The sequence below is a fragment of the Actinokineospora auranticolor genome (assembly GCF_002934265.1).
GTDB lineage: Bacteria > Actinomycetota > Actinomycetes > Mycobacteriales > Pseudonocardiaceae > Actinokineospora > Actinokineospora auranticolor.
The window spans coordinates 1-57,292 of record NZ_PTIX01000036.1 but is presented as its reverse complement, the minus strand read 5'-3'; the positions used below and the strand labels follow the sequence as shown (position 1 = coordinate 57,292).

General features: G+C 71.5%; 48 protein-coding genes. 31 read left to right on the top strand and 17 right to left on the bottom strand.

Annotation, left to right across the window (positions count from 1 at the left end; all coding sequences use genetic code 11):
- Positions 1-25 precede the first annotated feature (25 nt).
- Positions 26-754 (bottom strand): amino acid ABC transporter ATP-binding protein, encoded by a 729-nt coding sequence (locus tag CLV40_RS34810; protein ID WP_181043931.1) that lies wholly within the window; start codon positions 752-754, stop codon positions 26-28.
- Between the two features lie 216 nt (positions 755-970).
- Here CLV40_RS34810 and CLV40_RS34805 point away from each other — a divergent pair, with 216 nt between their 5' ends.
- Together CLV40_RS34805 and CLV40_RS34800 are read left to right on the top strand one after the other, a co-directional pair.
- Positions 971-1,648 (top strand): response regulator transcription factor, encoded by a 678-nt coding sequence (locus CLV40_RS34805; RefSeq protein WP_181043930.1) that lies wholly within the window; start codon positions 971-973, stop codon positions 1,646-1,648.
- A gap of 21 nt (positions 1,649-1,669) precedes the next feature.
- On the top strand, positions 1,670-3,091 hold the full coding sequence (locus CLV40_RS34800) for a sensor histidine kinase (RefSeq protein WP_104483282.1): 1,422 nt from the start codon (positions 1,670-1,672) through the stop codon (positions 3,089-3,091).
- On the opposite strand, the gene CLV40_RS34795 is transcribed toward CLV40_RS34800, so the two are convergent.
- On the bottom strand, positions 3,067-4,005 hold the full coding sequence (locus CLV40_RS34795; protein ID WP_104483281.1) for a TAXI family TRAP transporter solute-binding subunit: 939 nt from the start codon (positions 4,003-4,005) through the stop codon (positions 3,067-3,069). The genes CLV40_RS34800 and CLV40_RS34795 overlap by 25 nt on opposite strands.
- 104 nt (positions 4,006-4,109) lie before the next feature.
- On the opposite strand from CLV40_RS34795, the gene miaB reads away from it, so the two are divergent.
- Both miaB and CLV40_RS34785 read left to right on the top strand, forming a co-directional pair.
- The gene (miaB, locus tag CLV40_RS34790; protein ID WP_104483280.1) at positions 4,110-5,573 is read left to right on the top strand and encodes a tRNA (N6-isopentenyl adenosine(37)-C2)-methylthiotransferase MiaB; all 1,464 of its coding nucleotides are present in this window, start codon (positions 4,110-4,112) and stop codon (positions 5,571-5,573) included.
- Positions 5,570-6,064 (top strand): Rv2732c family membrane protein, encoded by a 495-nt coding sequence (locus CLV40_RS34785; protein WP_104483279.1) that lies wholly within the window; start codon positions 5,570-5,572, stop codon positions 6,062-6,064. Before miaB ends, CLV40_RS34785 begins: the two co-directional genes overlap by 4 nt.
- Positions 6,065-7,242: 1,178 nt before the next feature.
- Here the strand turns inward: CLV40_RS34785 and CLV40_RS34780 are convergent.
- The gene (locus CLV40_RS34780; protein ID WP_245931770.1) at positions 7,243-8,784 is read right to left on the bottom strand and encodes a DUF349 domain-containing protein; all 1,542 of its coding nucleotides are present in this window, start codon (positions 8,782-8,784) and stop codon (positions 7,243-7,245) included.
- Between the two features lie 237 nt (positions 8,785-9,021).
- Between CLV40_RS34780 and CLV40_RS34775 the strand changes: the two genes are divergently transcribed.
- The 8 genes from CLV40_RS34775 (at position 9,022) to CLV40_RS34740 (ending at position 17,423) form a co-directional block, all read left to right on the top strand.
- The gene (locus CLV40_RS34775; RefSeq protein WP_104483278.1) at positions 9,022-9,741 is read left to right on the top strand and encodes a class III extradiol ring-cleavage dioxygenase family protein; all 720 of its coding nucleotides are present in this window, start codon (positions 9,022-9,024) and stop codon (positions 9,739-9,741) included.
- Positions 9,738-10,652, top strand: a complete 915-nt coding sequence (gene miaA / locus CLV40_RS34770; protein WP_219824197.1) for a tRNA (adenosine(37)-N6)-dimethylallyltransferase MiaA — start codon at positions 9,738-9,740, stop codon at positions 10,650-10,652. Before CLV40_RS34775 ends, miaA begins: the two co-directional genes overlap by 4 nt.
- Before the next feature lie 48 nt (positions 10,653-10,700).
- Positions 10,701-11,546 (top strand): diaminopimelate epimerase, encoded by an 846-nt coding sequence (gene dapF / locus CLV40_RS34765; RefSeq protein WP_104483276.1) that lies wholly within the window; start codon positions 10,701-10,703, stop codon positions 11,544-11,546.
- Between the two features lie 514 nt (positions 11,547-12,060).
- A complete protein-coding gene (locus CLV40_RS34760) occupies positions 12,061-12,654 on the top strand; it encodes a DUF2867 domain-containing protein (protein ID WP_104483275.1) in 594 nt (197 codons plus the stop codon).
- A gap of 1,258 nt (positions 12,655-13,912) precedes the next feature.
- The gene (locus tag CLV40_RS37585) at positions 13,913-14,116 is read left to right on the top strand and encodes a hypothetical protein (RefSeq protein WP_146108386.1); all 204 of its coding nucleotides are present in this window, start codon (positions 13,913-13,915) and stop codon (positions 14,114-14,116) included.
- A 77-nt stretch (positions 14,117-14,193) separates the two neighbouring features.
- A complete protein-coding gene (locus tag CLV40_RS34750; RefSeq protein WP_245931769.1) occupies positions 14,194-14,709 on the top strand; it encodes an ArsR/SmtB family transcription factor in 516 nt (171 codons plus the stop codon).
- Positions 14,710-14,816: 107 nt separating this feature from the next.
- Positions 14,817-16,265, top strand: a complete 1,449-nt coding sequence (gene hflX / locus CLV40_RS34745) for a GTPase HflX (RefSeq protein WP_374065110.1) — start codon at positions 14,817-14,819, stop codon at positions 16,263-16,265.
- 123 nt (positions 16,266-16,388) lie between these two features.
- Positions 16,389-17,423, top strand: a complete 1,035-nt coding sequence (locus CLV40_RS34740) for an esterase-like activity of phytase family protein (RefSeq protein WP_374065109.1) — start codon at positions 16,389-16,391, stop codon at positions 17,421-17,423.
- 33 nt (positions 17,424-17,456) lie between these two features.
- On the opposite strand, the gene lexA is transcribed toward CLV40_RS34740, so the two are convergent.
- Positions 17,457-18,107 (bottom strand): transcriptional repressor LexA, encoded by a 651-nt coding sequence (lexA, locus tag CLV40_RS34735; protein ID WP_146108387.1) that lies wholly within the window; start codon positions 18,105-18,107, stop codon positions 17,457-17,459.
- Between the two features lie 369 nt (positions 18,108-18,476).
- Here lexA and CLV40_RS40075 point away from each other — a divergent pair, with 369 nt between their 5' ends.
- The 10 genes from CLV40_RS40075 (at position 18,477) to CLV40_RS34685 (ending at position 28,174) form a co-directional block, all read left to right on the top strand.
- Positions 18,477-18,953: a LysM peptidoglycan-binding domain-containing protein gene (locus tag CLV40_RS40075; protein WP_245931767.1), complete on the top strand. Its 477-nt coding sequence runs from the start codon at positions 18,477-18,479 to the stop codon at positions 18,951-18,953.
- Positions 18,954-19,596: 643 nt separating this feature from the next.
- Positions 19,597-20,073 (top strand): transcriptional regulator NrdR, encoded by a 477-nt coding sequence (gene nrdR / locus CLV40_RS34725; RefSeq protein ID WP_104483272.1) that lies wholly within the window; start codon positions 19,597-19,599, stop codon positions 20,071-20,073.
- A gap of 112 nt (positions 20,074-20,185) precedes the next feature.
- Entirely contained in the window at positions 20,186-23,002 is a 2,817-nt protein-coding gene (locus CLV40_RS34720) for a vitamin B12-dependent ribonucleotide reductase (RefSeq protein WP_104483271.1), read from the top strand.
- Positions 23,003-23,074: 72 nt separating this feature from the next.
- Positions 23,075-23,584: a hypothetical protein gene (locus CLV40_RS38605; RefSeq protein WP_181043927.1), complete on the top strand. Its 510-nt coding sequence runs from the start codon at positions 23,075-23,077 to the stop codon at positions 23,582-23,584.
- Between the two features lie 10 nt (positions 23,585-23,594).
- Positions 23,595-24,320, top strand: coding sequence for an SDR family NAD(P)-dependent oxidoreductase (locus tag CLV40_RS34710; protein WP_245931766.1), 726 nt, complete (start codon positions 23,595-23,597; stop codon positions 24,318-24,320).
- Between the two features lie 10 nt (positions 24,321-24,330).
- The gene (locus CLV40_RS34705) at positions 24,331-24,678 is read left to right on the top strand and encodes a MerR family transcriptional regulator (RefSeq protein WP_104483291.1); all 348 of its coding nucleotides are present in this window, start codon (positions 24,331-24,333) and stop codon (positions 24,676-24,678) included.
- Between the two features lie 93 nt (positions 24,679-24,771).
- Positions 24,772-25,470: a ferritin-like domain-containing protein gene (locus CLV40_RS34700; RefSeq protein ID WP_104483270.1), complete on the top strand. Its 699-nt coding sequence runs from the start codon at positions 24,772-24,774 to the stop codon at positions 25,468-25,470.
- 22 nt (positions 25,471-25,492) lie between these two features.
- On the top strand, positions 25,493-26,212 hold the full coding sequence (locus CLV40_RS34695; protein ID WP_104483269.1) for an SDR family oxidoreductase: 720 nt from the start codon (positions 25,493-25,495) through the stop codon (positions 26,210-26,212).
- Positions 26,213-26,245: 33 nt separating this feature from the next.
- Positions 26,246-27,169: an NADP-dependent oxidoreductase gene (locus tag CLV40_RS34690; RefSeq protein ID WP_245931765.1), complete on the top strand. Its 924-nt coding sequence runs from the start codon at positions 26,246-26,248 to the stop codon at positions 27,167-27,169.
- A 75-nt stretch (positions 27,170-27,244) separates the two neighbouring features.
- Positions 27,245-28,174, top strand: coding sequence for a neutral zinc metallopeptidase (locus tag CLV40_RS34685; RefSeq protein WP_104483268.1), 930 nt, complete (start codon positions 27,245-27,247; stop codon positions 28,172-28,174).
- 21 nt (positions 28,175-28,195) lie between these two features.
- Here the strand turns inward: CLV40_RS34685 and CLV40_RS34680 are convergent, their stop codons facing one another.
- The 4 genes from CLV40_RS34680 to CLV40_RS34665 all read right to left on the bottom strand — a co-directional run bounded on the left by CLV40_RS34680 (position 28,196) and on the right by CLV40_RS34665 (position 35,099).
- Entirely contained in the window at positions 28,196-29,242 is a 1,047-nt protein-coding gene (locus CLV40_RS34680; RefSeq protein WP_104483267.1) for a DUF2293 domain-containing protein, read from the bottom strand.
- Entirely contained in the window at positions 29,239-29,862 is a 624-nt protein-coding gene (locus CLV40_RS34675; protein ID WP_245931764.1) for an SWIM zinc finger family protein, read from the bottom strand. Before CLV40_RS34675 ends, CLV40_RS34680 begins: the two co-directional genes overlap by 4 nt.
- A gap of 184 nt (positions 29,863-30,046) precedes the next feature.
- Complete coding sequence (locus CLV40_RS34670; RefSeq protein WP_342752332.1) at positions 30,047-33,031, bottom strand: DEAD/DEAH box helicase; 2,985 nt, start codon at positions 33,029-33,031, stop codon at positions 30,047-30,049.
- A gap of 43 nt (positions 33,032-33,074) precedes the next feature.
- Positions 33,075-35,099: a prolyl oligopeptidase family serine peptidase gene (locus CLV40_RS34665; RefSeq protein ID WP_104483264.1), complete on the bottom strand. Its 2,025-nt coding sequence runs from the start codon at positions 35,097-35,099 to the stop codon at positions 33,075-33,077.
- Between the two features lie 49 nt (positions 35,100-35,148).
- Here CLV40_RS34665 and CLV40_RS34660 point away from each other — a divergent pair, with 49 nt between their 5' ends.
- Positions 35,149-36,051, top strand: a complete 903-nt coding sequence (locus tag CLV40_RS34660; protein ID WP_104483263.1) for a TIGR03619 family F420-dependent LLM class oxidoreductase — start codon at positions 35,149-35,151, stop codon at positions 36,049-36,051.
- A 199-nt stretch (positions 36,052-36,250) separates the two neighbouring features.
- Here CLV40_RS34660 and CLV40_RS34655 read toward each other — a convergent pair whose 3' ends face one another.
- Positions 36,251-37,822, bottom strand: a complete 1,572-nt coding sequence (locus CLV40_RS34655) for a mucoidy inhibitor MuiA family protein (RefSeq protein WP_245931763.1) — start codon at positions 37,820-37,822, stop codon at positions 36,251-36,253.
- 156 nt (positions 37,823-37,978) lie between these two features.
- On the opposite strand from CLV40_RS34655, the gene CLV40_RS34650 reads away from it, so the two are divergent.
- Positions 37,979-39,784: a Xaa-Pro dipeptidyl-peptidase gene (locus CLV40_RS34650; protein WP_104483262.1), complete on the top strand. Its 1,806-nt coding sequence runs from the start codon at positions 37,979-37,981 to the stop codon at positions 39,782-39,784.
- A 165-nt stretch (positions 39,785-39,949) separates the two neighbouring features.
- Complete coding sequence (locus tag CLV40_RS34645; RefSeq protein WP_104483261.1) at positions 39,950-41,119, top strand: DUF4192 domain-containing protein; 1,170 nt, start codon at positions 39,950-39,952, stop codon at positions 41,117-41,119.
- Here the strand turns inward: CLV40_RS34645 and CLV40_RS34640 are convergent.
- The 4 genes from CLV40_RS34640 to CLV40_RS34625 all read right to left on the bottom strand — a co-directional run bounded on the left by CLV40_RS34640 (position 41,112) and on the right by CLV40_RS34625 (position 46,662).
- On the bottom strand, positions 41,112-43,793 hold the full coding sequence (locus tag CLV40_RS34640; protein WP_104483260.1) for a bifunctional acetate--CoA ligase family protein/GNAT family N-acetyltransferase: 2,682 nt from the start codon (positions 43,791-43,793) through the stop codon (positions 41,112-41,114). The two genes, CLV40_RS34645 and CLV40_RS34640, sit on opposite strands and share 8 nt — an antisense overlap.
- A gap of 1 nt (position 43,794) precedes the next feature.
- Positions 43,795-44,976: an acetoin utilization protein AcuC gene (locus CLV40_RS34635; protein ID WP_104483259.1), complete on the bottom strand. Its 1,182-nt coding sequence runs from the start codon at positions 44,974-44,976 to the stop codon at positions 43,795-43,797.
- Between the two features lie 64 nt (positions 44,977-45,040).
- Complete coding sequence (locus CLV40_RS34630) at positions 45,041-45,778, bottom strand: class I SAM-dependent methyltransferase (RefSeq protein WP_104483258.1); 738 nt, start codon at positions 45,776-45,778, stop codon at positions 45,041-45,043.
- 41 nt (positions 45,779-45,819) lie between these two features.
- A complete protein-coding gene (locus CLV40_RS34625) occupies positions 45,820-46,662 on the bottom strand; it encodes a sulfurtransferase (protein WP_245931762.1) in 843 nt (280 codons plus the stop codon).
- 101 nt (positions 46,663-46,763) lie between these two features.
- Here CLV40_RS34625 and CLV40_RS40470 point away from each other — a divergent pair, with 101 nt between their 5' ends.
- The 3 genes from CLV40_RS40470 to galE are packed head-to-tail and all read left to right on the top strand — an operon-like array spanning position 46,764 to position 49,582.
- Positions 46,764-47,459, top strand: a complete 696-nt coding sequence (locus CLV40_RS40470) for an iron-dependent transcriptional repressor DtxR (RefSeq protein ID WP_104483256.1) — start codon at positions 46,764-46,766, stop codon at positions 47,457-47,459.
- Complete coding sequence (galK, locus tag CLV40_RS34615) at positions 47,456-48,607, top strand: galactokinase (RefSeq protein ID WP_104483255.1); 1,152 nt, start codon at positions 47,456-47,458, stop codon at positions 48,605-48,607. The genes CLV40_RS40470 and galK overlap by 4 nt, the downstream gene beginning before the upstream one ends.
- Before the next feature lie 18 nt (positions 48,608-48,625).
- Positions 48,626-49,582 (top strand): UDP-glucose 4-epimerase GalE, encoded by a 957-nt coding sequence (gene galE / locus CLV40_RS34610; protein WP_104483254.1) that lies wholly within the window; start codon positions 48,626-48,628, stop codon positions 49,580-49,582.
- A gap of 510 nt (positions 49,583-50,092) precedes the next feature.
- On the opposite strand, the gene CLV40_RS34605 is transcribed toward galE, so the two are convergent.
- The 4 genes from CLV40_RS34605 to CLV40_RS34590 all read right to left on the bottom strand — a co-directional run bounded on the left by CLV40_RS34605 (position 50,093) and on the right by CLV40_RS34590 (position 53,572).
- On the bottom strand, positions 50,093-50,797 hold the full coding sequence (locus CLV40_RS34605; RefSeq protein WP_104483253.1) for an anti-sigma factor family protein: 705 nt from the start codon (positions 50,795-50,797) through the stop codon (positions 50,093-50,095).
- Complete coding sequence (locus tag CLV40_RS34600; RefSeq protein WP_104483252.1) at positions 50,794-51,342, bottom strand: sigma-70 family RNA polymerase sigma factor; 549 nt, start codon at positions 51,340-51,342, stop codon at positions 50,794-50,796. The genes CLV40_RS34605 and CLV40_RS34600 overlap by 4 nt, the downstream gene beginning before the upstream one ends.
- Before the next feature lie 82 nt (positions 51,343-51,424).
- A complete protein-coding gene (locus CLV40_RS34595; RefSeq protein ID WP_245931761.1) occupies positions 51,425-52,294 on the bottom strand; it encodes a DUF1996 domain-containing protein in 870 nt (289 codons plus the stop codon).
- A gap of 75 nt (positions 52,295-52,369) precedes the next feature.
- Entirely contained in the window at positions 52,370-53,572 is a 1,203-nt protein-coding gene (locus CLV40_RS34590; protein ID WP_104483250.1) for an acetyl-CoA C-acyltransferase, read from the bottom strand.
- Positions 53,573-53,835: 263 nt separating this feature from the next.
- Here CLV40_RS34590 and CLV40_RS34585 point away from each other — a divergent pair, with 263 nt between their 5' ends.
- From CLV40_RS34585 to CLV40_RS34575, 3 genes are all read left to right on the top strand, one after another.
- Positions 53,836-54,765 carry a winged helix-turn-helix transcriptional regulator gene (locus tag CLV40_RS34585; RefSeq protein ID WP_104483249.1) on the top strand — a complete coding sequence of 310 codons (930 nt, stop codon included), beginning with the start codon at positions 53,836-53,838 and terminating at the stop codon, positions 54,763-54,765.
- A 45-nt stretch (positions 54,766-54,810) separates the two neighbouring features.
- Positions 54,811-55,281: a hypothetical protein gene (locus CLV40_RS34580; protein WP_104483248.1), complete on the top strand. Its 471-nt coding sequence runs from the start codon at positions 54,811-54,813 to the stop codon at positions 55,279-55,281.
- Between the two features lie 155 nt (positions 55,282-55,436).
- Positions 55,437-55,994: a hypothetical protein gene (locus tag CLV40_RS34575; protein WP_104483247.1), complete on the top strand. Its 558-nt coding sequence runs from the start codon at positions 55,437-55,439 to the stop codon at positions 55,992-55,994.
- Positions 55,995-57,292 lie beyond the last annotated feature (1,298 nt).

The following is a 57,292-nucleotide window of genomic DNA, read 5'->3' as shown; positions in this document are numbered from 1 at the left end:
CTCGTGCCGCCGCGGCACCCGGGCGTCAGTGGGTGAGGATCTTGCCAAGGAAGTCCTTGGCGCGCGTGGTCTTCGGCGCGGTGAAGAACGACTCCGGCGTGCTGTCCTCCACGACCTCGCCGTCGGACATGAACAGCACGCGGTGCGCGGCCTTGCGCGCGAAGCCCATCTCGTGCGTGACGACCAGCATCGTCATCCCGTCGGCGGCCAGCGAGGTCATCACGTCGAGCACCTCCTGGACCATCTCCGGGTCCAGCGCCGAGGTCGGCTCGTCGAAGAGCATCACCTTGGGCCGCATGGCCAGCGCCCGCGCGATCGCCGCCCGCTGCTGCTGACCACCGGAGAGCTGCGCCGGGTACTTGTCCGCCTGGCTCGCGATGCCCACCCGCTCCAGCAGCTGCTGCGCGGCCTTGCGCGCCTCCGCCGCAGGCTGCTTGCGCACCTTCACGGGCGCCAGCATCACGTTCTCCAGGATCGTCTTGTGCGCGAACAGGTTGAACGACTGGAAGACCATGCCGACCTCGGCGCGCAGCTCGGCCAGCTCCCGGCCCTCGTCGGGCAGCGGCTTGCCGTCGACCTCGATCACCCCGGTGTTGATGGGTTCGAGCCGGTTGATGGCGCGGCAGAGCGTGGACTTGCCCGACCCGGACGGGCCGAGCACCACCACGACCTGCCCCTTGGGCACCTCGAGGTCGATCTCCCGCAGCACGTGCAGCGAACCGAAGTACTTGTCCACCGACGCCATCCTGATCATCGGAGGTGCGGTGTTGGTGGCGGTCATCTTCTCCTCCGCGAGTGCTCGCGTACCGGAATTCCCGTGCCGAGGGGTGGGCGTTGGCGGAAACTTACTCCGGCGCGACCACCACGCCCATGGGCCTTGAGCAACACTTAGGGTCTCAACTGTGTCACGCGCGACAACCGGGCGCTCGCTCTCGGTGCCGAGCGGGACCGTCGGATGCGGAGGTTTCGAGTGCGCGTGCTGCTCGTGGAGGACGACGACCGGGTCGCCGACGCGCTGACCCCGGCCCTGGTGCGCCGGGGTCTGGCGGTGCGCAGGCTGGCCTCCGGCGCGGGCGTGCTCGACCTGGTCAACGAGGTCGACGTGGTGCTGCTGGACCTGGGCCTGCCCGATGTGGACGGGGTGGTCCTGTGTCGACAGATCCGCGCCGCCAGCGACGTCGCGGTCATCGTGGTCTCCGCCCGCGCCGAGGTCGACGACCGGATCGTCGGGCTGCGCGCGGGCGCCGACGACTACCTGGTCAAGCCCTACGACGTCGACGAGCTCGTGGCCAGGGTGCACGCGGTCCGCAGGCGCCGCTCCGACCGCGGCGGCGCGCCCAGCGGCGTGGTGCAGCTCGACGGCGTGCGGGTCGACTTCGACCGCCATGAGGTCACTGTGGACAGTGAGGTGGTTCCGCTGTCCCGCAAGGAGTTCCAGGTCTTCTCGCTCATCGTCGGCGCGGAGGGCTCGGTGTGCGGCCGGGACCTGATCCTGGCCGAGGTGTGGGGCCGCGCGGGCGCGGCGGAGAACCGGTCCCTGGACGTGCACGTGGCAACATTGCGGACGAAGCTCGGCAGGCCCGCGCTCATCGAGACCGTGCGCGGCGTCGGGTACCGCCTGTCGGGCCAACCCGGCAGACTCGGGTAGGAGGCGTTCGGGGGAGGCGACATGCGCACGCGGCTGCTGGGCATGGTCTGGTTCGTGGTGGCGCTGCTGGTCTTCGGCCTCGGCGTGCCGCTGGCGCTGGCGGTCGCGGGCGCCGAGCAGCAGCGGCTGTTCCTCGACCGGCTCGCCGACACCACCCGGTTCGCCTCGATGGCCCAACGACCGCTCGTCGACGGCGACCCGGAGTCGCTGCGCGAGGAGCTGAACCGCTACTCGGAGCTCTACGGCATCGGCGTGCTGATCGTCGACCAGGAGAGCAGCGCCGTCGTCCGGTCGGCGAGCTACGGCAGCGCGCGTGCGGTGGACCTGGGCGACGACCAAGTGCGCGACAGGCTCCAAGAAGCGCTCGCGGGTCGTCGACCGCAACCGGGGGCACTGCTGCTCCCGTGGGACGACAAACCCCTCGTCCTCGCCGGTCCGGTGCTGGTCGACGGTGAAGTGCGCGGCGCGGTGATCACCGTGTCGCCGACCGACCGCAGCCGCGACCGGATGCTGTGGTGGTGGCTGATGATCGCCGCGGGCGGGGTGCTCGCGTTCGCGTTGGCGCTGATGCTCGCGGTCCCGGTCATCCAGTGGATCCTGCGACCGGTGCGCAGGCTCGACGAGGCCACCGGGTCGCTGGTGGCCGCCGTGGTCAGCGGGCGCGAGGCCGACCCGGTCGGCGACGAGCACGGCCCGCCGGAACTGCGCAAGCTCAGCCGCTCGTTCGACCGGATGGCCACCTCCGTCGGCGACACGCTCGCCGCCCAGCGCGCCTTCGTCGCCGACGCCTCGCACCAGCTCCGCAACCCGCTCACCGCGCTCAAGCTGCGCCTGGTCAACCTCGAGGGCCACGTCGACACCGAGGCCGACGACCACCGCGTCGCCGCCGCGGCCGAGGCCGACCGGCTCAAGCGCATCCTCGACGAGCTGCTGGCCCTGGCGCGCGCCGAGAACAGCCGCGGCGAACTCGTGCCGACCGACGTCGACGAGGTGGTCGACGAACGGGTCGCGGACTGGCGGGTCGTCGCGGCCGCGCGGGACATCACCCTCGACGTGGACGGCGCGGTGGCCCCGGTGCGCGCCCTGGCGCCCGCCCGCAGCGTCGACGGCATCCTCGACGCGCTCCTGGACAACGCGCTCAAGTTCACCGACCCGGGCTCGCAGGTCCTCGTCGCGGTCGAGGTAGTCGGCGACCGGGTGCGCCTGTCGGTCCGCGACCACGGGCCCGGTCTGCGCCAGGACGAGTTGGAGCGCGCGACCGACCGGTTCTGGCGCAGCAACTCCCACCAGAACGTGCCCGGCTCCGGGTTGGGCCTGGCGATCGTCAGCCGCGTCATCGCGCACGCGGGCGGGGAACTCAGGTTGGAACTCCCGGACGGCGGAGGGCTGCGCGTCACGGTGGAGCTACCCGCGGAGGGTCACGCCTTCTCGGCCCGGAAGTAGCGCTCGGCGCCCGGGTGCAGCCGCACGGGATCGGTCTCGATGGCCGACTGGCGGTCGATCGCCAGCGCCGCCTGCACCTGCTTGGCCATCGCGGGCTGCGCGTCGAAGAACTCGCGCACCAGCGCCTCCGCGAGGTCCGGCGACATGTCGGCGGACACCAGCAGGAAGTTCGGCACCGCCAACGTGTTCACCGGGCGCCCGGTGAGCCGGTAGGTCGACGCCGGGATCGACGCCGAGTTGTACACCGGGTACTGCTTGCGCAGCAACGGCATCTCCTCGGTCAGGTCGAGCAGCCGGATCGACACCACGTCGGCCAACCGCGAGATCGCCTCGGTCGGCAGCCCACCGGACCAGAAGAACGCGTCGATCTTCCCGTCGCGCAGCGCCTCGGCCGACTCGGTGACCTTCATCGACCGGCGGTCCAGCGCGCCGGGGTCGCCGAGGTCGAACATGCGCAGCATGCGGTCGGCGATGAACTCGACACCGGAGTCGGGTGAGCCGACCGCGACCCGCTTGCCGCGCAGGTCGGCGAAGCGCTGGATCGGGCCGTCGGCGCGGACCACGATGTGCAGGTAGTCGTTGTAGATGCGGGCCAGCGCCTGCGGCTGGGCGCCGCCCGGGTGGGGCTCGGCGGCCACGTCGGCGGCGCTGAAGGCGATGTCCGCCGCGCCGCTGAGCAGCTTGGTCACGTTCTCGGGGGAGCCGCTGGTGTCGAGCACCTCGGGGTGCGGCATGCCCAGCGTGCGCTGCCAGGTGTCGGCTAGGTACTGGGCCATGTTGTTGTAGACGCCGTTGAGGTTGCCCGCCGCGATGCGCAGCCGGGCCTCGGGGAACTGGGCGTCGCACCCCGACAGCAGGGTCAGCAGCGCGCACAGCGCGGCCGCGAACCTGAGGCCGGGCCGCGCGCGCGTCATCCGCCGATCTTCCCAGAACCGGGGCCGCGGAACACGGGGAAGCGTGACTTCGCCACCGGTGGTCCTCGGCCCCCGGGCGGCGCAGCGTACTCTCGGGAACCGAGATGAGCGCGCGAACCTACCAAGTCCGCACCTACGGGTGCCAGATGAACGTCCACGACTCCGAGCGGCTGTCCGGCCTGCTGGAGGCCGCGGGGTACGTCGCCGTGCCCGAGGGCGGGCAGGCCGACGTCGTGGTGTTCAACACCTGCGCGGTGCGGGAGAACGCCGACAACAAGCTGTACGGCAACCTCAGCCACCTGGCGCCGGTGAAGTCGGCCAACCCGGACCTGCAGATCGCCGTCGGCGGCTGCCTGGCGCAGAAGGACCGCGGCGAGATCGTCCGCAAGGCGCCGTGGGTGGACGTGGTGTTCGGCACGCACAACATCGGTTCGCTGCCCGTGCTGCTCGACCGCGCCCGGCACAACCGCCGCGCCGAGGTGGAGATCCTCGAGTCGCTGGAGGTCTTCCCGTCGACGCTGCCCGCCCGCCGCGACTCGGCGTACTCGGGGTGGGTGTCGATCTCGGTGGGGTGCAACAACACGTGCACCTTCTGCATCGTCCCGTCACTGCGCGGCCGGGAGAAGGACCGTCGACCGGGGGAGATCCTGGCCGAGGCCCAGGCCCTGGTCGCGGAGGGTGTGCTCGAGGTGACGCTGCTGGGGCAGAACGTCAACTCGTACGGGGTGGAGTTCGGCGACCGCTTCGCCTTCGGCAAGCTCCTGCGCGCCTGCGGCGAGGTCGACGGCCTGGAGCGGGTCCGGTTCACCTCCCCGCACCCGAAGGACTTCACCGACGACGTCATCGCCGCCATGGCCGAGACCCCGAACGTGTGCCACCAGCTGCACATGCCCCTGCAGTCGGGCTCGGACCGCCTGCTGCGCGAGATGCGCCGCTCGTACCGCTCGGCCCGCTACCTGTCGATCATCGACAAGGTCCGCACCGCCATGCCCGACGCCGCGATCACCACCGACATCATCGTCGGCTTCCCCGGCGAGACGGAGGACGACTTCCAGGCCACCCTCGACGTCGTCCGCGAGTCGCGGTTCGCCAGCGCCTTCACCTTCCAGTATTCGAAGCGCCCGGGCACGCCCGCGGCGACCATGCCGGGCCACCTGCCGAAGGAGGTCGTGCAGGAGCGCTACGACCGCCTGATCGCGGTGCAGAACGAGATCTCGTGGGAGCAGAACAAGACCCAGGTCGGCCGGACGCTGGAGATCGTCGTGGCCACCGGCGAGGGCCGCAAGGACGCCGATACGCGGCGGATGAGCGGCCGGGCCCGCGACAACCGCCTGGTGCACTTCACCCCCGGGTCGGGGGACATCCGCCCGGGTGACGTGGTCGAGGCGGTCGTCACCTACGCCGCGCCCCACCACCTGGTCGCCGACGGGGAGCCGGTCTCCCACCGCCGCACCCGCGCGGGCGACAACCACGCCGCGGGCCTGCGCCCCAAGACGCCCGGCGTGAGCCTCGGCCTCCCCGGCTTCGGCACCCCGGCACCCCAACCGGTCACCGGAGGCTGCGGATGACGTCGTCCGAGGAAGACATCGCGGCCATCCGCGACGAGGTGAACGCGGTGGAGCGCCGAGCCCCGGTGGACCTGGGCCTCCGGGCCATCATCATCGCCGTGGCCGTCTTCGTCCTGATCGTCGGCTACATCCTCCCGTGGATGGGCGACTCGGCGGGCTGGCAAGTCCTCCTCGGCACGGACGACGCGGCAGGCCGGGCGGGCACCGTCCCCCGCCTCTTCGCAGGCACCTCCCTGGCCTTCGGCATCGTCACGTCCGCCCTGGCCCTCGCCCTCCGCCGCTGGCCCCTGATCTGGGCCGCCGCCCTGGGCGGCTGGTTCGCGGCGGTCGACGGCCTCCTGGCGATCTGGACCCGCCAGTCCACGGCGGGCCTGACGTCCCCGGGCCCGGGCATCGGCCTGGCCATCAGCGAAGCCGCCATGGTCGTCACCGCCGCCCTCTGGCTCAAAACGGCCTGGACCCGTCCCCCGGCCAACCACAACGCCGACTAGTCCGCCCCCCGCGACGGCGGCTCCACCCTCAAGCAGCCTCTGCTGCCCACCCCGCCCAAGAGCGCAGCCCCCGCCCAAGAGCGCAGCCCCCGCCCTCCTCTGGGGGGACAGCCCTGCTCCAGTTTATCGGGGAGGGGGTGTCCGAGAAGGGGCGGCGGAATCCTGTGGACGAGTTCGGAGCATGTGGATAACTCGCGTGGGGGCGAAAAACTGCGCGACCGCGGGCACAGGCGGTGCCTGTGAGCTGGGAGATGGTGGCCGAAGTGCGCGCAGTACCCGTTCTGCGGACCGACTTCGCCACCTGCGGCCAAGCGCAAACAACCACCCATTGGGCATCAGCATTGCGCGCGCAGGGACGACTGCGCCGTTCCCGGCGAGCACCTTGCTGTGTACGAGGCCCTCGGCGATCACGTCCAGGTGAGCCGCGTGGGTTGGAGACCGGACCATCCTCGCGTGAACGGATCGGCGGCGGTTGAGGAGGGGATAGGCCACCCCGTTGTGCGGCGGGGGCCGCTCAGTGGGCTGGGGGCGCCCCTGCGCACGCGGGACGATCCCCACGGTGTGCGGAGAGCACATGTAGCTCGTCGGCCACGCGCTCTACCGAGCCGAGTCATCCCCGCGTGTGCGGGGACCGTGCCACCGAAGAACGGCTCGACGACATCCGCTACAGGCCATCCCCGCATGCGCGGGGGACCATCGTGACCGAATGGAGGGCGCTGGACGGAACCCAGGGCCATCCCCGCAAGTGCGGGGACCACACCATCAAGAGGCTGCTGCCGCGCGGCACGGCGGGCCATCCCCGCGTGTGCGGGACCACACCACCGTCGCACTGGCCGCGATGGTGACGGTCGGGCCACCCCGCGTGTGCGGTGACCACCAGGAACGTCTCGCAGCGGACCTGGTCGACGGCGGGCCATCCTCGCGTGTCCGGGGACCATTCCGGGTCGGGCTTGCGCCGGACGCGTATTCCGGGCCATCCCGGCGTGTGCGGGGACCATCACTGCACGCTCGCGCCGCGTTAGAGCAGCAGGGGCCATCCCCGCGTGTGCGGGCACCATAGCTTGCTGACCTGCGGGTCTTCCGGCCGTAGCGGCGTTTCTCGATCACGGCAGCCCGATACACCGGTGACCCCCGCCTGAACTTCGGCGGGGGCCACCGGTGTCACCTCTAATCGTTCGTCAGCGGGTGGCCACGGCCTGTTCCGCCGCCGCCAGCCACTCGCGCCACTGGGCGGCCTGGGCCTCGGCCTGCTCGGCCCGCCGCTTGTCGCCTGCGGCGCGGGCCTTGGCGGCCTGGGCCTCGAACTGCTGCACCCGCTCGCGGAACTGGGCGGCTCGGGCCTCGGCCTCCGGGTCGGTGCGGCGCCACTGGGCGTCGCCCGCGGCGCGGACCTTCTCCTCCACCGAGCGGAGCCTGCCCTCCAGCTCCCGGATGCGCTCGCGCGGGACCTTGCCGATCTCCTCCCAGCGCTCCTGGATGCGGTGCAGGTGGGCCCTGGCGCCGTCCAGGTCGCCCTGGGGGTTGATCTTCTCGGCCTCGGTCAGCAGCTCTTCCTTCTTCTTCGCGTTGTCCGCGAACTCGGCGTCGCGCTCGTCGAACACCGAGGAGCGGCGCGAGAAGAAGGCGTCCTGGGCGGCCCGGAACCGCTGCCAGAGCGCGTCGTCGGCGTCCTTGGGCGCGCGGCCCGCCGCCTTCCACTCCAGCATCAGTTCCTTGTACCGGCCCGCCGTGTGACCCCAGTCGTCGGACTCGGAGAGGCGCTCGGCCTCCTCCACCAGCTCCTGCTTGCGGGTCTTGGCGGTGGCGCGCTGGCGGTCGAGGTCGGCGAAGTGCGACCCGCGCCTGCGGTTGAACGTGTCGCGGGCCTTGGAGAACCGGCGCCACAGCTGCTCGTCGGTCTTGCGGTCGACGCCCTTGATCGTCTTCCACTCGTCCAGGATGCCGCGCAGCCGGTCGCCCGCGACCTTCCACTGCGTGGACTCCTCGGCGAGCTTCTCCGCCTCCTCGACCAGCTCCTGCTTGCGCGCGACCGACGCCGTCCTGGCCTCCTCGCGGGCGTGCTTCACCCGATCGATGGCCTCCGACGCCCCGGCCAGCACCTGGTCGATGCGCGCCTCCAGCCCGACGAGGTCACCGACCACGTGCGCCTCGGCCAGCGAGTCCTTGATGTGCCGGGCGTTGGTCGCGGCCTGCTTCGGATCGCCGGAGCCCGACGCCAGCCGGGACGCCAGCAGCTCCACCTCGGTGCGGATGTCGTCGAAGCGGCGCGCGAAGTGCGCCAAGCCCTCCTCGGGCTCACCGGCCTGCCACGACCCGACCGCGCGCTCGCCGTCGGCGGTGCGCACGTAGACGGTGCCGTCCGCGTCGACCCGGCCCCAGCGACCCGGGTCGGTGGACGCCGCGGCCACGTGCGGGGCGGTCTCCGGCGCGGCGGCGGGCGCCGCGGCCCGGGTGACCGCGACCGGACTGGGTGACGGAGCCGCGTCGGCGGGTGTCGCGTCCGGGGTGGGTACCGGAGCCGCGTCGGCTGGCGTCGCGTCCGAAGTGGGTGACGGGGCCGTGTCGGCGGGCGTCGCGTCCGGGGTGGCAGGCGGTTCCTGCTCGGCAACCGCTGCCGGGGCCTCCTCCGGGACCGGGGTACCGGCCTCCGGCTCCGCGGCCGCGGGTTCCACCACTGCCGATTCCACCGCTGCCTCGGCGCGCTCGTCGTTGTCCGTCATGGCCGATTCCTCCTGCCTGCGTGCCCGCGTCCACGCGGGCGCCCCACTCACGTGGGGCCCAGCACTGTGCGTACGGCCCGTACAGGCCGCGCGACTTCCGTGGTACCCGCGCGCATTCAAACAGGTCACGGCGCGCGTGGGTACTCCGGAGAGCCGCAATGGTCATCATGGTGCCGCAAAAGGTGGGGTCCGTGGGCCGCCGACGCCAAGATTGTCGACGGACAGTAATCTCGCGTCGTGATCCGCCGTGCCGCCGTGTTGCCGCATCCCCCCCTGATCGTGCCGGAACTGACCGGCGGAGGCGACCGGGACGCGGACGCCGTGCGCGCCGGGTGCGTGGCCGCGGCCCGAGCCCTCGCCGAAGCCACCCCCCGGTGGTGCGTAGTCGGCGCGGGCGCGCGACCAGGACTTTTCGGCCCGGAGGTGGCCGGCACGTTCCGCGGCTACGGCGTCGACGTGCGCGTCGGCCTCGGCGCGTCGGCCGACCTGGCGTTCGCCGACCCCGACCTGCCCCTGCCCGCCCTGGTCGCCGGGTGGTTGCGCGCGGAGGTGGGCGCGGGCGACGTGACTGTCCGGATAGTGCCATTCGACCTGCCGCCCGCCGACTGCGCGGCGTTGGGCGCCGAGTTGGCCGCGGAGCTGGCGGGCGACGACCCGGTCGGCCTGCTCGTCCTCGGTGACGGGTCGCACCGCCACGGTGAGCGCGCCGTCGGCCGACCGGACGACCGCGCGGGCGACTTCGACGACACCGTGGCCAAGGCACTGGCGGCCGTCGACCTCGACGCCCTGTCCGCGCTGGACCCCGACCTCGCCGCCGAGCTGGGCGCCGCGGGCCGCGCGCCCTGGCAGGTGCTGGCGGGTGCCGTGCGCGCCACCGGCGGGGACTGGCGCGCCGAGGCGCGGATGTCGGTCCCGTTCGGCGTGGCCTACCACTTCGCGACCTGGGTGGCCGGGTGAGCCTCGCGGTCGCCGTGGTCGGCCCCACCGCCACCGGCAAGTCCGACCTCGGCGTCGCCCTGGCCGAACGGCTGGGCGGCGAGGTCGTCAACGCGGACGCCATGCAGCTCTACCGGGGCATGGACATCGGCACCGCCAAGATCACCCAGGTCGAACGGCGCGGTGTCGCGCACCACCTCCTGGACGTGCTGGACGTGCGCGAGACGGCCTCGGTCGCGGCCTACCAGCGCGACGCCCGCGCGGCGATCGAGGACGTGCTGGCCAGGGGGCGCGTCCCCGTGCTGGTGGGCGGCTCGGGGCTGTACGTGCAGGCCGTGGTGGACGACCTGGAGTTCCCCGGTACCGACCCGGCCATCCGCGGCCGTCTGGAAGCCGAACTCGCCGAGGTCGGCCCGGCCCCGCTGCACGCGCGCCTGACCGAACTGGACCCGGTCGCCGCCGAGGCGGTGCTCCCCACCAACGGCCGCCGCGTCGTGCGGGCACTGGAGGTCATCGAGCTGACCGGTCGCCCGTTCTCCGCGACCATGCCCCGACCCGGACCCGCCCGCTACGGCATGGTCATGGTCGGCCTCGACCGCCCCAACGGCGACCTCGACGCCCGCGTCGACCTGCGCGTCACCCGCATGTTCGCCGACGGCCTGGTCGACGAGGTCCGCGCCCTCACCACCCACGGCCTCCGCGACGGCAAGACGGCGGCGCGCGCCCTCGGCTACCAACAGGTCCTCACCGCGTTGGACACCGACGGTGACCTCACCGTGGCGGCGAACGACACAGCCAGGGCCACCCGGCGCTTCGTCCGCCGCCAACGCTCCTGGTTCCGCCGCGACCACCGCATCGCGTGGCTGGACGCCGCCCGCCCCGACCTCGTCGACGCCGCGCTCGCGCTGACCCGCGTCACCACGCCCGGCTAGCGCCGTGGTCCGTGTCCGTCGAGGTGGGAGCGCCAGTAGCCTGGTGCCGTGGCGATCGCGTTCCTCAAGGCACACGGCACCGAGAACGATTTCGTGGTGCTGCCCGACCCAGACGGCGACCTGGACCTGACCGACTCCCGCGTGCGCGCCCTCTGCGACCGCAGGCGGGGTCTCGGCGCCGACGGCGTCCTCCGGGTCGTGCGGACCCGCCACGTCCCCGACGCCCCCGCAGGCCTCGACGGCGACACCTGGTTCATGGACTACCGCAACGCCGACGGCTCCCGAGCCGAGATGTGCGGCAACGGCGTGCGCGTCTTCGCCCGCTACCTGCACGACGCCGCCCTGGTCCCGTCCGCCCCCGGCGAGGTCGTGGAGATCCCGATCGCCACCCGGGGCGGCATGCGCCCCGCCACGGTGAACGCCGACGGCACCGTCACGGTGAACATGGGCCCGGTCCGGGTCACCGGCCGCTCGGAGACCACCGTCGGCGACGCCCGGTACCCGGGCCTGGGCATCGACGTGGGCAACCCCCACCTGGCCTGCGTCGTCGAGGGCGTCGCCGACCTGGACCTGACCAGGCAGCCCGGCTTCGACCCCGAGGTGTTCCCCCGAGGCGTGAACCTCGAGTTCGTCGAACCCGTCGCCCCCGACGAGATCCGCATGCGCGTCCACGAACGCGGCGTCGGCGAGACCCGCTCCTGCGGCACCGGCACGGTCGCCGCCGCGGCGGCCTACCTGGACGCGCGCGACCACGCCACGGGCTCGGTGACCGTCCACATCCCCGGCGGCACCGTGCAGGTCACCATCACCCCCACCACGAGCACCCTCACCGGCCCCGCCGTCTTCGTCGCCCAAGGCACCCTGACCGACGACTGGTGGATCACCCACGCCTGACCGAGTCCCGCCAACACCACCTCCCCGACTGCTCCGCCCCAACGCTCCGACCTCGGACCCAACACGGCCCAAGGCATATCGATGCCTGCGCCCACCCGACGAACCAATTGCCGAGTCTGGACGCAATCTCCTAGGCCGAACCTCTCTGTCTCAGAGCCTTGCCATCACCCTCTCTCACCTGGCCGGGTCTTCCCTTGCGTTGCCCGGAAAGGCGCCCGAACCCGACTGGCCTGTCCGATGGATCACGTTGGTCTGTCTGGTTTCGCGGCGGATCCGCCCAACATCCAAAGCGGACCGGACACCGCCCCGAAGAGCCGGACAGCACGTCTGACTGGCCGATGCCGTACGTCCACTTGGCACCGTCGAGATGTCGAGGCGAGTACGGTGGGTTTCGGGGCTGCCCGCTGCAAGACGGTCTGCTGACGGTCCCCGTCGTTCGCCAGGAGCTGAGTCGTCCGGGTCCCCCGGTTTCCGTGCACCGGCGAACTCTCACCGAGCAGACGGAGACAACGGCATGAGGCTCCCCAACACCGCGCACACCCAGCGGCCATGGCGCATCCACGAGATAGCCCCCGACTTCCACCTCGAAGACGTCTGGGCGCTACCCACTCCGGGCGGCGTCGAGGATTTCCCCCGCCTGGTACACCTCGCCGCCAACCGCGACTCCGCCGACACCCCGTCCCGGGCCGCCCGCGCCCTGGTCGCGATCCGCCGCAAACTGGGCGCGTGGTTCGGCTGGGACGCCCCGAACTCCGGCCTCGGCACCCGAGTGGAGACCCTCCGCGAACGGCTGCCCGCCGACCTGCTGGCCGCCCCACCCGGACCGGTGTTCCCCAACCGCCCCTTCACTTCCGTCTACCTGACCGAGACCGAATGGGCAGCGGAGGTCGCCAACCGGACCGTGCACGCGGTCATGCACCTCGCCTGGGTTCCCGACGGCACCGGCGGCTACCGGGGCCAGATGGCCGTACTGGTCAAACCGAACGGCACACTCGGATGGGCGTACATGAAAGCCATCGCCCCCTTCCGACACCTGATCGTCTACCCACCACTGATCCGCCACTTCGGCCAGGCGTGGCAGAAGACCCCACCACCCCGGACGGCCTAGCATCCGCGCGCCAGACTCTGCCGCGAGATCAGGGCAGCGGCCAGCAGGATCACCGAAACCCCGCAGCGGGCCGAGAATCGCAAGCAGCGACTGTGGATCACGGTCCATTCAGGGACTTGGCGGCATCTGAGCCACGATCGAGCGCACCCGCCACCATGCGGCAGGTACTCGAAAGGGCTCACCACCACCGAATCACCGACCGAGCCGGCCATCAGCAAGCCCGCGGCGGTCGGACCACGGTCCTCAGGCCTCGGTCCGCCGAGCATCAGTTCGTCGGACCACCAATCGAGCAATTGTTGACTCTTGGCACTGCTGGGTGAGTGCAAGGATGGTGTGAAGGCCGAACCTGGTGTCGAAGGTGGTTCAGGGCAGGCACACCCGGCTGGTCCGGCGGAACCCGGCGCTGGCGGTATGAACCCGGCGAAGGACAGCCGCCTGTCCAGGCGGTCAGGTGAGAGCGCCACCTTGCTGTGCAACTGGAGCGTGCTGCCAACCAGCCTGCAAGAGGTGATGGCGGGCGGTGGCGTGTGGGCGGCACGCGACGGTTGCACTGGATGCGTTCTACCTGAACCGCGCCAGTGCGGATCGAGCGGAGGCTCGAGTACCTGCCTGGTCCAGCGCTGAATACGGGCCAGGCATCGTGGCGCAGGCGCGGATGCGGTGGTGGCTGGTGATGGGTCTCCCGTCGATGAGTTGGCCGAGGCCGATGGCCCCGGTTGTGGGCCGCTCGTCGCCACCGGTCCTGGGCTGAGTCGACCAAGGGCCGCTTGGTTAAGGCGGTTTGGTGCGAGGCAGCCTCGGTTCTCTTCGGGGTGGGGTTGTGGTGGGTGAAGTGGGCGGTGCCTTTGTCATGGGCGCTTCTCTCGGTGTGGTGGGTTCTGTTTGTCGGGGCGGATTTGGAGTGTCGTGTGGATGTCGGTGTGAGGGCGGGGCTTTGATTGCGGTGGAGGGCGCGGCTCCTTTGCAGGGTTGGTGGAGGGGCTGGTTCTCTGTTGCTGGAGTGGTTGATCGGGGTTCGAGGGTGGCGTGGGTTTCGTCGGGTTTGAGCAGCGGAGCGGTCCAGAGACAGGCGGCGACCCAACCCGCGACGCAAATCCACAGGGTGGGGCGGATTCCGAGCCAGGTAGCCAGTGCCCCGCCGAGCAGGGCCCCCAAGGGCATGGTTCCCCTGACGGTCCAGCGGATGTTGGCGTTCATACGGCCCAGGAGGTGGTCGGGGCAGACGCGTTGGCGGTAGCTGATCTGGGCCACGTTGTAGATGACGGCGCTGAAGTTGATGACGAGGACGCCCACCACGAACAAAGCCACACCCCACCGCGGTGCGCAGCCCCATCTTGGCCGCGCTCGCTTGCAGCGCCCCGACCGCGAGCAGCGGCCGGGCGAGGTGGCCGACGAAGTAGCCGAACTGGGCGATCGTGTCGCCGATCCAGAGGCGTCGGAAGTCCTGGTGGGTGCGCAGTGAGGTCGTCACGGGACTCAGGATGCGTCGAGTGATTGGAAGCTGTCAATCACTTAGTCCTCGGCTTTACCCTTGTGGGTGTGAACACGCCTCGACCGGGTCGCCGCGCCGCCTCGCCCGCGGAGTTGGAGGCGCTGGCGTCGTCGGTGCGGCTGCGGATCATCCGACTGGCGTACCGGCGGCCGTTGACCAACAAGGAGATCGCCGAGCACCTGGACAAGGACCCGGCGACCACGCTGCATCACGTCCGCAAGCTGGTCGCGGCCGGTTTCCTGGAGCCGCAGCCCGTGCGCCGCGGCAACCGGGGCGCCAAGGAGATCCCGTACCTGAGCACCGGGCTCTCCTGGCGGCTGAACCTCGGACCCGACCCCGACCAGAGCATCGCCGAGGCGATGCTGCAGGCGTACCTCAACGAGATCTCCGGCTCGGGCCTCGGCGCGCTCGACCAGACCCGCCTCGTCGTGCAGGTCGACGCCGCGGGCCGCGCCGAGCTGATGGACCGCATCGGCGCCCTGCTCGACGAGTACGCCGAGCGGCCCGCCACCCCCGGCGCCGAGCGCACCGCCGTCTACGTCGCGCTGTACCCCGGGGAATAACCGGGTCGAATCGGGCGCTGCAACGTGGGACGATGGGAAGCAGGGACGCCAAGGGGCGCCGGGAAAATTCGCCGCGGAGCGAACAACACGAAGGACGGGTTCACCAGGTGACAGAGGAAATCAGTCAGAACGGTTACGACACGGCGTCCGACTTGGCTGAGCTCTCACTCGGTGAACTGGAACTCGAAGAGCGTTCCTCCCTGCGGCGCGTCGCCGGTCTGTCGACCGAACTGCAGGACATCACCGAGGTCGAGTACCGCCAACTCCGACTCGAACGGGTGGTTCTGGTCGGCGTCTGGACCGAGGGCACGGCCCTGGAGTCCGAGGCGTCGCTCGCCGAGCTGGCGCGCTTGGCCGAGACCGCGGGCTCCGAGGTCCTGGAGGGCCTCGTGCAGCGCCGCGACAAGCCGGACCCCGCGACCTACGTCGGCTCGGGCAAGGTGCAGGAGCTCGGCGAAGTGGTGCGGGCCACCGGCGCGGACACCGTCATCTGCGACGGTGAGCTCTCCCCGTCGCAGCTGCAGCAGCTGGAGGCCCGGCTCAAGGTCAAGGTCATCGACCGCACCGCGCTCATCCTGGACATCTTCGCCCAGCACGCCCGGTCGCGGGAGGGCAAGTCCCAGGTGGAGCTGGCGCAGCTGCAGTACCTGCTGCCGCGCCTGCGCGGCTGGGGTCAGACGCTGTCCCGGCAGGCCGGTGGTCGAGCCGGTGGCGGCAACGGCGGTGTGGGTCTGCGCGGTCCCGGTGAGACCAAGCTGGAGACCGATCGCAGGCGCATCCGGGCCAAGATCTCCAAGCTGCGCAAGGAGATCCAGGCCATGAGCGTGGTCCGCGACACCAAGCGCGGCCTGCGCACGTCCAACGCCGTGCCCAGCGTCGCGATCGCCGGGTACACCAACGCGGGCAAGTCGAGCCTGCTCAACGCGCTCACCGGCGCGGGCGTGCTGGTGGAGGACGCGCTGTTCGCCACCCTCGACGCGACCACGCGCCGCACGCAGACCCCTGAGGGCCACACCTACACGCTCACCGACACGGTCGGCTTCGTGCGGCACCTGCCGCACCAGCTGGTCGAGGCGTTCCGGTCGACGCTGGACGAGGTCGCCGACGCCGATTTGGTGGTGCACGTGGTCGACGGCGCCGACCCGATGCCGGAGTGGCAGGTCAACGCCGTGCGCGAGGTGCTCGGCGAGATCGGCAGGCGGCGCGACGCGGCCATGCCGCCGGAGCTGGTGGTGGTCAACAAGACCGACGCCACCACGGAGTTCGCCCTGGCCCGGCTGCGCCACCTGCTGCCCGGCGCGGTGTTCGTGTCCGCCCACTCGGGTGCGGGCATCGACGAGCTGCGGGAACGCATCGGCGAGCTGCTGCCGCGGCCTGACGTGGAGGTCGACGTGCTCGTCCCGTACGTGCGCGGTGAGCTTGTCGCGCGCGTGCACCAAGAGGGCGAGATCCTGCTGGAGGAGCACACCGCGTCCGGCACGCAACTACGCGCTCGGGTCAAGGCTGACCTGGCGGGTGCGCTGGAGCAGTTCGCGGTGAACGGGACTTCCGCGTAAGAGGCGTCAAAGGGCCCCGGCGAGACAGCTGTCACGCCGGGGCCCTTTCGCGTCCGCGTGTGCGTCCTCGCTCTTGTAGGCCGTGGCGCGGCTACGGTGGAGTGGGAGACAGGGAGGTGGCGGGTGCGGGGGTTCGCGACCGCGGTACTGGTAGTGGGGTTGAGTGTGTTCGGCGCGACGGCGGCGGTGGCGGAAACACCCGTTCCGGAGGACGCGTGCGTGCAGTCCGACAAGCGGCTGTCCGAGCTGTCCGGGTTGGCGACCGACGGGGAGCACTGGTACGCGATCAACGACGGTGGCACGAAGTCGACCGTCTACGTGCTCGGCAAGGATTGCAAGGTCCAGCGCGTCATCAACGGTCCCACCGACCCCTATGACGTCGAAGACCTCGCCCGTGCGGCCGACGGCACGTTCTGGCTTTCCGATACCGGCGACAACAGCAAGAAGCGGACCACCATCGCGCTCATCGAGCTGACACCCGCCGGTAAGACCACCCTGCACCGGTTGACCTATCCGGACGGTCCACATGACGCTGAGGCGTTGTTGCTGGACAAGAACAACGTGCCTTATGTGGTGACAAAGAGTCCGTTCGGTCTTGCCGGGATCTATCGCCCGACGGGCCCGTTGGCCACGCCGGGACCGACGCCGTTGGAGAAGGTCGGCGAGGTCAGCTTCGGTAGTACCGACACGAAGGGTGGCCCGATTACCCCGCTCGTGGGCTCCGTTGTGGTGACCGGTGGGGCGGTGAACGCGGATGGCACGCTCGTCGCGCTGCGCACGTACACCGAGGCTTATCTCTTCCCCGCGCCGGACGGCGATGTGCTCGCCGCGCTCAAGCGCAAGCCGGTGCGGATTCCGTTGCCGGACGAGAAGCAGGGAGAGGCGATCGCAATCGAATCCGACGGCACACTGGTGTCCGGGTCCGAGGGCGTCGGTACGCCTATCCGGGTGGTCAAGGGCGCTGCGGCACTCGCTGCGGCCACTACGACGGCCCAGACGTCGGACGCGCCCAAGCCCGCCGCGTCGGGTGGCGCGGGAGGGGGTGGCGCGCCGTCGGAGTCCGGTGGGTTGCCCGTGCTCCCCGCGCTCGGCATCTCCGTTGTGGTCGTCGGCGGTGCGCTGCTGTTCATGAACCGCCGGAGCGCGCGGAAGTCCTAGCGGCGGGCGGCTGAGCCGCCCGCCCGAGGCCGGTCAGAGCCTGCGCAGAACCGCGACGACCTTGCCGAGGATGGTGGCTTCGTCGCCGGGGATGGGCTCGTAGGCGTCGTTGTGCGGGATCAGCCACACGTGGCCGTCGCGGCGCTTGAACGTCTTCACCGTGGCCTCGCCGTCGATCATCGCCGCGACGATGTCGCCGTTGTCCGCGGTGGGCTGCTGGCGCACCACGACCCAGTCGTCGTCGGCGATGGCCGCGTCGATCATCGAGTCACCGGCGACCTTCAGCATGAACAGCGACCCCTCGCCGACGATCTCCTTCGGCAGCGGGAAGACCTCTTCGATGGCCTGCTCGGCCAGGATCGGCCCACCGGCGGCGATCCGGCCGACCACCGGCACGTACGTGGGCGCGGGGCCCTGGTCGGCCTGCTCGACGGCGACCGGGGTGCCCCGCTCACCGCGCAGCTGCGCCACCGAGGCGTCGGCCGAGAGCACGCCGATCGCGCGCGGGCGGTTCGGGTCGCGGCGCAGGTAGCCCTTCTCCTCCAAGGCGCGGAGCTGGTAGGCGACCGACGAGGTCGACGTCAGGCCGACGGCCTCGCCGATCTCGCGCACGCTGGGCGGGTAGCCGTGGCGCTGGACCCAGGAGCGGATGACCTCAAGGACTTGTCGCTGGCGGACCGGCAGGTCGGCGGCATCGGTGGCCGGGGTCTGCTCGGGGAAGCTGCGGACGTTGTCGCCCGCGGCCTGCTTCCGCTTGGGCGCCCCCGACGGCTTCCGACCACTCGTGCCTGACACTGCGTTGCCTCCCTGCGCCGACCGGCACGGCCTTCTCGCCCCGGTGGTGGACCGACTTCGATCATCTCCGGTGTCGACGTTAGCCCGCCGACCTGCGCAGATCAAACACCTGTTCGAGCGACACGCCGATGGGGTCTCGATTTTTGTCGGTGGGTGGTGGTAGACATTCGCACGGACGTTCGATCGAACGCGAGTTCGATCCCGCCAGTGGGCGTGGAGACGGCGGACGTCGACGGTGTACGCGGCTGGGAGGTTGCGGTGGCGACTTCGGTGCAGGTGGTGCGGCGGGGATCCGACCTGGGCGAGCGGGTCGAAGGACGATCACCGGCGGCGACCGCGCCGATACGCCCGGCGCCGTCCCCGCTGCGCCGCGCGCGGCGGCACCGCCCGCCCAACCGCGGTCGGGTCGCGGGCGCGGCCAGGGTCGTCGCGGCGCCGGGGTGCGGTCCGCGACGCTCGCCGATCCCCGTTTCGGTGCTGGCTGGTGTGGCGGCCGTGGTCGCCATCGCCGTGTACGGCCTCGGTTCGGCGGCGGACTCGATGGCGGGGGCGAGCGTCCCCCAGGAGACCGCTGTGGTGCGGGTGAAGGCGGGCGAGACGCTGTCGGACCTGGCGGCCCGGATGGCGCCGGGGTCCGATGTGGGCGCGGTGGTGGACCGCATCCGCGGCCTGAACGGGCTGGAGGGGTCGACGATCTTCCCCGGTCAGCCGTTGGAGGTGCCGGTCTCGCGGTGACCGGCGGTCCGGTGTGGACCGTCGCGGTGGCCGGGTGGTGCGTGCGTCCGTCCCGGTGGGATCGACGGCCGTGGTGGGTCCGGCTGCCCCGTGGACGACGTGTTGTCGACATGCGCGTGCCGGTCCGGCTCGCCGTTGACGACGGCTCCGCGTCGATGAGTCGACACCGTCCACCCCGGCGACCCGGGGTGTGACAATCGCCCGGCGGTGTTCATGATCACTCGGGCGGGTGAGGGTCCGGCGGGGGCGCGCGGCGCGGTTCGGCGTTCGTCGGGTGCGGGGATCCCGCCCGCGACGCGCGGTGGGGTGCGTCCGGACGAGTGACAACCTCTGTTCACCTGGATGTATGAATCGCAGGGTGTGTGCGTGACCGCGCAGGGTGGTTCTCGGGCCGCGAGGGCGTGTCCGAGTTGCGCCCATGTAGGGTCGAGGCATACCGTCCACCCCAACATCTAGTGGTTACACCGATGTAGTTAGTCCACAGGTGGGGGCGGGTTGTCCACCTTCCATCCACGCGTTATCCACAGATCGATCACCAGGTGCGATCGCCGCGGGGCGCGTGGACTCAGCCGGTTGGTGGGCCCGATCGGTGGGCTGTGGTCGGTGGGCGCTGAGGTGTGCGAGCAGAGAGAAGGTCGGGGGCATGCGGTGTCCGTTCTGCCGGAACTCCGATTCGCGGGTCGTCGACTCGCGGGAGGTCGACGACGGACAGGTGATTCGCCGTAGGCGGTCGTGCGCGCAGTGCAGCAGGCGGTTCACCACCGTCGAGGAAGCCGTCCTCGCCGTGGTCAAGCGCTCCGGGGTGACCGAACCGTTCAGCCGCGACAAGGTCGTGCGCGGCGTGCGGCGGGCCTGCCAGGGGCGGCCGGTGGACGAGGACCGGTTGCAGCAGCTGGCGCAGAAGGTCGAGGAGACCATCCGCGCCACCGGCAGCGCCGAGGTGCCCAGCCACGAGGTCGGCCTGGCCATCCTCGGCCCGCTGCGCGAGCTCGACGGCGTGGCGTACCTGCGCTTCGCCAGCGTGTACCGGTCCTTCTCCTCGGTGGAGGACTTCGAGAAGGAGATCGCCGACCTGCGGGCCGCGATGGCCAAGGAACTGGCGGAACAGGATGAGCAGTAGACGTCAGTCACGGCGTCCCCGGGGCGGGGACCGCCGACTCACGCTTCGGCCGCATCGGACGGGGAGCCCGGACGTGGCCAGACCAGCACAAGACGAGGGAGAGGGACCGGTCATGACCGAGACCGTCGGGACCACCGCGGCCGACCTGGTGGGCGCACCGCGGCCAGGGCTGCGCGTGGAGCGCGTCTACACCACCGCGGGCGTGCACCCCTACGACGAGGTGACCTGGGAACACCGCGACGTGGTGATGACCAACTGGCGCGACGGCTCGGTGAACTTCGAGCAGCGCGGCGTGGAGTTCCCCGACTTCTGGTCGGTCAACGCCACCAACATCGTGACCAGCAAGTACTTCCGCGGCGCCGTGGGCACGCCGGTCCGGGAGAGCTCGCTGCGCCAGCTCATCGACCGCGTGGTCCTCACCTACGTGGCCGCGGGCGTCAAGCACGGCTACTTCGCGACCGACGAGGACGCCGAGGTCTTCTCCCACGAGCTCACCTGGATGCTGCTGCACCAGGTCTTCAGCTTCAACTCCCCCGTCTGGTTCAACGTCGGCACCAGCTCCCCGCAGCAGGTCTCGGCCTGCTTCATCCTGGCCGTCGACGACACGATGGACTCGATCCTCAACTGGTACAAGGAAGAGGGCCTGATCTTCAAGGGCGGCTCGGGCGCGGGCCTCAACCTCTCCCGCATCCGCTCGTCCAAGGAGCTGCTCTCCTCCGGCGGCACCGCGTCCGGTCCGGTGTCGTTCATGCGCGGCGCCGACGCGTCCGCGGGCACCATCAAGTCCGGCGGCGCGACCCGGCGGGCGGCCAAGATGGTCGTGCTCGACGTGGACCACCCCGACGTCGAGGAGTTCATCGAGACCAAGGCGCGCGAGGAGGCGAAGATCCGGGTCCTGCGCGACGCGGGCTTCGACATGGACCTCGGCGGGTCCGACATCACCTCGGTGCAGTACCAGAACGCCAACAACTCCGTGCGCGTCTCCGACGAGTTCATGCACGCCGTGGAGTCCGACGGCCGGTTCGGGCTGCGCTCCCGCACCACCGGCGAGGTCATCGACCGGGTCGGCGCCAAGGACCTGTTCCGCAAGCTGGCCAAGGCCGCGTGGGACTGCGCGGACCCGGGCATCCAGTACGACGACACGATCAACGCCTGGCACACCTGCCCCGAGTCGGGCCGGATCACCGCGTCGAACCCGTGCAGCGAGTACATGCACCTGGACAACTCCAGCTGCAACCTGGCCTCGCTGAACCTGATGAAGTTCCTCGCCGCCGACGGCACCTTCGACGCCGAGACCTTCGCCAAGGCCGTCGAGATCGTCATCACCGCGATGGACATCTCGATCTGCTTCGCCGACTTCCCGACGGAGCCGATCGCCGACACCACGCGCAAGTTCCGCCAGCTCGGCATCGGCTACGCCAACATCGGCGCGCTGCTGATGGCCACCGGCCACGCCTACGACTCCGACGGTGGCCGGGCGCTCGCCGCGGCCATCACCTCGCTGATGACCGGCACCGCCTACCGCCGCTCCGCCGAGCTGGCGGGTGTCGTCGGCGCGTTCGAGGGCTACGCCCGCAACGCCGACGCCCACCAGCGCGTCATGCGCAAGCACGCCGCCGCCAACGACCTCATCCGCACCTACCACGCCAACGACGCGGCGGTGCAGAAGGTCGCGACCCGCGAGTGGCAGGCGGCGCTGGCGGTCGGCGCGCGCAACGGCTGGCGCAACGCCCAGGCCAGCGTGCTCGCCCCGACCGGCACCATCGGCCTGATGATGGACTGCGACACCACCGGCATCGAGCCGGACCTGGCGCTGGTCAAGTTCAAGAAGCTGGTCGGCGGCGGCTCGATGCAGATCGTCAACCAGACCGTGCCGCGCGCGCTGACCGCGCTGGGCTACCAGGGCGAGCAGGTCGAGGCGATCGTCGAGTACATCGCCGAGCACGGCCACGTGGTGGACGCGCCGGGCCTGCGGCCGGAGCACTACGAGGTGTTCGACTGCGCCATGGGCGAGCGGTCGATCGCGCCGATGGGGCACGTGCGGATGATGGCGGCGGTGCAGCCGTTCATCTCCGGCGCGATCTCCAAGACGGTCAACATGCCGGAGTCGGCGTCGGTCGAGGAGGTCGAGGAGATCTACTTCGAGGGCTGGAAGCTGGGCCTCAAGGCGCTCGCGATCTACCGCGACAACTGCAAGGTCGGCCAGCCGCTGTCGGCGGGCAAGGGCGCCAAGGCCTCGGCCAAGGCGGAGCCGGAGAAGGTCGTCGAGTACCGGCCGGTGCGCAAGCGCCTGCCGAAGAAGCGCCCGTCGCAGACCATCTCGTTCACCGTCGGCGGCGCGGAGGGGTACCTGCACGCGGGCTCCTACCCGGACGACGGCCTCGGCGAGGTGTTCGTCAAGCTGGGCAAGCAGGGCTCGACCCTGGCGGGCGTGATGGACGCGTTCTCGATGTCGATCTCGGTGGGCCTGCAGTACGGCATCCCGCTGGAGTTCTACGTCTCCAAGTTCCAGAACCTGCGCTTCGAGCCCGCGGGCATGACCGACGACCCGGACGTGCGGATCGCCACCAGCGTCCTGGACTACCTGTTCCGCAGGCTGGCCCTGGACTACCTGCCCTACGACAAGCGCGCCCAGCTCGGCATCTTCACCGCCGACGAGCGCACCGCCCAGGTCGCCGCGGACTACGGCAGCTCGTCCGATGTGGACCTCGAGGGCCTGCGCACGTCGGTCGACGCCACCCCGCGCGCGGAGATCGAGTCCAGCCCCCGCCCGGCCACGTCGGAGGCGCACAGCTCGACCGAACTGCTGGAGCTGCACCTCGGCAAGGCCGCCGACGCCCCGCTCTGCATGACCTGCGGCACCAAGATGCGTCCCGCGGGCTCCTGCTACGTGTGCGAGGGCTGCGGCTCCACCTCGGGCTGCAGCTAGTCGGCTCGCCCGGTCCGCGGTGACCGGGTAACCCCGTCGAAGCGCCCATGTTCCCCAGGCACACTGGGGGACATGGGCGCTTTCTTGTTGGCGGGATACCTCGCGACCGCGCACGGGCAGGCCGTGTCGGTGTCCAAGTGTTTGGCGGACTTCGCGCCTGCTGACGAGTCCGACGTCTGGTTCTCGGATCCCGTGGCGGCCGCGCGGGCGGGGGAGCGGGTGCTGGGGGTGGGGTTCGCCGTTGAGGACGTACCCGAGTTGTTGGTCGACATGAGGAGTTGGCACTGGCCCGCGGCGCGAGGGCTGTTGCGGGTGGAGACGTTGCCTGACTGGCATTTCCTGGGCTTCGAGCCGGTGGGGTTCGACGGTGGGATTTGGCACACGTGGGGGTGCGTCGGCGGCTTGGTCGGTGATGTGGCCGCGGCGACCGGGGTGCGGCCCGGTGGGTGGGGGTTGATCGCGGACGAGGGGGACGCGCGGCGGGCGGCGGGGTGGTTGACCGAGTCCGGGTTGGGGGATCCCAAAGTGGAGCGGTGGTTTGCCGTCAAGGTGGTTGACCTTGTCCCTGGCGTCAACGTTTGAGGATGGGGGTGTGACGGACAAGGTTGTGGTTATCACCGGGGCTGGTACCGGGATCGGTCGGGCCACCGCGCTCGCGTTCGCGGAGCTCGGGGCGGACGTGGTCGCTGTCGGGCGGCGTCCGGGGCCATTGGGGGAGATCGCCGGTGGGCGGATCCGGGCGTTGCCCGCCGACATCACGGTGGACGCGCGGCGGGTTGTGGACACCGTTGTCGAGTGGTTCGGGCGGGTTGACGTCGTGGTCAACAACGCGGGGATCGTGGCATCGGGGGCGTTGGAGTCGGTGGCCGCCGAGGATGTCGCGGCGCAGCTGGAGACCAATCTCGTCGCGCCGATCAAGCTGACCCAGGCCGCGTTGCCGCACCTGCCCGAAGGGGGTGTGGTCGTGAACGTGAGCACCGCGATCGGTCAACGCGGGTGGCCGGGGAACTCCGTGTACTCCGCCACCAAGGCCGCGCTGGACTCGATCACCCGCAGTTGGACGGTGGAGTTCGCGCCCCGGGGGATCCGGGTCGTCGCGGTGGCGCCGGGGGCGGTGGAGACGCCGATCGCCGATCACCAGGGGTTGACCCAGGAACAGCGGCGTGAGGTTCGGGCGTGGCAGATTGCGCACACACCGCTCGGGCGGGTGGCCGCGCCGGAGGAGGTGGCGTGGGCGATCACGCGGTTGGCCTCGCCCGAGGCGTCTTTCGTCACGGGTGTGGTGTTGCCGGTGGACGGTGGTGCCGTTGTTGCGTAGTAAGAGGTTCATGCGCATCGGCGAGCTCGCCCAGGCCACAGGGACCACACCACGTGCTGTGCGGCACTACGAGCACCTAGGGCTGATTGCCTCCGAGAGGCTGCACAACGGCTACCGCGACTACGACGACGCCGTAGTGGCCCGTGTGCGCAATATCCGCTACCTCCTCGCGGCTGGCCTCACTCTCGACGACATACAAGCATTCGGCCCATGCCTGGACGGCGACATGCGCGCGGTAGAGCCATCCGAGGCCGGTATCCAGGTCGCGCGCAACCGCCTGGAGGTGCTCAACCGTCGGATAGACGCACAGGTAGAGGTGCGGGACAAACTCGCTGCCGCGCTACGCGCACTTGTGTGATGTGGCCGCAGGCGGCGTGAAGGTCTGGCGGATGTGGTGAGGGAAGCGTGAAGCCCGTAGTAATCAACCGGCTTTCCGTGCACTGTGGACACTATGAACGACAGGGAATGGCTGCGGCACTTCACCGAGGAGGTCGCGCACCGAGCGGCTCGACCCGAACCGGATTGGTCGCAAGAGGTTTGCCTGCACCCCGCGGTGATCCGAAGTATCCAACGCTTCCAGGTGGGCGAGGACGGTGACGGCACCAACCTCATCGCCAAAGCGGGCGACGGCGACTACGGCGCCACGGTGAAGCTCTTCATCGCCGAGGAGCAGAACCACGCGCGCATGCTCGCCAACCTTCTCAAGGCCGCCGACACCCCCACCATCGCCTCCCACTGGACCGACGCGGCCTTCGTGTGGCTTCGCCGCGCCCTCGGGCTGCGCCTGCAGTTGATGGTCCTGACCATCGCCGAGGTGGTCGCACTCGTCTTCTACCGCGCACTACGAGACGGAACGACCGACAAGCTCACTACGGAGGTAGCCCGCCGCATCTTGGCCGACGAACGCAGGCACGTCCCCTTCCACCGCGACCGCCTACGGTCGCTGGGCGGCCTACCGTGGGTCGCACGCGCTGGGTGGCGGCTGCTGTTCTTCGGCGCGACACTCGTCGTGCTGCTCGACCACGGTTCGGCGATGCGGGTGCTCGGGGTGTCCAGGTCGGCTTTCCTGCGGGAGGCCATGACCGAGTTCACAGTGGCGTCCGACCTGCCGGCTGTCACGAAAGGCAGGGCTGTGCAGTCAGTGGGGTGACCGCAACCCCAGGGAGGCTCCCATGACCGTCCTCGTCACCGGAGGCACCGGCACGCTCGGCCGCGACGTAGTGCGCGCCCTGCCCGACGCCAGGGTCCTCAGCCGCAGTGGCGCCGGTGTGCGCGGTGACTTGCTCACCGGCGAAGGCCTCGAAGAGGCCCTGTCCGGCGTGACCGCCGTAGTGCACTGCGCGACCACTCTCGGCCGTAAGGACATCCCCGCCACCGAGAACCTGATCGCCGCCATGCGCCAAGCAGGTAGCCCCCACCTGGTCTACATCTCGATCGTCGGCGTCGACCGCGTGCCGCTGCCGTACTACCGCACCAAGCTCGCCACCGAGCTGCTGGTCGAGGACAGCGGCCTGCCGTACTCGATCCTGCGGGCCACCCAGTTCCACGACCTCATCGCCAAGCTGTTCGCGAAGCAGCGGGCCCTGCTGTTCTACCCGGCATGCGACTTCCAGCCCGTCGACACCGGCATCGTCGCCGCCCGCTTGGCCGACCTGGCCATCGGCCCGGCTCGTGGCCGGGTAGCAGACCTGGGTGGCCCCACTGTCTGGCCTGCTCGTGACCTCGCAGCGCAGTATTTGGCGGCGAAGGGCCGGAAGGCGCTAAAAGTGCCGGTACGCCTACCCGGCGCCACTTTCGCCGCTTACCGCCGTGGTGACCACACCACGCCGGAGCACGCGGACGGCACTGTCGAGTTCACGGACTACCTGTCTGGTGACGCCCAACACAGTTGACTTCCACCAAGGTCAAGGTCCCACGCTGTGCGCATGACCCAGCACATGACCGCCGTGGCAGTCACCGGTTTCGGCGACCCGGACGTCCTGCGACCGATCACCCTGCCCGTCCCCGAACCCGGACCGGGCGAAGTCCGCGTGCGGATCAAGGCGGCGGGGGTGCAGCCCTTCGACGTCGCGGTTCGTCGGGGGGTGGGGCCTCCGGCACAGCAGGCGCGGTTGCCCCAGGTCCTCGGCAACGAGTTCGCGGGCGTGGTCGACGCGGTCGGGCCCGGCGACGCCGAGTGGGCGGTCGGTGACGAGGTGTTGGGCTTCGCGTTGTTCGGCAGCTACGCCGAGTACCGCTTGGTGCCCGCGGGGGACATCGTCGCCAAGCCTTCGGCCATGCGGTGGGAGGCGGCGGGGTCGTTCACCGCGGGTGCGCAGACCGCCACGATGGCGGTGGAGGCGCTCCAGGTGCGGGCGGGGGAGACCTTCCTCGTGCACGCGGGGGCCGGTGCGGTGGGCACGATGGCCATCCAGCTCGCCCGGCTGCGGGGCGCCACCGTGATCGCGACAGCGTCGCAGGCCAACCACGACTACCTGCGCGGACTCGGCGCCATCGCGGTCGAGTACGGCGACGGGCTGGTCGAGCGGGTCCGCGCGGTGGCCCCGCGCGGGGTGGACGTCGTGCTGGACGCGGCGGGTATCGACGCGGTGCTGGCCTCGATCGACCTGGGGGTCGACCGAGCCCGGATCGGCACCACCACGGTGTGGGACCGCGCGGCCGAGTTGGGCATCCTGCGGGTCACCGGCGTCCGCTCGGCCGCGAGGCTGGTCGGGTTGGTCGACCTGTGGTCGAGGGGTCTGCTGCGCACCCACGTCCGTTCGGTCCACCCGCTGGTCGACGCGGCAGAGGCACATCGGGAGGTGGAGACGGGGCACGGCCGCGGAAGAGTCGCGCTTGTCGTGCCCTGAACCGCCTATGATGGGGTACGGGCGCGGACGTCGGGGGTCTGTTGGCGCGCCACTGGGGGACTTCCGAGGTGGGGAATGGACGAATTCGGGCGCGGGCCGTACTACGGCCCGATGCCGTCGGTGCCCGTGGCCATCGTCGGCCCGCGCCCGGAGTCCCGTTTCCGCAGGTCGGTGGTGCTGATCCTGGTGCTGGCGATGCTCGTGGTGGGGATCTTCTGGGTGGTCCTGGTCGGCCGCATGGCAGCGGGCATGCCCCGCCCGGTCACCGGCACACCGCTCGCGGTGGGCGAGATCGATCGCGGCCAGTCGGCGAAGTCGCTGGTCGACCTCGCGGCCAACAGCCTGCTGAAGCCGGGGAGCAAACTCCCCACCACGGACTGTGAGCTGCCCGAGTTCGACACCGACCGCAAGGACCTGGAGTCGTACTACCTCGCCGCCATCGACTGCCTCAACCGCGCGTGGCGGCCCGTGGTGCTGCAGGCGGGCAACGCCTTCGTGCCGCCCAAGCTCGACACCCAGGACTCCCCGAAGAGCGACTGCGGCGAGGGGCCGAGCGAGGAGGAGGCGACCGCTTTCTACTGCTCGGAGGACCGCACGATCTACATGCCCCGCGTGCGCCTCATCGACGCGGTCTCCGACTACCCGGAGCTCCACATGGCCGTGCTCGCGCACGAGTACGGCCACCACGTCCAGTACCTTAGCGACATCTTGTACGCGGAGCGCCTCTTGGAGAACTCGGCGCCCAAGGACGAGTCGTTGGAGCTGTCGCGGCGCACGGAGTTGCAAGCCAACTGCTTCGCGGGTGTCTTCTTGGCCGCGATCAAGGACCACGGCTCCATCTCGAGCAAGTTCGCCGACGACTCCGTGGCGGGCTACGACGGCAGCGACGACACCGACACCCATGGCACAGCCCACAACCGCGGTATGTGGGCCAAGCGCGGTCTGGAGGCGGGTAACACCATCGCCTGCGACACGTGGTCGGCTCCGGTGGCCGAGGTCAAGTAAGAGCTACGGGATCGCCGCGCTTCACGGTTGACGCCACAACGCCAATACGCGGTCGATGTCGTCGCGGATGCGTTCACGGGCGGTGGCGCGTGGTACGCCCGCCATGAGCATGGCGTCGTAGTCGGTCTCCTCGTGCCGGATAGCGGCGACCACGGCAAGGGTGACCGCGTGTTCGTCCAACGCCTGACCGGCCGCCGACCGTCCCACCCGGCCGCTACTACGTGTTCCCGCGTGCTCGGCGATGGCCTGTGCGCGGGCTGTCTCCAGGCCGGGGAACAGCTCACCGATGCGTACGGCGAACGTGGCCTGGAACTCCACGTCCTGCGCGGCCCGGCGCTCGCGGTCGCGGACCTTGCGCCGCTCCCGCACCTCCTCGTCGGCCAGGCACTGCTCCTCCGCCGCCTCCAGCGCGGCGCGTTCGACGAGGATGCCCCGGCGGTCGAAGCGCTTGCGCGACTTGCTCCACTTCACCACCACCGCGGCGAGCCCGCTCGCCTTCCGCGCGCGGCGGGTCAGCGCGGCGTCGCCGGACGGCAGGTACACCAGGTGACCCATGTCGGCGCAGTCGAGGCACAGCGGCACCTCGTGCTCCAGGAAGTGGAACTCGCCGGTGTCCCGGCACTGCGCGCAGTGCCACGCCTTGTCGGGGTGGATCACCACGAGGTCCGGCGCCTTGGCCTGGCGCTCGGCGACCTTGGCGAGCCGGGCGGGGGACAGGTCGGGGTCGGTCCACTGCGTGCGGAACGAGGCCTCGGCGTCCTGGTCGCCCGCCGAGCTGAACAGCAGCCGCCTGCGGTCCCTGGTCGCGGCGACGTGGTCCACTTCGGACCTGGTCAGGCCGCGGTCGGCCGCCCACTTGTGCAGGCTGCCCAGCGCCTCCAGCAGCCGTGGTGGCGGCACGGCCGCCTGGGTGTCGAGGTGCGGTGTCCGGCCGAGCTCCCACGCCTGCACGGTGCGCCCGCTGATCCACCCGAGTCCGGAAAGCACGTCCAGCGGGGCGACGACCTTCTTGCGCCGCAGCAACTCCTCGGCCACTTCGGCCACCCGCCGGTCCAGCTTTCCGCTCATGTGTCCTCCTCGTTGGCCATGGTCTGGTAGGCCGGTCGCAGCCAGTCGACGACCGGGCGTCCCGCCACGGTCAGCCTTAGCGGTGGTAGTCGGTCCAAGATGGCGTCGGGTCGTCCTCTTACCGGCATTGAGGTCGGCAGGGTTACCTGCGCACCCCAGAACGAGTCGAGTAGGTCGCCAAGAGGTTCCGCGTTGTCGGTGGGTTCCGCATGGTCCTCACGGAGCCCGCGGAGGTTGTCGAGCAACTCCTGCCTACTACGTCCACGCCAGGCCAGGATCTCGAAGGGGTCGGAGTCGAAGGATTCGGCCAAGAGGTAGCAGGTCGCGGCGAGATGCTTGCACGGCACCTCCCAGTCCGGGCAGGAGCAATCCATGGACAGCTCCTGGAAGCTGTCCGGGAACAACCGCAGCCCGACCTCGCCGAAGACCCGCTCGATGTCCTGCGGCATCTCACCGGCGAGCAGCTTAGCGAGGAACAACGCCTGTCCCGCAAGCGCTTTCTCGACCTCGAACCACTGGTCGGAGGTGAACGCCTTGACGCTGATGCGCACCCGGTAGGGCTCCGGCCGCGAACCCTGCACTTGCGCCACAACGATGCTGGTGGACAACGACATGCTCATGACCTGTCCGGCCCGCGCATAGCGCTTACCGCGTTCGAGACGTCCTCCGAGCCCCAACAACTCCAACGCCTCGATGAAGCGCCGCGACCACCACGTGCGCGCGATGTCGCCACGCTGGCTACGCGCGCGTACGCCACCCTCCACCGGGATGGGACCGGAGGGCGTATCGTCCCGCCACCACTCGTCACTCACCGACAGCCTCCGACGACAGGGTGACGAGTTCGCGAAGTTCGGCTGTCGACAGCTCGGTGAGCCAGTTCTCGCCGGATCCGATCACCAGTCGCGACAACGCCTTCTTGTCCTCGATCATCGCGTCGATGCGCTCCTCCAACGTGCCGATGCACACGAACTTGCGCACCTGCACGTCCCGGCGCTGCCCGATGCGGTAGGCGCGGTCGGTCGCCTGGTCCTCCACCGCCGGGTTCCACCAGCGGTCGAGGTGGATGACGTGGTTGGCCGCGGTCAGCGTGAGACCGGTACCCCCGGCCTTGAGGGACAGCAGGAAGATCGACGGGCCGGTCCCGGACTGGAACCGCTCGACCATCGCGTCCCGCTGCCGCTTGGGTGTCCCGCCGTGCAGGAACGCCACCTCGGTGTCGAACCGGGCCGCCAGGTGCGGCACCAGCATCCCGCCGAACTCGGCGAACTGGGTGAAGCAGAGCGCCCGGTCGCCCTCGGCGAGCACCTCCTCCAGCGTCTCCTCCAGCCGGGCGAGCTTGCCGGAGCGGTCGGCGACCCGCGACCCGTCGCCGAGGAAGTGCGCGGGGTGGTTGCACACCTGCTTGAGCTTGGTCATCGTGGCGAGCACGAGTCCCTTGCGCTGCACCCCCTCGGCTTCCTCGATCTTGGCGAGCATGTCGTCGACCACCGCGCGGTAGAGCGTGGCCTGCTCGGTGGTGAGGTTGCAGAACTGCTTCATCTCGAGCTTGTCCGGCAGGTCGTCGATGATCGACGGGTCGGTCTTCACCCGCCGCAGCACGAACGGTCCCGTGATGCGCCTCAGCCGCGCCGCCGCGTCCTCGTCGCCGTGCCGCTCGACCGGGACGGCGAACCGGGCGCGAAACCGCGTCAGGGGGCCGAGCAGGCCCGGGTTGGCGAAGTCCATGATCGACCACAGTTCGGCGAGCCGGTTCTCCACGGGTGTGCCGGTCAACGCCACCCGGTGCCGCGCGGGCAGGGCGCGTAGTACCTGGGATTGGCGGGAAGCGCTGTTCTTGATGTTCTGCGCCTCATCGAGCACGATCCGGTGCCAGCCCAGGTCGGCGAACTTCTCCGCGTCGCGGGTCGCGACCGCGTAGGTGGTGACGACGAGGTCGACGTCCGCGATCGCGTTGGAGAACTTCTCTCCGGTAAGCCTGTTCGCGCCGTGGTGGACATAGACCCGTAGTCCCGGTGCGAACTTCTCCGCTTCCCGTTGCCAGTTGCCCACCAACGACATGGGGCACACGATGAGTGTTGGCGGTACTACGGCGTCGGCGCGGGTAAGAACCTCTAGAGCGAGGAGTTGGATGGTCTTGCCCAAACCCATGTCGTCGGCGAGGCAAGCACCAAGGCCCAGTCGGTCAAGGAACGCCAGCCACGCCAGACCGCGTCGCTGGTAGGGCCGTAGTTCCGCGTGGAGCCCTTCCGGTGTCTCGGCGGGCTCCAGCGTCGCCTCGACGTCGCCGCTGAGCAGGTCGGCCAACCACCCGAACCCGCCGATGCCGACCACGGGGACCGGGAGGCTCTCGTCGTCGGCCATCCCGGCCAGGTCCAGCACGTCGCCGACCGACATCTGACCGCTGCGTGAGCGCTCCAGGAACGCCATGGCGGCGCTCAGCCTCCGCTGGTCGACCTGTACCCACTGCCCGCGCACGCGGACCAGGGGCACCTTCGCCGCGGCCAGGTCACGCAGCTCCCGCTCGGTGAGCGTCGCGTCGCCCAGCGCCAGGTCCCAGCGGTAGTCGACCAGTTGGTTCCTGGCGAGTGGGGTGGTGCGGGTGACGGTTCCGGCGGCGCCGCGACTCGTAGTGGTCAACCGCAATCCCACCGCCGAAGACGTGCGGGACCACGCGGGTAGCAGAACACCGAACCCGGCTTGGTCGAGCGTCGCGGCGGCGGTGAGGAAGCGGTGCGCGCCATCGGCGTCCACGCGCAGTTCGACCGGTCGCCGCGTGCGGAGGCACTCGTCCAGGTCGGGCAGGATCCGCGCGGCACGGCCCAGTTCGGCCAGCAGCAGTTCCTGCGGCCGGGCGACCCAGCGGTGCAGCAGGGCGTCCCGCGTCCGCTGCCACACCTGCTCGGCGGGCACCAGCACGCTGGGGTCGTCGGCGGCTTGGAGCAGGAACTCCAGTACCCAGTCGGTGTCGTCGGACGCGGGTGCGCGCAGTCGGAAGCACGCCCGGATCGGGCCGTCGTGCGCGCCGCCCGCTCGCCACTCGTCCAGTTCGGCGGCCAAGCGCGCGGCCCGTTCGGGCGCGAGGTCGAGGAGGGGGTCACCGGTCAACGCGGCCAACAACGCGACGGGCTCGCCGTCTGCGGGCCTCTTCGGGCCTAGGCGTGTGCCCGCCAAGCGAGAGCGGGTAGCGCCGTCGACGAACGCGTCCAGCATCGGCCGCAAGACCTCGTCCGCGCGCCTACCGTCCATTCCGTCGACCTGCACCGCCCGCAGCGCGGGAGGCATGGCCTCACGAAGACGGGCGTACCGGGCCGAATCCGCCCCCGACAACGCGGGACGCCACCGCGCTGCGGGACCGTCCTCCTCGCTCACCACCGTCGGTAGTACCTGACCCCGACCGACGAGGTCTTCGGCGAACGCGGACACCGCACTCAGGTACCGCACACTCGTGCCCACGCGCACGTCACCCCGCTCGGGCACCGCTCCTCGCGCGAACGCCGCCGCCGACATCCGCACCGCGGGCACCCGCCACGTCGACAGCTTCACGGCGCCGCGCGGTGTGGCGGCTCTGGCCAGCGGATCGCGTACCAACTCCGGGGAGGCCACGGGCGCGGACGGGTGCGACGGCAAGAGCACCAGGTACTCGTCCACCACGCCGTGGACCAGTTCCGCCAAGGCGCGCGACGGCAGGGCGAACGGGTGGTCCGAGACCGCCTTCGTCGCCCGGCCCTGCCGACGCGCGGGTAGGCCGGAGTCCTCCGCCCAAAGCGCCACATCTCCGGCGACAGTCACCAGACAGTGCAGCGCCAACACGGCGATGACCCTACATACCGGTCTAAGCCTCGCCGAGAGTGCTCAGCAGGAACTCGTAGACGATCGCCGACATGAACGCCCGCTGTGAATTGTCTGCGGCAGCGCCGTGGCCGCCCTCGATGTTCTCGTAGTAGTGCGGACGGTGCCCCTGCTCGATCATGCGGGCGGCCATCTTGCGCGCGTGCCCGGGGTGTACCCGGTCGTCCCTGGTCGAGGTCACGAAGAACACCGGCGGGTACTTCGTTCCACTGTGGACGTTGTGGTACGGCGAGTAGGTCTTCAGGTACGCCCAGTCCGCCGGGTCGTCCGGGTCGCCCCACTCGGCCATCCACGACGCGCCCGCGAGCAGCAGGTGGTAGCGGCTGAGGTCGAGCAGCGGCACCTGGCTGACCACCGCGCCGAACAGCTCCGGGTAGCGGGTCAGCATCACCCCGGCCAGCAGGCCGCCGTTGCTGCCGCCCTGCATCCCCAGCCGCGCGGGCGTGGTGATGCCGCGCGCGACCAGGTCCCGCGCGACCGCGGCGAAGTCCTCGTAGGCGCGCGGCCGGTTCTCCCGCAGCGCCGCGCGGTGCCACTCCGGGCCGTACTCGCCGCCCCCGCGGATGTTGGCCACTACGTAGGTGCCGCCGTGGGTGAGCCAGCCCCGGCCGAGACCGCCGCTGTAGCCGGGGGTGAGCGAGACCTCGAAGCCGCCGTAGCCGTAGAGCAGCGTCGGGCCGCTGGTGTCCGGGCCCGCGACCACGAAGTACGGCACCCGGGTGCCGTCGTCGGAGGTCGCGAAGTGCTGCTCGACGGTCAGGCCCTCGGCGTCGAAGAACGCAGGTGCCTGCTTGAGCGTCTCCAGCTCGCCGCCGACCTCGCCGCGCAGCAGTGTGGCGGGTTGCAGGTAGCCGCTGACGTTGAGCAGGTACTCATCCGAATTGTCCGGGTCGGTGTCGATGACGTTGGCCGAACCGACCTCCGGCGCTCCGGACAGCGGTGCGCGCGCCCAGCCGTCCGGGCCGTGGGTGAGCACTTCCAGGCGGGTCTTGACGTCGGACAGCTCCACCAGGATCAGGTGGTTGCGGGTCCACGCCTGGCCGCTGAGCGAGGTGTGCTCGTCGGGCACGAACAGCGGCGTCAGGTCGCGCCCGCCCGCCATGAAGTCGTCGAACCGCGTCGCGAGCAGCGAACCCGCGCGGTGGGTGGTGCCGTCGACGGTCCAATCCGAACGCAGCGTGACCAGCAGCCACTCCCGGTGGATATCGGTCGAGGCGTCATCGGGGACCTCGATCCGCACAAGGTCACCACCGGCCGTGCGCAGGTACTCCTCCGAGGTGAAGAAGTCGGGAAAGCGGCCCACGAAGTCGCGCTCGAACCCGGGGGTGGAGTCGTGGTAGGCGTAGACGGCGACGTCCTCGGGCTTGCCCTCGAAGACCATCTCGGCCTCGGCCAGCGGGGTGCCCCGGCGCCAGCGCTTGGCGACGCGGGCGTAGCCGGATGAGGTCAGGGAGCCGTCGCCGAAGTCGGTGCCGACGTAGACGGTGTCCGCGTCGATCCAGCCCACGCGGGTCTTGGCCTCCGGGAGGGTGAAGCCGTCGGTGACGAACTCGCGGGTCCGCACGTCGAACTCGCGCACCACGGTCGCGTCCGCACCACCGCGGGACAGCTCCACCAGCGCCAGGTGGTAGTCGGGCCGGAGCATGGTCGCGCTGTTCCACACCCAGTTCTCGCCCTCGCGCTCGGCCAGCGCGTCGACGTCGAGCAGGACGTCCCAGTCGGGTGACGCGGACCGGTACTCCGCCAGCGTCGTGCGCCGCCACACCCCGCGCGGGTGCGCCGCGTCCTGCCAGAAGTTGTAGAGGTACTCACCGCGGCGCCGGGGGTATGGGATGCGGTCGTCGGCGTCGAGGACCTCCAGCAGCTTCGCTCTGGTCTGCTCGAACCGCTCCCCACCGGTCAGTTCCGCGACGGTCTCGGCGTTGCGCGCGCGCACCCAGTCCAGGGCTTCGTCACCGGTGACGTCTTCCAGCCAGAGGTACGGGTCCGCGGTGGAGTCTTCGGTCATAACCGCCAGTCTGCCGGCGGATAGGCACATGTGAGCTAGCGTTGGCCCCGTGGAGATCGGATTCGCTGTCCCCGTGTCGGGTTCCTGGGCCACTGTCGACAATCTCGCGCGGGTTGCCACCCGCGCCGAAGACCTCGGCTACCGCTCGTTGTGGACGATGCAGCGCCTCTTGTCGCCACCTGACGCCAACTGGGGTGAGGCCTACCGCACGGTGCTCGACCCGGTGGCCACCCTGTCGTTCCTCGCGGCACGCACCAGCCGTGTCCGCCTGGGTGCCGCGGTGCTCAACATGCCGTTCTTCGCCCCGGCGCTGCTGGCCAAGCAGCTGGCCACCGTCGACATCCTCTCCGGCGGGAGACTCGACGCCGGCCTGGGCATCGGCTGGTCGGACGAGGAGTACGCGGCGGTGGGCGCGGACAAGGCTCGTCGCGGCAAGCGCGCCGACGAGTACCTACCGCTCCTGCGCCGCTTCTGGACCGACGATGTCATCGAACACGAGGGCGAGTTCTACCGCGTGCCCCCGAGCCGGATGGATCCCAAGCCGGTGCAGCCGGGCGGGCCGCCGATCCTGCTGGGCGCGGGCGCCGAGGCGGCCCTGCGCCGCGCGGGCCGCCTGGCCGACGGGTGGGTGAGCAGCAGCCGCGCCGACCTGACCGCCATCGGGGACTCCGTGCGCACCATCCGAGAGGCCGCCGAACAGGCCGGACGCGACCCGAACGCCCTGCGGGTGGTCTGCCGGGGCGCGGTCCGGGTCCGCCCGGACGCGGGCGACCGGCGCCCCCTGACGGGCAGTGTCGAGCAGATCCGCGACGACTTCGGCGCATTGGCCGCGCAGGGCGTCACGGAGGTGTTCATCGACCTCAACTTCGACGCCGAGATCGGCACCCCCGACGCCGACCCGGCAGCGTCGATGGACCGCGCGGAGGCTGCCTTGGAGGCGTTCGCCCCCTGAGCCGGTGGCGGAGTTGTCCACAGGCGGGCACCGACCGCTTCCGCGTGCCCAGCGCGGCGAATAGGCTGGAGAACAAGGGGTTCCCCTTGGCGGGGGACCCCTCGCGGGCGTTGGGCTCGAAATGCTTGGGAGTCCTCGCGGATGGTGGAGAGCGCGCCCGAGGCCCGACCGGTGGGTGGACGGGCCCCGGGAACGCCGGTCAGTCGCGCCAGCCCGCGAGGGTGGTGCCCTTGGCGACGTCCACGCGGAAGCCGATGGTGATCTCGGCGGTCTCGCCGGCGGGCACGTCCAGCGCCCAGGTCAGCTCGCCCAGGTCGGTCTGCTCGCTCGGCTGCGGCTTGACCACGACGTCGCGGACCACGATCGCCTCGCTGCGCGACACCGGCACCTGGTCGACCACGGTGATCTTCGAGCGGTGCGGGCCGAAGTTGCCGACCTTGATCCGGTAGGTCGCCTCCTCGCGGCGCGTGCCGCCCAGTACGGCCTTGCCCGCCGACCGCTTGACCAGGTCGCGCTCGACCCGCACCCGGTCGTCGATGCCCAGCGCCAGCTCGACCTCCTCGCCCGGCGCCCAGACGGCCAGGTTCGTCACGCCGACGAACTCGGCGTCGTGGAAGATCGACGCTCGGCCGGCGCGGAGGGTGTGTTCTGAGTTGTTGGTGACCTTCGCGCGCAGGTACGCCTCCGGGCCCCGTAGTGGGACGGTCACGTGGTCCACGCTCGCGGGCAGCTCGATGGCGGTAACCGTGGTCCGGTGGGCCGTACCGTCGGCGGGTACGGCGATAGGGCGGCTCGGACGGTAGGTCGTCGCTGCGGCGCCCTGCTCGGCTACCGCGTAAGACTCGGCGATCGGCGCGGCGGAGTACCCCAGCGGTACACCGGCGGGCGCGGCCATCGGGGCGGCGGCGCCGAAACCGGCCCGGGACGCCGACGCGCGGGGGGCGGGCGGCGGAACCGGCTTGAGCGCGTCGAGGTACCACGGGCTGAGCTCCGGCACGTCCACCCCGTGGGCCGGTCGGGCCGTGGACAGCCGCAGGTCGCACTCCGGCCAGTCCTCGCCGCTGTACTGCGTGACCAGCCCGTACCAGGTCAGCGACAGCGTCTCGGCACTGAGCCGGATGTCGTAGCGGGACTCCCAGTTCGCGGAATCCACCAGGTAGGAGACCTCCAGCTCGACCTCGGCCGCCGCGGTCGCCGCCAGGTCCACCTCGACGGCCGTGTTGTCCGGCTCGCCGACCTGCCGCCGGTCGGCCAGGCGCCGCTCGGCCTCGTCCAGCTCCTCCTGGGTCCGGCGGATCGACTCGACCACCTCCCGGCGCTGCCGGTGCGCGTCGGTCAGCTGCTCGGCGAGCGCCGCGCCGACCTCCGCGACCCGCCCGGGCGCCGCCTCGTCGCGGGCCAGTGCCTGCGCGAACGTGGCGCTGGTGCGCCGGGCCATGGCGTTGAGCACCTCGAGCCGGGTGTCGAGCACGGTGAGCCGGTCGGCCTGGTCCGCCTGCGCGCGCTGTAGTGCGTCGCGGCGCTCCTCCAGCTCGCCGAGCGCCGCGTCCTGGGTGCGCGGGTTGCGCTCCGGCCGCACGTCGACCCCCAGCACGGTGGCCGGTCCGTGCCCGCTGACCCGCACCGAGTCCGGGTGCAGGTCGCGGGGGAGCCCGCCGACCACCACCCGCTGCTCGCCCTCGGCGGCGGTCACGGTGGCGCGGCGGGTGACCCGCGCCTGTCCGGGGTAGACGGTCACGGCGGTGATGGGGGCGTCCAGGCGGGTGCTCACGCCGCGAGGCTACTCATCCGACCGGCCCAGCGGCAGTGGTTCGCCGGGGCCACGACCGTCGAACGTCCCGTGTGGACAGACTGGATAGCCCTTGACACTGGTGAGCGGTGGGGACAAGGGTGCGCAGAAGGTCCCCACCAAGCTTTGGAGAACGCTATGAGACGTGCGAGACCCGCCGTCACCTGTGTGCTCACCGCGCTGGTCGCCACCGCGGCGCTCGTCACCCCCGCCTCGGCGGAACCGGAGCCACCCGCGCCGGTGTTCGTCGACGGGCAGGCCCAACCGGTGTTCAGCAGCACGGACGTCGTCCGTGAGTCGTTGTGGGTCAACGCGCCCGTGGACAGCGACAACGACGGTCGTGACGACCTCGTGCATGTGGAGGTCGTGCGTCCGCGCGCCACCGAACAGGGCTTGCGCGTACCGGTCGTCTACCAGGCCAGCCCCTACTACGCGGGCGGCAACGACATTCCGAACCACAACGTGGACGTCGAGCTGAACGCCCCCGACAACCGTCCTGGGCCGAAAGCGGCGCGTTCCGGGCTCGCGGGCCCGAACCCGGCCATCACCTGGCGGTACGAGTCCTACTTCACCGCCCGCGGGTTCGCCGTGGTCTACGCGGAGTCGCTGGGCTCCGGCCAGTCCACCGGGTGCCCGACCAGCGGTGGCCGCAACGAGACCATCGGCGCCCGGTCGGTCATCGACTGGCTCAACGGTCGCGCTCCCGCGCAGGACGCCGCCGGGACGCGCGTAACCGCCGGGTGGACGACCGGCAAGGTCGGGATGATGGGCGTGTCCTACAACGGCACCCTGCCCAACGCTGTCGCCACTACGGGCGTGCGCGGGCTGGAGACCATCATCCCCATCGCGGCCATCTCGAGCTGGTACGACTACTACCGCGCGGACGGCGCTGTCGTCGCCCCCGGCACGTACCAGGGTGAAGACCTCGACGTCCTGGCCAAGTACGTGCACACCCGCGCCGACCGCGCGCCGTGCGCCCCGGTGATCGACGAGATCACCGCGCAGCAGGACCGGGTCACCGGCGACTACAGCCAGTTCTGGGACGAGCGGAACTACCTCAACGACGTGCGCAAGGTCCGCGCGTCGGTGCTGGCGGTGCACGGGCTCAACGACTGGAACGTCAAGATGACCCACGTGGCGCAGTGGTACGACGCGCTGAAGCGGCAGGGCGTCGAGCACAAGATCTGGCTGCACCAGTCCGGCCACGCCGACCCGTACTCCCTGCGCCGCGACGAATGGCTGGCCACGCTCAACAAGTGGCTGTCGCACTACCTCTACGGCGTCGACAACGGCATCCAGAACGGACCCCGGCTGACCATCCAGCGCGAGGACAAGTCGTGGGTGGATGAGCCGGAGTGGCCCGCCCCCGCCGCCGCGGCGGCCACGCTCTACCCCGGTGCCGGTGGCGCCACCGCGGGCTCGCTGACCGTCGGGCGGCCGGACCGGCGCGTGGTGGAGTCGCTGACCGACGACGCCACCAAGCTCGCCGCCGACCTGGCCAACGCCCCGACCTCGCCGAACCGGCTGATCTACCTCAGCGGCCCGGCGAGCACCCCGGTGCGGTTGAGCGGCAAGGGCGAGGCGTACCTGCGGCTGGCCTTCACCCGCCCGGCGGCCAACGTCACCGCGCTGCTGGTCGACCGCGGTCCGGACGGCAAGTCCACGATCGTGACCCGCGGCTGGACCGACCCGCAGAACCGCAAGAACATCAGCCGCACCGAGCCGATCCAGCCGGGCAAGTACTACGACCTGCGGGTCGACCTGGTGCCCGACGACTACGTGTTGGCGGCGGGCCACCGCTTCGGCCTGGTCGTGCTCTCCAGTGACAACGAGTACACCCTGCGCCCCGCACCCGGCGCCGGGATCTCGGTGGACCTCAAGGGCAGCAACCTGACCCTCCCGATCGTGGGCGGGCTCGACGCGCTCAAGTCCGCGGTCGGCTGACCTCGCGACGCCCTACCCGGCGGCGGCCCTCCCACCAGGGGGCCGCCGCCGTTCGCATTGTCCACAAGGGACAATCAACCCCGATTTCATCCACACACCCCGAATCCATCCACAGGCCCACCCCCGCCCATTGCCGCGAACCCCTACCGCGAGCACAGTGGTCCCATGACGACAAACCTCCACCAAGCCGCCGACCTCATCGCCGCCATCCCCTACCTGCTCGGGTACCACCCCGACAACTCCGTCATCGCCCTGACCCTGCGCGGCCCCGGCCCGGTCCCGTCCCTGGGACCGGTCATCCGCGCGGACCTGCCCGCCCCACCGGACTACGAGGCGGGCGCCGCGCACCTCGCCATGGTCGCGGTGGAACACGACGTCGGCGCCGCGATCCTCGTAGTGGTCGGCCGGGGCGGGGAACCCCTGCCGCACCGGGAGTTCGCGGACATGGCCAGGGCCGAGCTCGCCGCCAGCGGCATCACGGTGCCGCGCGCGCTGTGGACCGCGTCGGTCAAGGCGGGTGAACCCTGGCGTTGCTACGACGACTTGGACGGCGGCGTGGTACCGGACCCGGATTGCTCGGAGATAGCCGCCCAGTACACGGTGGCCGGGGTGGTCAAATACCCGTCCCGCCAGGCGATGGCCGACACCCTGGCACCGGATCCAGCGGCGGATCTCGAGCGCCGCGCGGAGATGATCGACCAGTTGCTGTCCGAGGAACTGGACGACCCCACCTCCGACGAGGATCTGTTCTCTCATGTGGAATCCGCTGTGGACGCCTTTCACGAGACCGCCGTGTCCTCCACACTGGACGGACTCTCTCGAGGGGCGCGCAGTCAGGCGCCGCACTCACCGGACTACCGCGAACCGGGGCTTTCCGACGAGCGGATAGCCAGGTTGGCGCTGGCCTTGGGACGGGAGGGCGTACGTGACAGGTGCCTCGCCTTCGCCATGACGGCCAAGGACGCGGCGGCCGCTCGATTGTGGACCAGGATGGTCCGCGCGGTCCCCGAACCCGAGCGTGCCGAACCGGCCTGTCTGCTGGCGGTTAGCGCTTACCTGGCAGGCAACGGCATCTTGGCGCACATCGCGCTGGAGATCTCTTCGACCGCGCAGCCCGGGCACGTGTTGTCGAGCCTCTTGGTCTCGGCAGCCCACCACGGGATGCCACCGGATGACCTACGCACGCTCATCGAGGGCGTAGTAGTCAATCTCGACGATGTGCGCACCGAGGGGTCGTTGAGGCGTGGTGACCCACCGATCCCGTGCGAGCTTCCCCGGGAAGTCATCACGGCTCCGGTCATCAGGAGGTTGGCGCGTCAGCGGCCGGTCACCTGATCGGGCGGAGGCGGCGTGGTCCGGAGTCGTGCCGCGACGGGGGCGGTCCGACCGTCGCGCGCGCTCCCGTGACGAAGGCGCCCGCGGCGGAGGCCAGGATCGGCTCCAGCGTCAGGGCGCGGATCTCCGGGATGTCCTCCGCCAACGCCGCCACCCGCAACACCAACCGCTCCAACGCGGACAGGTCGGCGGGCTCGCCACCGCCGTAGCCCGCCAGCAGCGGAGCCGTCTTCGGGGCGCGGACCAGGCTCGCCGCGTCCGAGTCGGTCAGCGGCAACGCCCGGTGCGCCCGGTCGCCGAGCAGGTTGCTGATCACGCCCGCCAACCCGAAGGAGATCACCGTGCCGAACGAACGATCGTCTTGGAGGCTTATGGAACAAGAGTTGCCCTTGGGGGCCATGCGCTGCACGTAGACCTCGTCGACACCGGACACGGCCCGCAGGTCGTGGTAGGCGTTGCGGATCGCGTCCGCGGTCGTCAGGTCGAGCCGGACGCCGATCAGGTCGCTGCGGTGCCGGAACACCTCGCTCGCCGTCTTCAGCACGATCGGCAGGCCGAGTTCCGTGCCCGTCGCGACCGCCGCGTCGGGGCCGGTCACCACGCGGAACGGCATGACCTCGACGCCGTAGCAGCCCAGCAGCTCCAGCACCTGGTCGTCGGTCAGGTCGACCTCGCCCTCCGCGCCGGACAACGCGGCGGCCACCACCGCGCCCGCCCGGTCGGGGTCGAGGCCGTCCGGTCGGACGAACTCGCCCACGGGCGTGGACCGCCAGCGGGCGTAGGTCGTGGCCCTGGCCAGGGCGGCGGCCGCGCGCTCCGGGCTCGGGTACGACGGGACCGAGCCGCGGCCCGGGGCGCCACCCGGGCCGGGCACCGCGAGCTCGGCCGGGATGCCCTCGGCGGCGAGGAAGGTGGAGACGATGGGTTTGCGGTGCGCGTCGCCCAGGTCCTCGGCCGCCTCGCGCAACGCGCGGGCGTAGGCGGTGCCGGGGATGGCCAGGGGCGGGACGAACACCACGATCAGCGAGTCGACGTCCGCGCGGCGCAGCGCCGAGGACACGGCCGCGGCGAAGGAGTCGGGGTCGGCCTGCGCGCCGACGTCGACCGGGTCGCCCGCCAGCGCCAGGCCCTGGGCCAGCGCCGCGTCGGCGGCCAGCACGCCGATGGCCGACGAGTTGCCGACCACCGCGACCCGGTCGCCGGGCGGGAGCGGCTGGTGGGCGAGCAGCAGCGCGGTGTCGAAGAGCTGGGCGATCGTCTCCACTCGGATGACGCCCGCCTGTTCGAACAGCGCGCTGAGGCTCGCGTCGTCCACGGCCACGCCCGTCTTGGCGAGGGCGGGCAACACGGTCTTCTGACCGGACTTGACCACGACAACCGGCTTGCTCCGCCCCAACCTGCGGGCGAGCCGGGCGAACTTGCGGGGGTTGCCGAACGATTCCAGGTACAACAGAACAACGTCGGTCGCCGGGTCGGTTTCCCAGTACTGCAACAGGTCGTTGCCGGACACGTCGGCGCGATTGCCTGCGGAGACGAACGTCGACAGGCCCAGGCCGCGGCTGGCCGCGTCGGCGAGGATGGCCGTGCCCAGGGCGCCGGACTGGCAGAAGAAGCCGGTGCGGCCCCGACCGGGCAGGGTCGGGGCGAGGGTGGCGTTCAGCCGGACCGCCGGGTCCAGGTTGACCACGCCCAGCGCGTTCGGGCCGACCACCCGCATGCCGTGCGCGCGGGCCTCGTCGACCAGCCTGCGCTCCGCGCCGCGGCCGTCCGGGCCGGTCTCGCCGAACCCGGAGCTGACCACGACCAGCGCCTTGACGCCCTTGGCCAGGCAGGCGTCCATGACCTCGTCGACGCCCGCCGCCGGGATGGCCACCACGGCCAAGTCCACCGGGTCGGGGATGTCGAGCACGGTCGGGTACGCCCGCACGCCGCGCACCGACCGGTGTTCGGCGTTGACCGGGAACACCGGTCCGGCGAAGTCGGCGGCGAGCAGGTTGGCCAGCACCGCGTTGCCGACCTTCGCCCGGTCGGTCGACGCGCCGATCACCGCGACCGAGCGGGGGTGCAGCAGGTTGTGCACGCTGCGCGCCTCGGCGGCCTGCTCGCGGGAGTGCGCCACCGCCACCGACGCCTCGGTGGGATCGATGGCGAACTCCAGGTGCAGCACGCCCTCGTCGAAGGCCCGGCTGACCTGGTAGCCCGCGTCCCGGAACACCCGCACCATCTGGACGTTCTCGGCCAGCACCTCGGCCTCGAACCGGGCCAGGCCGCGTTCGCGGGCGGCCGCGGCGAGGTGCTCGAGCAGGATCGAGCCGAGTCCGCGGCCCTGGTGCGCGTCCTCCACGACGAACGCGACCTCGGCGGAGTCCTGGCCGGGCAACCGCTCGTAGCGGCCGACCGCGACGATGTCGTCGCCCAGCAGGGCGATGAACGCCACCCGGTCGTGGTGGTCGACGGTGGTGAACCGGACCAGGTCCTTCTCCGGGATGCGCGGGTAGGGGCCGAAGTAGCGGAAGTAGCGGGTGCGCTCGGACAGCCGGGTGTGGAAGGCGAGCAGCGCGTCGGCGTCGGTGGGCACGATCGGGCGCAGGTGCGCGGTGCCACCGTCGGCCAGCACGATGTCGGCCTCCCAGTGGCGCGGGTAGGCGTAGGGGTCGCGGCGCGGCGGGGTCACGTCAGTCCCTCGGGTCGTCCGGGTCAAGGCCGTGCAGTGGGAAGACCGCGCTCCGCACGTCCCGGATCACCGTGTCCACCGGCTGCTCCCGCCCACCGCCCCACGGTTCGAACGCGGTGTCGCGGTCGTCGCCCATGGTGGTCGGCAGATCGGCGCGCGGGGCCATGCGGCGCACGTCGGTCAGCCAGTCGACCGGGACCGCCGTGTCCACCGGCAGGTCGCGGTCGAGCACGGTCGCGAGCAGGTGCGTCCACGAGCGGGGGACGACGCGGAGCAGTTCGTAGCCGCCGCCACCGGTGACGAGCCACTTGCCGCCCGCGTACCGGTCGGCGAGGTCGCGCAGCACGCGGTAGATCTCCCGCTGGCCGTCGACCGACAGCGCCAGGTCGGCCAACGGGTCCTCGATGTGTGTGTCCACACCGCACTGCGTGACCAGCACCTGCGGTCGGAACGCGCCCAGCAACGACGGCACCGTCGCGTGGAACGCCCGCAACCACTCGGCGTCGCACGTGCGCGGGGCCAGGGGGATGTTGACCGATGTCCCCTGCGCCTGGCGTCCGCCGAGTTCGGTGACGAACCCGGTTCCCGGCCAGAGGGTCGCCGGGTGCTGGTGCAGCGAGACGGTCAGCACACGCGGGTCGTCGTAGAAGGCGGCCTGCACGCCGTCGCCGTGGTGCACGTCGACGTCGATGTAGGCGACGCGCTCGAACCCGTTGTCCAGCAACCACGAGATGGCCACGGCGCAGTCGTTGTAGACGCAGAACCCGGCCGCCCGGTCCGCCATCGCGTGGTGCAGCCCACCGGCGATGTTCACCGCCCGGTCGACCTCCCCGCTCGCGATCCGCCGGGCCGCCGTCAACGTGCCACCGACCACCAACGCCGCCGCCGCGTGCATCCGGTCGAACACGGGGTTGTCGGCCGTCCCCAGCCCATAACCCAGGTCCCACCCCGCCGACGGCGCCTCCCGCACGGCCGCCACGTAGTTGGCCCGGTGCACCCGCTCAAGATCGGTGTCCTCGGCGGACACGGGAGCGACGACCTCGACCCCGTCCAACACCCCGAGCCCCCGCGCCAACCGCATGGTCAGCTCCAACCGGAGCGGGTTGAAGGGGTGGTCGTCCCCCATGTCGTACCCCAGCAGCGCGGAATCCCACACCACACCCGCACCGACCCGCGCACCCATACCCGCACCCTAGAGCGTGCCGTCCCCCGACGCCCAGCACCGCCGCGACCGGCACGCGCCGGGATCAGACGGCTTCCAGGACGAAGAACAGGAAGCTCAGGAAGGCGCCGGAGGGGAACGGCGCCATCTCGTCGGGGAAGAGTTCGTGGGCCTCGGGTGACGGCGGTGGCTCGCTGATGACGGCCGTGCGGAAGCCCGCCGCGGTGAAGGCGTCGGTCATCGCGTGCAGCGGTCGGTGCCAGTAGGTGAGCACAGCCTTGTGGCCGTTGAACTCGTACTCGTCGGTCCACTTGGTGGTCGCGAAGTAGTCGCTCTCCCGGTGCGCCATCTTCAGCATGATCGGGTGGTTGACCACGACGATCAGCCGCCCGCCCGGCTTCAGCACCCGCCGCAACTCGGCCAGCGGTCCGGTCCAGTCCTCCAGGTAGTGCAGCACCAGGGCCGCGACCGCGTCGTCGAACGCGCCGTCGGGGTATGGCAGCGGCTCGCCGATGTCGGCGACCCGGAGATCGGTGTCGGCACCGAGCCGCTGCCGGGCCAACTCCACCATCTTCGCGCTGCGGTCGAAGCCCGCCACCACGGCGCCCCGCTCGCGCAGCGCCGCGGACACGGGGCCCGCGCCGCAGCCCGCGTCGAGAATCCGCCGACCGGCCACGTCCCCGGCCAGGTCCACGATCGCGGGCCGGGCGTAGTAGGCGTTGAGGAGGCTGGTCTCGTTCTCGGCTGTGTACGCCTCGGCGAAGTCGTCGTAGTCGTTCTCCACGGCCACGTCGGCGGCGGGACTCCCGGGGTTGGTCGACATGTCCCCATCCTGCCGAGTGATCAACCTGACCCCCGCGCGGGTTAGGTTGTCTCGACGGGGTTTTCCAGGTTCCGGCTCCAGTGGGACCACGAGCCCGCGTAGAGCGCTGCCGGGCTGTCCGGGCCGCGCAGGCCCGCCACCTCCAGCGCCAAGACGACCGACGACGCCGTGACGCCGGAGCCGCAGTAGGTGCCTACCTCGGTTGTGTCCGTTACGCCCAGGGCGCGGTAGTGGGTGGCGAGGGTTTCGGCCGGGTGCCAGAGGCCGTCGGGGGTCGTGTGGGCCGTAAAGGGGGCATTCACGGCTCCTGGGACGTGGCCCGCGCGCGGGTCGATGGGTTCGACCTCGCCCCGGTAGCGCTCGGGCGCGCGGGCGTCGAGCAGGAGGCCGTTCGTGGCCAGGGCGGCGGCTTCGGGGGCGTCGATGACCGGCATGTGGCCCGGCGTCACCGTGAAATCACCCGGGGGAGGGGTTGGCACCTCGGTGGTGACGCGTTGCCCTGCTGCCGTCCACGCGGCGTAGCCGCCGTCGAGTACAGCGACCTCACGGTGTCCCGCCCACCGCAGCAGCCACCAGGCGCGGGCCGCGACGGAGCCGTTGTCCGAGTCGTACGCGACGACCGGGGTGTCGGCGCGGACACCCGCCGCGCGGAGGGCGTGCGCCAAGACGTCGGGGTCGGGCAGCGGGTGCCGACCACCGTCCCCGGGCGGGGCCGCCAAGGCCGTGTCCAGGTCGACGAAGACCGCGCCCGGCAGGTGTCCTGCCTGGTAGTCCTCCCGCCCGGGTGGGCCCGCCAGCCGCCAGCGGACGTCCAGCACGACCGGGGCGCGCGCACTGTCGAGAAGCGACACCAACTCTTCCACCGACACCAGGGGTGACTGCACCGGCCCATCCTGCCGGCCCGGGCCTTTGGTCACTGACCGCTACTACCGCACTGCTCTGTCGGGGCGAGCGACTAACATGGAGGTGACGAAGGGGAACCGGCGTGAACGAACTCATCGACACCACCGAGATGTATCTCCGAACCATCTACGAGCTCGAGGAGGAGGGCGTCGTCCCCCTGCGCGCCCGCATCGCCGAGCGGCTGGGGCAGAGCGGCCCCACGGTGAGCCAGACGGTGGGCCGCATGGAGCGGGACGGCCTGGTGGTCGTCGCGGGGGACCGCCACCTCGAACTGACCGACCACGGCCGCTCCCTGGCCATCGCCGTGATGCGCAAGCACCGGCTCGCCGAGCGGCTGCTGGTCGACGTCATCGGCCTGGAGTGGGAGCAGGTGCACAGCGAGGCGTGCCGGTGGGAGCACGTGATGAGCGAGGCCGTCGAGCGCAAGCTGGTCAAGCTGCTCGGCCACCCCACCACCTCCCCGTACGGCAACCCCATCCCCGGCCTCGACAAGCTGGGCGAGGGTGAGCCCGCGCCACCGGTGGAGGCGGGCCTGGTCCGGGTCGACGAGGTCGCCCGCCGCGGCGGGGGCCGGGTGGAGATCCGCCGCATCGCGGAGCACGTGCAGCTCGACGCGGACCTGATGGCCGGGCTCAAGGCGGTCGGCGTGCTGCCCGGCAGCGTCGTCACCGTCGGCCCGCTGCGCCCGGACGGCAGCGCCATCGAGGTCACCGGCGCGGGCACCACCGCCGCCCTGTCGCCCACGGTGCTGCACGCGGTGCTGGCCCGCACCCAGTGACCCCCGCGGACCGGGCGGCCGACCGGTTCCGGCGGCTGCACGGCCGCGCACCGGCGGGGGTGTGGTCCGCCCCCGGCCGGGTCAACCTGATCGGCGAGCACACCGACTACAACGACGGCCTCGTCCTGCCCTTCGCCCTGCCGCACCGGGTCGCGGTCGCCGCCGCGCCGCGCGCCGACGGGTTGCTCGCCGCGGTGACCGTCGGGGACGACGGCAACCCCCAGCGCGCCGAGCCGGTCCCGGTCGCGGACCTGGCGCCCGGCCTGGTCACCGGCTGGGCCGCGTACCCGTCGGGGGTCGCCTGGGTGCTGCGCGCGCAGGGCATCACCGGCGGCGCCGACCTGGTGATCACCGGCGACGTCCCGGCGGGTGCCGGGCTCTCCTCGTCGCACGCCCTGCAGTGCGCGGTCGCCCTGGCGCTGCTCGGCCTCGCCGACATCGAGCCGCGCGGGACCGCCGCGCTCACCGAGCTGGCCCACTGGGTGCGGCGCTCGGAGAACGATTTCGTCGGCGCCCCCACCGGCCTGCTCGACCAGACCGCGTCCCTGTGCTGCGTCGAGGCGCACGCCCTGTTCCTCGACGTGCGCTCCGGCGCCCAGGAGCAGGTCCCGTTCGCCGCGCGCGGGTTCGAGGTGCTGGTCATCGACACCCGCGCCCGCCACTCCCTCGCCGACTCCGAGTACGGCGACCGCCGCCGCGGCTGCGAACGCGCCGCCGCGCTGCTCGGCGTCCCGGCGCTGCGCGACGTCACCCCGGACACCCCGCTCGCCGACCTCCCCGAGGAGCTGCGGCCCCTGGTCCGGCACGTGGTCACCGAGAACGAGCGGGTGCTGCGGGTCGTCGACGCCCTGCGCGCGGGCGACCTCGCCGCGACCGGCCCGGACCTGACGGCCTCGCACACCAGCCTCCGGGACGACTACCGGGTCTCCTGCCCGGAACTCGACCTCGCGGTGGACGCGGCGCTCGCCGCGGGCGCGGTGGGTGCCAGGATGACCGGCGGCGGCTTCGGCGGGTCCGCGATCGCGCTGGTGCCCCCGGGCGCCACCGGGGTCCGCGACGCCGTGCTCGCCGCGTTCGCGGCGCGGTCGCTCGCCGCACCGCGCCTGTTCACCGCGGTGCCGTCCGCGGGCGCGCACCGAGACCACTGACACGGAGAGGGACCCAAGGTGAAGTTGCTCGTCACGGGCGGAGCGGGATACGTCGGCAGCGTCTGCGCTGCCCGGCTGGTGGAGGCGGGCCACGACGTCGTGGTGGTCGACGACCTGTCGACCGGTCACGCCGACGCCGTCCCCGACGGCGCCCGCTTCGTCGAGGCGGACATCGCCGAGGCCGCCCCGGAGCTGCTCGGCGCCGGGTTCGACGGCGTGCTGCACTTCGCCGCCAAGTCGCTGGTCGCGGAGTCCATGGCGGACCCGGCGAAGTACTGGCAGGGCAACGTCGTCACCTCGCTGCGCCTGCTCGACGCGATGCGCGACGCGGGCACCCCGCGGCTGGTGTTCTCCTCGACCGCGGCCACCTACGGCGAGCCGGAGCAGGTCCCGATCCTGGAGACCGCCCCCACCCGCCCCACCAACACCTACGGCGCGAGCAAGCTGGCCATCGACCACGCCATCACCTCGTACGCCAAGGCGCACGGCCTGGCTGCGGTCAGCCTCCGCTACTTCAATGTCGCGGGCGCCTACGGGAGCTTCGGCGAGCGGCACACCACCGAGACCCACCTGATCCCGATCGTGCTCCAGGTGGCCCTGGGCACCCGCGAGTCGATCTCCCTCTACGGCGACGACTACCCCACCCCGGACGGCACCTGCGTCCGCGACTACATCCACGTGCTGGACCTGGCCGAGGCGCACCTGCTGGCGCTGGCCAACGCCACCGGCGGCGAGCACCGGATCTTCAACCTGGGCACCGGAACCGGCTTCTCGAACCGCCAGGTCGTCGAGACCTGCCGCGAGGTCACCGGCCACCCCATCCCCAGCAACACCGCCCCCCGCCGCCCCGGCGACCCCGCCACCCTGGTCGCCTCCTCCGCCGCCGCGCAGGAACACCTCGGCTGGCGCCCGGAACGCGCCGACCTGCACGCGATCATCTCCGACGCCTGGAAGTTCGCCCAGTCCCGAGCCTGACGCGGGTTACCGCCTCGGCCGGTCAACCGGTGGGTCTCGTGCCGGTCGTTGTGCGGCAGCGGTTCGGGTGGCAGCCGGAGCGCGCCGACCCGCACGCGATCGTCTCGGACGCCCGCGGGTTCGCCGGTCCCGGGCCTGGTGCGGGTGTGGCTTCGGGCTGGCCTACCGGTGGCGGGCTGAGTGTCTCGGCCACGCGCGCCGTCTTCGCCGTTGTGGCGCGGAGCAGTCCGAGTGCCGGCCGGGACGCGCCTGCTGTCCACGCGACCTTGCCAGTGGATGGAAGGCTCGCGCGGCCGGCGCGGGTATGGCTGCGGCCGGACTACCCGTGGCGGGTCGAGTGTCCTGGCGGTGTCCGTCGTCTTTCGCCGTTGTGGTGTGGAGCGGTCGGGTGGCGGTTGGGGCGCGCTTGCCACTCAGGCGACCGTTTCCGGCGCCTGGGAGTTCGTCCAGTCTTGGGCGCGAATCGACCGCGGCCCCGCCGGTGCACCGGCGGGGCCGCGGTTTCCGGACTCACAGGCGCGCGGACACGAACACCTTGCCCTCGGTGTTCACCACCTCGATACCGGCCACATCGGACAGATCGACCAACGCCATGCCGTCCAGGTTCGTCCCGCTCGCCGCGCCCTTGGCCGACACCTGCCAGCTCCCGGCCTGCTCGCGGATCCCGTCCTTGCCGACCACGACCACCCGGCAGCGCTCGCCCTCCGGGATCCCGGTCACCGACGCGTTCAACCGCACCCACCCTTCGGCGGGGGTGAGCCGGGCCGTCAGCTGGGCCCCGCTCCGGGGGTCGGTCGCCTGCAGGACCTGACCGGGTTCCGGGGTGTCGGTCGGGGCGGCGGTCGCCGTCGGGGTCGGCAGGGCCTGCGGGTCCCCGGTGGACCGTCCGATCACGACCCCGGTGCCCAGGACCGCCGCCGCCACCGCTGCCGCCGCGACGGCCGCGACCGCGATCCCCCGGTTGCGCCGCACCGCCGACTCGGTGCGCACCTGGCGCAGCGTCCTGGCCAGCAGCAGGTCACCGCCTTCCGGCGGGCCGTGCAGCAAAGCCTCCGCCGGCAGCTCTCCCGCCATGTCCCGCACCTCCTCCAACTCCGCCAGTTCCGCGCGGCACGCCGCGCACCCGGCCAGGTGGTCGTCGACCGCCCGGCGCTCGTCCTCGTCCAGCGCGCCCAGCGCGTACGCGCCGAGCATCGGGGCCTCGTGGGTGCTCATGCGGTCCCCTCCAATGCCGCCCGGCGCCCGGACATCGCGGTGCGCAGGGCCTGCAACGCGTAGTGCGACCGCGATTTGACCGTCCCCGGGGCGATGCCCAGCTCCTGGGCGGCCTCGGCGACGCTGCGGTCGCGGAAGTAGATCTCCACCAACACCTTCCGGTGGTCCTCGGACAGCCCCTCGATCGCGGCGAGCACGCTCATCGAGTCCACCACCCGCTGCGCGTGGTCCTTGGCCACGGGCACGGCGGTCGGCGACTCGGCGACCTCGGTCGGTCGGGCCGCCTTGGCCCTGACCTTGTCCACGATAAGGTTCTTGGCCACGGTGAACAGCCAGGCCCGGACCGAGCCCTCGCCGCTCATCAGCTTGTCCGCGTGCCGCCAGGCCCGCACCAGCGTCTCCTGGACCACGTCCTCGGCCGCCGCCCGGTCGCCGGTGAGCCGCACGGCGTAGGCCAGCAGGGCCCCGCCGTGTTCCTCGTAGAGCGAGCGGACCAGCGCCTCGTCCCTCGATGTCGCCCGTGCCCGGGCGAACAGCCTCGCCATGCCGACTCCTGTCCCAACGGCGTCCGGTTGCGCTTTCCCGGCTGACACGTGCGCCGGGCGGGTTCGGTTCGAACGCGACCCGTCAGCAGTCGCGGCCCTGGTTGATGCAGGTCACGACGTCGGCCGTGGCCGCCTCGGTGCGCACGTTGACGAAGTGCGCGTGGTCGGACGCCGACGCGCGGTCGGCGACCTCGGGGAAGCTGCTGATGGTGAAGTCGGTGTCCGCGGGCAGGTCGTACCCGACCTCAACGCGCAGCCGCGGCACCGGGAACGTCGCGCGCGGGCAGGCGCCGTTGCCCGTGGGGAACCTCAGGTGCGCCTTGTGGTCGGGGCTGTCCGTGGCGCGACCGTCCCAGCAACTGGGGAACTCGTAGACGCGCAGAATCCGCGCACCGGCCGGGCAGCGCGGGTAGCTCGTAGTGGCGCGGTCGGGGAAACCGGCGCATGTCCACGTCGGGCGCGCGCCCTGCCCTGCCTTGGCGTCACCGGTGACAGTGCGCAAGAACCGCGGCATGGCGACAACCTTGCTCACCGGGCTACCGAGGAAGGTGATGTGCACGGAGTCCGGTGCGCGTACCTCGTCGTGGTGGCCGTTGAGGTGCAGCACGGGCCAGTAGTAGCTGGAGGCGTCGCCGTCGCGGCAGGTCGTCTTGGCGGCGGCGAGGGAGTCGTTGGTGCTGAACGCGTCGGTGCTGAGGTTGCCGACGTAGTCGTGCAGGTGGTGCGCGCCGTCGCGGACGCCGGGGGAGGCCACGAGGTTGTCGGAGTTGCGGTGGTTCTCCGCGTTGCGCCCGCAGTCGACGGTGTAGCTGCCGGTCGAGGCGCCCGCGCCGACCGGGATCGCGGGTGTCGGGACCACCGACTCGATGTCGACGACGGCGCGGGGCGCGGGGTCGGCGGCGCAGGCGGTGAGGGAGCCGAGCGCGGCGATCAGGGCGCAGAGGCGGAGCACATGATCACTTTGGTACCGGGCCACAGCGCACCAGTGAACACGACCGCACACCGCGGTGGCGCCGGGATGAACGCGTTACCCCGAACGGTCCAGGAGCAGACCGGCGCCCAGGCCCACGGCGCCGCTGATGCCCGCCGCGCCGACCCGGCCCGCGTTCCGCTCCAACTCCACCAGGCACTCGCCGACCACGATCGCGCCCGCGGCGCCCGCCGGGTGACCCGCGGCCAGCGTGCCGCCCGCCGGGTTGAGCCGCTCCGGTCCGGCGTCGAAGGCGCGGCGGAACCGCAGGCACTGCGCGGCGAACGCCTCCCCGAACGCGAAGACGTCCACGTCGTCGGCCGAGAGCCCGCAGCGCCGTAGTACCAGCGCGACAGCCTCTTGGCCCGCCAGCGTGGTGACCGGGTCGGTCGCCACTACGGCCGACGTGACGACTCGCGCGCGGGGGCGCAGACCAAGGCGGTGCCCGGTGGTCAGGTCGCCCACCAGCAGCAGCGCGGCTCCGTCGGCGGGCGAGGCCGAGGTGGCGTCGGTGTGCCGGTGGTCGACGCGCGTGGGCCACCCGCGCCCGGTGAGCGCCAGCGCGTCCTGGCCGTCGGCGCCGAGACCGGCGAACGCGGGCGGCAGCGGGGTCAGCGCGTCGCGGCCGAGGTCGGGACGCACCAGCTCGTCGTGGCCGAGCCCGAGGTCGACGACCGAGTCGGCGAAGGCGCCCGCGCGCCACGCGGCGGCCGCCTTGTGGTGCGACTCCAGGGCGAACCCGTCGAGGTCCTCGCGGCTGAACCCGTCGACCGTGGCGTCGAGGTCGGCGGCCACCCCGGGGTGCACGGACCCCGTGCGCCGCACCACGTCCACGTCCGTCCACAGTGGAGCGCGATCCGCCTGCTCCGGCACCCGCGACGAGCTCTCCACGCCACCCGCGACCGCCAGGCCCACCTCGCCCGCGCGGACCCTGGTCGCGACCTGGGCCACCGCGTCGAGCCCGGACGCGCAGAACCGGTTGACCATCACGCCGGGCACGCCGCCGCGCCCGCCGCGGTCCCAGCCCGCCAGCAGCGTCGCGGTCCTGGCCAGGTTGCCGCCCTGCTCCCCGTGCTGGGCCATGCAGCCCAGCACCACGTCGTCGACCTCGGCGGGGTCCAGTCGCGGGTTGCGCCGGAGCAGGGCGTCCAGCAGGCCGGTCACCAGGTCCAGCGGGGTCCGGTGGTGCAGGCCGCCGTCCGCCGAGCCGCGCCCGCGCGCGGTGCGGACGAAGTCGAACAGGTACGCCTCGCCCCCCATGTCGTCCCCCCGTCGGATCCGGCCTCGCCCCGGGGCCAGTTCTAGTCGCGCGCGGCGGGTGCGGCAACCACTGCCCGCCGGGAGGTTCGTCACCGCGCGTAGTCGAGTCCTAAGTGGACCCCTAGACCGCCGGGTCGCGCCGTTCGCCCGTGCCGAGTACGGGACTACCGCTATGCTGGTCGCCCGTACCGCGAGGCCCCTGCCCGGGCCGTGGGAGCAACCACCCGAAACGGCATGACCACGCAGACGACGACGCCCCGGCCATGATCCACCCACCGGACCGGCCCAGCCAGCTCGGCGCGGGTGGCGACAACGCCATCGCCCTCACCATCGGTACCGCGGCCGACGAGTGGACCCTGCTCATCCTGCGCCACGCCCTGCAGCGCGGCACCCGGCACGCCCGGCGCTGGCAGGAGCTGCTGCCGATCTCGCCCGCCGTGCTGGCCTCCCGGCTGCGCCACCTCAGCGACCAGGGCGTGCTGGTGCGCGCCGACCAGGAGTGGCAGCTCAGCCCGCGCGGCGCGGCGCTGTGGCCGATGATGCTGTCGGTGTGGGCCTGGGAGGTGGCCTGGGCCGACGGGCCCGGACCCGACCTGCCCGCCATGCGCCACGCCGACTGCGGCGCGCTGTTCGAACCCGTGCTGGCCTGCGGGACCTGCCGGGTCGCGGTCGCCCCGCGCGACGTCGAGGCCGAGTTCGGGCCCAGCGGCTCGTGGCCCCGGTCGGCGCCGATCACCACGCTGCGCCGCCGCGCCAGCGGCTCCACCAGCCTGGGGCCGGGCTTCTTCCCGCAGAGCCGCGCGCTCATCGGCAACCGCTGGTCGGCGGCCATGCTCGGCGCGGTGTTCCTCGGCGCCCGCCGGTTCTCCGACTTCCAGCGCCGCCTCGGCGCCCCGACGACCGTGGTGGCCGACCGGCTGCGCACCTTCCGCGCCCTCGGTTTCCTCACCGCCTCCGGCGACCCGGACCGCTCCGACCGGTCGGTCTACCGGCTCACCGACAAGGGCCGCGCGTTCTTCCCGGCGATCATGACCGGGCTGGACTGGGGGCAGCGCTGGTTCCTCGCCCCCGAGGGGCCCGCGGTGCTGCTGCGCCACCGCGGCACCGACCACGAGTACCACGTCACGCTGGTGTGTTCGGCCTGCTCGCGGCCCCTGGCCGGGCGTTCGGTGCGGTCCGTGCCGGTGGTCTGACGATCCGCGTGCAACCCTGGGGCGGCGCGCGTCCGTCCTGTGGTCATGAAACGCCTAGGAACCGTCATCGGCGCAGGCGTTCTGCTCGCGGCACTGACCGCTTGCGCCGGACCCGAGGCCCCGGGCGACCCGGGTGGCTTGCGACCCGGGGCCCCCGGCTCCGCGGTGGTCGAGCCCGACCGCCAACCGGCGCGCACGCCCCCGAGCGGCGGTACCGCCGTGCCCTCGGGGCAGGTCGACGCCGAGGGCTTGGCGGAGAACTACCCGGTGCTGGTGTGGACCGAGGACAGCGGGACCACCGTCGGCGCGGTCGCCCAGGAGGGCGGCTGCGGCAAGGCCAGCGCCGAGGTCGCCGACCAGACCGCCGCCCACGTGGTGGTCACCCTGGTCGAGACCACCCCGGCGAAACCCCAGCAGTGCACCATGGACCTGCGTTTCCCCAGGCTGACCGTGCAGTTGGACCAGCCGCTGGGGCAGCGCCAGGTGGTGCTCAAGAGTGAGCAACGGAGCGCATGAGCAGATTACGGATGAACACGTTCGGTAGCCGCGACTGGCGTTGAGCCGGTAAAGACATCTCCTCCCGGGTGCCCCGGTCGGTATTGCCCCACCGACCGGGGCACCACCTTGTCGCGCGCTGCAACCGGGACGGCGTGCATTACCGTCCTGGGGTCATGAAGACCATCCTGTCCACGGCCGTCACGGCCCTGGCTCTCCTGGGGCTCGCGGGCTGCTCGGCCGACCCGGCCGCGCCGTCCCCCGCGCCGGGCACCCAGCCCGCCGGATCGGCGGCCCCCGCCCCGACCGGCGGCTCCGCCGCGCCCGCCCCCGCCCCCGGCACGGCACCCACGAAGTCGCAGGCCCCGCACGTCGCCGTGCAGCCCGACGGCAAGGTCGACGTGCCCGCGGGTTACAAGGAACTGCCCGCCGCTCAGGTCGACGTCAAGGCCCTGCCTGACACCTACAAGGAACGTCGGGTCTGGTCGTCCGCGGACGGCAAGTCGCTGCAGCTGGTCGCCGTCGCCCGGGACGCTTGCGCGGGGATCGACGCGCAGGTCAGCCAGGCGACCGACACGTCGGTCACCGTCAGCCTCAGCCCCATGACCTCCCCCCAGGGCGGCCCGGAAGGCGGCAAGGTGTGCGCCACGGTGCTGACCCCGCGCGCGGTCGAGTTGGCACTGGAGCAGCCGATCGGCACCCGCACGGTGGTCGTCACCGAGAACGCGGGCTGATCGCGGTACGGGCCGGTCGGTCCTGGCTGTGGGACCGACCGGCTCTCGCGGTGCCGCCGGAGCGGGCCCGGACGCCCGGCTCCGGCGGCACCGCGGCTTGGTGGTCCCGGCTCGTGGATGGGCATCGGTGTTTCCCGGTGCGAGGATTTCGGCCCATTTCTCTTGGGGCGACGCTATGCCTCCGGCCCCGGTTTACCGCTTACCGGCGGATACCGACGGTTTCGGCTGAAGATGATCAAGCCGGTGGACAAGTGCCCTGGAGCGGGCGGGTGCGCTGGTTCGGTTTGGTCGATTCGGTGAGCCGGAGGATCCGACATGGCCTCGATGGGCCTCCGGCCCCGGTGTCCGGTCGGCCCCGACGGCTTCGGCTGACGGTGGTTCAGCCCGCGGGCGGCTGCCCGGATCCGGTGAGGGGCAGGTTCGGCCTGCCTGGTTCGGCGCGTTGTGCGCGTGGAGATGATCTCGGCGCGCCTTCGGCCCCGGCGTTCGGGCGACCGGAGGGCGCAGGCGTTTCGGCAGAAGGTGATCCGGTCTTTGGCGGGTGCCCGGAACGGGCGGGGGGACGGGGTCGGCCTGTCGATGTGGCGAGCTGACGATCTCGCGGTGCGCCGCTGGCGTCCGATTCGCCGTCGGATATCGGTGTTCCGCACCGAAGATGATCAATTTGTGGACGAGTGCCCGGAGCGGGCTCAGCCTGCTGGTTCGGCGAGACGCTGCTTGGCGGCGATTTCGGCGCGCACCTCTGGTCCCGGAATCTGTTTGCCTGCCGGTACGGGAGCCGTGGTTCGAAGGTGATCGAGTCTGCGGGCGGGTGTCCTGGAACCGGCTGGTGGTCGGGCTCGTCCTGCCTGGTTCGGCGCGTCGTGCGCCTGGAGATGATCTCCGCGTGCCTCCGGCCCCCGGAATCAATTCTACCGAGGTGGACCGACAAAAGGCCGAGAAGACGATCAAGCCTGTGGACAACCGCGAACCGTCGGGGCGTCGTCGCGACCTCAACGGAGTTGTCCACAAGCTAGATCATTCTCGGCCGAACCGTCAGTCCTCGCCGGTAGAATTGCTTCCGGGGGGCCGGAGGCGCAATGCCACTAACTTAAGCTAGGTGCGAGGATTCTGATGGTGGCCGGACCCTGATGTCGAACGCCTTGATGTTTGCCTTTTTGGTGGGGTAGCGTTTATGGCGTCCACGTTTGGCCACACGGGGGCACGTTCGGTGCCTTCGGGCCGCGAGGTGTCTCTCGTTGATTTCCGCGCAGGTCTCCGATAACGCTCTCGCTTGGCGTTCAGGGGGAAAAATCCGC

What these genes read in the sequence shown, in the direction of transcription:
- CLV40_RS34810 (WP_181043931.1), bottom strand. Translation starts at nt 754, where the DNA reads ATGATCAGGATGGCGTCGGTGGACAAGTACTTCGGTTCGCTGCACGTG.
- CLV40_RS34800 (WP_104483282.1), top strand. Translation starts at nt 1,670, where the DNA reads ATGCGCACGCGGCTGCTGGGCATGGTCTGGTTCGTGGTGGCGCTGCTG.
- CLV40_RS34795 (WP_104483281.1), bottom strand. Translation starts at nt 4,005, where the DNA reads ATGACGCGCGCGCGGCCCGGCCTCAGGTTCGCGGCCGCGCTGTGCGCG.
- miaB (WP_104483280.1), top strand. Translation starts at nt 4,110, where the DNA reads ATGAGCGCGCGAACCTACCAAGTCCGCACCTACGGGTGCCAGATGAAC.
- CLV40_RS34785 (WP_104483279.1), top strand. Translation starts at nt 5,570, where the DNA reads ATGACGTCGTCCGAGGAAGACATCGCGGCCATCCGCGACGAGGTGAAC.
- CLV40_RS34780 (WP_245931770.1), bottom strand. Translation starts at nt 8,784, where the DNA reads ATGACGGACAACGACGAGCGCGCCGAGGCAGCGGTGGAATCGGCAGTG.
- CLV40_RS34760 (WP_104483275.1), top strand. Translation starts at nt 12,061, where the DNA reads ATGAGGCTCCCCAACACCGCGCACACCCAGCGGCCATGGCGCATCCAC.
- CLV40_RS37585 (WP_146108386.1), top strand. Translation starts at nt 13,913, where the DNA reads ATGACGGCGCTGAAGTTGATGACGAGGACGCCCACCACGAACAAAGCC.
- nrdR (WP_104483272.1), top strand. Translation starts at nt 19,597, where the DNA reads ATGCGGTGTCCGTTCTGCCGGAACTCCGATTCGCGGGTCGTCGACTCG.
- CLV40_RS34720 (WP_104483271.1), top strand. Translation starts at nt 20,186, where the DNA reads ATGACCGAGACCGTCGGGACCACCGCGGCCGACCTGGTGGGCGCACCG.
- CLV40_RS38605 (WP_181043927.1), top strand. Translation starts at nt 23,075, where the DNA reads ATGGGCGCTTTCTTGTTGGCGGGATACCTCGCGACCGCGCACGGGCAG.
- CLV40_RS34705 (WP_104483291.1), top strand. Translation starts at nt 24,331, where the DNA reads ATGCGCATCGGCGAGCTCGCCCAGGCCACAGGGACCACACCACGTGCT.
- CLV40_RS34700 (WP_104483270.1), top strand. Translation starts at nt 24,772, where the DNA reads ATGAACGACAGGGAATGGCTGCGGCACTTCACCGAGGAGGTCGCGCAC.
- CLV40_RS34695 (WP_104483269.1), top strand. Translation starts at nt 25,493, where the DNA reads ATGACCGTCCTCGTCACCGGAGGCACCGGCACGCTCGGCCGCGACGTA.
- CLV40_RS34690 (WP_245931765.1), top strand. Translation starts at nt 26,246, where the DNA reads ATGACCCAGCACATGACCGCCGTGGCAGTCACCGGTTTCGGCGACCCG.
- CLV40_RS34685 (WP_104483268.1), top strand. Translation starts at nt 27,245, where the DNA reads ATGGACGAATTCGGGCGCGGGCCGTACTACGGCCCGATGCCGTCGGTG.
- CLV40_RS34680 (WP_104483267.1), bottom strand. Translation starts at nt 29,242, where the DNA reads ATGAGCGGAAAGCTGGACCGGCGGGTGGCCGAAGTGGCCGAGGAGTTG.
- CLV40_RS34675 (WP_245931764.1), bottom strand. Translation starts at nt 29,862, where the DNA reads ATGAGCATGTCGTTGTCCACCAGCATCGTTGTGGCGCAAGTGCAGGGT.
- CLV40_RS34665 (WP_104483264.1), bottom strand. Translation starts at nt 35,099, where the DNA reads ATGACCGAAGACTCCACCGCGGACCCGTACCTCTGGCTGGAAGACGTC.
- CLV40_RS34650 (WP_104483262.1), top strand. Translation starts at nt 37,979, where the DNA reads ATGAGACGTGCGAGACCCGCCGTCACCTGTGTGCTCACCGCGCTGGTC.
- CLV40_RS34645 (WP_104483261.1), top strand. Translation starts at nt 39,950, where the DNA reads ATGACGACAAACCTCCACCAAGCCGCCGACCTCATCGCCGCCATCCCC.
- CLV40_RS34635 (WP_104483259.1), bottom strand. Translation starts at nt 44,976, where the DNA reads ATGGGTGCGCGGGTCGGTGCGGGTGTGGTGTGGGATTCCGCGCTGCTG.
- CLV40_RS34630 (WP_104483258.1), bottom strand. Translation starts at nt 45,778, where the DNA reads ATGTCGACCAACCCCGGGAGTCCCGCCGCCGACGTGGCCGTGGAGAAC.
- CLV40_RS34605 (WP_104483253.1), bottom strand. Translation starts at nt 50,797, where the DNA reads ATGAGCACCCACGAGGCCCCGATGCTCGGCGCGTACGCGCTGGGCGCG.
- CLV40_RS34600 (WP_104483252.1), bottom strand. Translation starts at nt 51,342, where the DNA reads ATGGCGAGGCTGTTCGCCCGGGCACGGGCGACATCGAGGGACGAGGCG.
- CLV40_RS34590 (WP_104483250.1), bottom strand. Translation starts at nt 53,572, where the DNA reads ATGGGGGGCGAGGCGTACCTGTTCGACTTCGTCCGCACCGCGCGCGGG.
- CLV40_RS34585 (WP_104483249.1), top strand. Translation starts at nt 53,836, where the DNA reads ATGATCCACCCACCGGACCGGCCCAGCCAGCTCGGCGCGGGTGGCGAC.
- CLV40_RS34580 (WP_104483248.1), top strand. Translation starts at nt 54,811, where the DNA reads ATGAAACGCCTAGGAACCGTCATCGGCGCAGGCGTTCTGCTCGCGGCA.
- CLV40_RS34575 (WP_104483247.1), top strand. Translation starts at nt 55,437, where the DNA reads ATGAAGACCATCCTGTCCACGGCCGTCACGGCCCTGGCTCTCCTGGGG.